We start from the raw sequence: 57671 nt of genomic DNA on the forward strand, positions 1-57671 counted from the left end.
TCGGCGGTGGAACGGGTTTGACGGCATGCGCTGAACAATACGTATCGTCTGGTTTAACAGCTGTTTTTATTGCCTGTTCGCCGATGATCTTGTCGGGCTTATCTGGTTTGTTTGGCGATTGGCCAAAACGCCGTGAATGGGTGGGGATTGTGTGCGGTTTTGCCGGTGCTGTTTTATTAGCGTCTGACAGCCAATTTTCTGCACAACCGGTCGGCATTATCCTGCTTTTGGCGGCGATCTTGTCTTGGGATGTTGGTTCGATTTTGTCGCAGAAAAAATTGAAAATGGCTGCAGGCGGCATGGGATTTGCGAGTGAAATGTTGATCGGCGGGATTTTTCTCGTCATCGCCAGCCTGATTGTCGGTGAACACGCAACAGGCGCCATCAGCTTTAATGCCATAGCAGCGTGGCTCTATCTGGTGACAGCCGGTTCACTGCTTGCATTTACAGCCTACATGTATTTACTCTCAAAAGTACATACTGGCTTAGCAGGAAGTTATGCGTACGTTAATCCAGTGATCGCTGTCGCACTAGGCGCCACTTTTGGCGGCGAGCTCATTTCTGGCAAAGCAATAGTCGCCATGGCAATCATCCTCGGCAGCGTCATCATGCTGACTACATCACGTCGACCAACAAAATAACCGGCGTATTTATTCTGAGAATGACATCGCGCTAAAAACAACGCATTAAAATTTTTACGAGAATGTTGACATCATCTGTCTCTGCAACTAGAGACAGATGGACTATGGTTCATAGTCTGCGTAAGTAGTCTACCAAGCGATTCCCCATCTAAGCCACCAACTAAGCCACCAACTAAGCCACCAACTAAGCGACCAACAACTCCACCATCGCACAAGAAAATTCGTCATAACCCTTGCTACCTACAGTTTGAATGGCGGTTGCGGTTAATCATGGATTGTTTGCCATTAAATCAAAAATCGCCGTACGCCAATCACATGCTTCAAAGGTCGTTGATTGTAGTAGCATTTTTACGCGGCGCGTAGCGACAAATGCCGGATATTGCAGTTCCGGATATTGTCTGAATGCGTCGATAGGAACTTACATTTCGAGTTCAATATGGCCATGAAATGGAACCTGTTTCCATCTCTCGAAAAATTCCAATACCGCATCATACAAATCTATTTGGGGATAAATAGAACGCAAATCCGGTGCATTCTGACCTCTGATCGAGCACGCGCTTTCCAGTCCAACTAAAAACTGATCTATATTAAAATCGCCGCTCCATAATTGCGCCTGCAAACTTTCGACGATGGCCTCTGCGTATATTGTTTGACGTACGTTTTTTTGATTTTGCACATCGTGCGATTGCTCCATCGCAAAAGCAATATCAGAACCTTTCGCGACTAAACCCAAAAAGCCATATTCATAACCCAACGCCGTTTCAACTACATAATGAATGAGATCATGGGGCAATATTCCTTGTCGCGGCATACTTGTTTTAGTTTCTGATCCGTCTTTTCGGATACAACGCAATGAATCGTATTTGTCCGCTTTTCCCTGTTTGGTTGCGATTAGTTTCATAGTACGGTTATCAATAAAATTTGTGGGGTTCTACATTTCCGGATTGTGCTACGAGCGCGCAGATGCAGCTCTATGCTCTATGCTCATGCTCTATGGCTGCTTCAAAATTATCGTAGGTCTGGTTTGTACACAAGCTCTGCCAACATCGCACTTAAGAGCTGATCAGTTTCACGAGATATAGTGCACGTGCTGTTGAATGGGCGTCTGTGGTCGGAAAGTGCACGCCGAAAGACACAATCTGAGGAGGAGTCGCCTCTGCGGAAAGATTTAATTCATAAAATACCGGTTCGCCGTCACTGGCGGTGGACGAGTACCGAACCTGACGAAATTTATGACCTTTAAGCGCGACTGTCTTGTGCACTGGGACTTCTAACTTAATACTTTCGCCGTCAGGAAAATTTGCGATCGGATGCATCGTTGAAAAACCACCAAGGCTTTCGGCGATTTTTTTCAGCGTGCGCTCTGTCGACAATGAATCTTGCACCAAACCTGGGGCAAACTTTGCCGTAGCATCTTTGAATTGCTGATGCATTAAAGCGTCGACAAACCCATCGGCAGCAGACCCCGGCGTGGGGACATCGGCGGCAACAGCATGGGCAGTGACCGACATGCCGATAATGAGAACGCAAGCGCCAATAAAATTAATTTTCATGGTCGTGAGTCCTTTCTTTGTTAATAAGTAAATATAATATACCAACTTCAGAGCAGAAGTTATTTACAATATCACCTTCGAATTTCATCACGGCTCTATTCGATGCATTCTTCCAACCGCCCCCATGCTGAATGTCTGAGCAACCGTGGGCTCCGCGGGGCCAAGATTGTTAACAACTCTGATCCATTCCGTCAAAATTTCGTCATCATTCTTCACGGTCATGAGAATAGCCCAACTTTCAACCCACCCTCCTTGCTCATCGCCGCTCGCATTAATGGCAATTGCGGTGGCATTTGTACTGTAGCGCATGATCTTGAAGCTATCTGGCATGACTTCAATCCATTTCCCGCTTTCCAATAAGAATACTTTTGCGGTCCAGCCATCCACCATTACTCGAAGGTTGACATCGTCAGATACGGGAGGTTTTGTCGGGTCAGGTGATGTTAGAGGTTCCCGCTTCTTTAACGTGTCCTCCCATTGCCCATCTAACACCTTGTCAATCGGGCGCGCGAATCGGAGCTTCTGAGACTCGATGTCATTTTTCGGTATTGCTGCGCATCCTCCGAAGGCACTTAGAACAAAAATGGCATACAGAAAGAATCGCGAATGAAACATATATTTAAAATTCCTCTCGTCGAGATTAATGAAAATGACCACTGAAATGTCGTTTTTTACCGATTGCAGTCAGCGGATGAAATACGAACCATATTGATCCTGTACGCGCGTAATCCGATTGTGCCGATTTACATTAATGTTTTATCTGCGACTCGCAAACTAATGCATCGTCTAATCCATTTTGATTTCGGCCGACGTCATCAATGTGTGTCACACGTTTCCGATGCGATAGGTAGACCACAGATGACGGATAATCCAAATAAATGTCGAACTCAAAAAAATTCGGCAATATCGTTGGCATACTCTTGTTGCAGATCCCCATTCGCGACCAAATTGTCGTACAGACAAACTTGATTGCGCCCATGTGATTTTGCGTAATATAAAGCCTGATCTGCGCGACCGACGATTGCTACTGCAGGTTCAAACGTGTCAATACGCGAGAAGCCAACGCTGATGGTGATCTGACCAACCTGCGGAAAAGAATATTGCTCGACACGTTGACGGAAATTCTCAAAGATTTCCTGCGCATTTTCTAAGCTCGTTGCGTGCAATAAAATTAGAAATTCTTCGCCGCCAAAACGGAATAAATGATCGTCGGACTGGAATGATTCACGCATTAAATTGGCAATCAAGATGAGTACTTCATCACCATATAAGTGGCCAAACTGATCATTCACCCGCTTAAAATGATCAATATCGGCGACGGCCAACCAGTGTTGATGCACTGTTTCCAGCTCGGTCTCTGCTTGCAGAACTTGTGTTAATGCACTTTCCAGAACAGTCTGACCTGAGTTCAACCGCAATAACTTGGTATAACTGTCATCAAAAGTTTTTCTGTTTAGCAAACCAGTCAGCGAGTCGCACTCATTGTAGTCAAGCAAAGCATGGAAATTTTTGTACACAATCAGCATGCCATTCACAACTTCTAAGGTATTGATATTTTTCTTAGTGGGATGACGTAGTCGTATGACTGATTCCAGTTGCCCTTCATTCCACAACAAGACGTCGATCAAGGTGACGCCATCGCTGAGGATCTCCACCATCGACAGGCGCTCAGCGATTGCGGTTTGCAGTTGCGTAAACTCTGGCGAATTGCCAGAGAGAGGGAATTTTTCAGCATGCTCGATGGCGTCGACGGTGGTCGTAGTGATATGCACTTTGGGACAAAGTAAAATACCTTGGTCGCTTTTTGTCAGCTCAAATACCCTTGCAGATTCCGCATCGAGTATTTCACGCAGTGACGAGGCAATTGAAATATTGAGCAAATCATGGTCACGATAGCCAGTCATTTTAACCAAATGCTTGATAATGGATTCCATGTTCAAGATCCCTGCAATAAGCTCAAAGAATGTTCTAAGGGAGAAGGCTGAATAACCCACCCGCAACACGTTACTGACCAAATTAAACTCTCTGGACTAACACTGACCGATCCGGACAAGTGGTGAATTTCATTTAATGCTACGATCCAGTTTAGCAAATAATGATAGGCTTATAAGATTCTCATATCCAAGAAAATAAGTGAAGAAAATTATTTAAATAACCAGACAATGAATCATAATATTCACTAAAGTTATTCCCGCTATTCTCCTTCACCTCTGAGATCAGGACATTCCAATGCGAGCTTCTTGTCGTCGACTCTTTTTTACCACTTTACTCCTATGCATAGGTGCAAACAATAGTGTTTTTGCACACACGGTGGTAACAGTCACAGATAACAGCGGACAAACCGTACCCGATGCGGTTGTCTACGCTGAGCCAGAATTTGCCATCAGTAATAGCAAACCAGAAGCGGCGGTAATAGAACAGAAAAATAAGACGTTCATTCCTCTGGTCACTGTTGTTCAGACAGGAGCGACGATTTCTTTCCCAAATAACGATACCGTGAAACATCAGGCCTATTCGTTTTCACCGGCAAAAACGTTTGAATTAAAACTGTACTCTGGCAAACCGACTGCACCACTGCTTTTTGACAAGGCTGGAACGGTGACGGTAGGGTGTAATATTCACGACCAGATGCTGGCGTATATTCACGTAGTCAATACGCCTTTTTTTGCGAAGACCGATGTGCAAGGCAATGCCACACTACCCGCGTTGCCAGCAGGCAAATACGCCCTCAAAGTCTGGCATTATCTGCAAGCACCAGGCAGTGAGCCGCAATCTCAAGCACTCGTCGTCGCAAAAGAAGTACCATCGATCTCAGTACGTCTGAATTTCAAGCAACGATAAGCAAAAAAGTTTCTTAAATTGAATCAATTTGCGTTAAATTAAGCCGAGCTTAGTGAGTTTGGTTAGTTTGGTTAGTTTGGTTAGTCTTGGTAGCCTTATAAACGTTATTTGGTGAGCCGCAATATGCCTCCCAAATATCAATGAATTGGCAAAAAATTGCCCTTTACGTTTGAAGAAAGAGAAAAAATGCGTTTGCGCAGTCTGGAAAGCCGTGTCGTGACTTTATTTATCAGCCTCCTGCTTGGCTTGCAGCTGGCTGGCTACGTGTTTATCGACCGCGCCATTGACAACAACGCACTCTCCTCCATTGAGAGTAGCCTGGCTATTAATGAGAAAATCTTTGCCCGCCTCTTAGATCAGAATGCGCAAAAGCTCATTGAAGGCGCGACCCTGCTGTCAAAGGACTATGCATTTCGGCAAGCAATCGGTACGAATGACACGCAAACCATGGTGTCTGCATTACTCAATCATGGCGACCGAATTAAAGCCGACCTGACCATGGTAGTCGGACTCGACGGTAAAATTGTCGTCGCCAGTAGCGACACACTGGCACACGGATTCCAGCAAACGGTTGATAATTTGATCAAAAGTGCAGCGCAAAACGGCAATGCCTCAAGCACCGATATTGTGAACGGTAAGCCATACCAAATGGTGATGGTGCCGGTAAAAGCACCATTGACGATTAGTTGGGTCGCCATGGCGATCCCCATCGATCAGACACTCGTCAATGACATGCGTGAACTGTCATTAATGCAAATCAGTCTGCTCACATCCAAGAATGACGGACCATGGCAACCTAACGTCTCCACCTTAGATGCGCAGGAAGAAAGTAAATTAGCGAAACTGTTACCTGCACAAATTAAGGCTTCAACCTTTATCCGCGATCTGATGATTGACGACGATCGCTACAGCGCCAGGATACTGCCACTCGCAAAAAATGATAAAAGTACGACAATCGCGGTATTGCAACTTTCCATTAGCCACGCCATTGCTCCCTATAAGCAACTACAAAGAAATCTACTGATCTTAACGATCCTCGGTGGCATTGTTGCCAGTATTTTTAGTGCAATCACAGCTCGCAGAATAACCGGTCCCGTCAGGCAATTAGCAGAAACAGCCCGTCGCTTAGGTACTGGCGACTACAAAACGACCATCGATATTCAACGCAATGATGAAATTGGCGACCTGGCCAATAGTTTTTCGCATATGCGTGACGCCATTGCCCACCGTGAAAAAGAAATCAGCCGGCTGGCTTACTGGGACACGCTCACCAACTTACCCAATCGTGCCCTATTTACAGAAATGCTGGATGAAGCCATTGCGCAAGCAAAATCGCGTGTCACACCCTGTTTTGTTTTGATGATGGATCTAGATCGGTTCAAGCATGTCAATGACATCATGGGGCACCGGTTTGGTGATTTATTACTGAAACAGGTGGCTCTCAGACTCAGTGCAGAACTGGGTGCCGGCAATACCAAACCTGCGCGACTAGGGGGTGACGAGTTTGCTATTTTGTTGCCGGCAACGTCGGCCGACCAGGCACAACAGCTTGCTATTAAGATCTTAGAATCCTTAGAAAAGCCGATTTCCATCGAAGATCAGACGGTTGACATCAGCGCCGGCATTGGCATTGCGGGTTACCCCGAGCATGCCAGCGACACCGCGAGTTTGCTGAGTCACACGGAAGTCGCTATGTATGCGGCAAAACAAGCCAAAAACGGCCCTGTCACCTACTCGCCAGCGATTGACAAATCGAGTCAGCAAAGTTTGTCCTTATTGACGGATATGCGGACCGCATTGGAGCAAAATCAATTCCAATTGTACGTCCAACCAAAGTTAGACCTTCTCACCAATCAAGTGATTGCGGTGGAATGTCTGGTGCGCTGGGTACATCCCGATAAAGGGACGATATTTCCTGATCAATTCATCCCTTTCGCCGAACAAACCGGGTTTATTCGCCAGCTCACACGCTGGGTCATGAATGCTGCCGCTGAAAGTTGCAATGCCTGGAACAATGCTGGCATCAAGATCAAGATATCGGTCAACATCTCAACACGGGATTTATTGGATCAGGAATTACCGCAAAAGTTTGCGGAAATCCTGCGCTTACACCAGGTTCAACCGCAATCATTTTGCTTAGAAATTACGGAAAGCGCGATTATGGACGACCCTGTGCGCGCTCAGCAAACGCTGGATAAGCTGCATGCAATGGGAATGGAATTATCGATCGATGATTTTGGCACTGGTTATTCATCGCTCGCTTACTTAAAGCGTTTGCCGGTTGACGAGTTAAAAATCGATAAATCTTTTGTTTTAAAGATGGAACAAGACATTGACGACACGAAGATCGTCAAATCCACCATTGATCTCGGTCACAACATGGGATTAAGAGTGGTCGCCGAAGGAATAGAAAATGCGGAAGTCATGGCGTTACTGAAGGATCTCGGTTGTGATCAGGCACAAGGCTATTTTATCAGCCGACCAATGCCAGCCAGCAAAATGCCAGAATGGCTGCATCAGTGGCAAAACCAACAACAGCAACAAGGCGGTTAAAGTTCAGCCAGCATGAAACAAAGACACCGTCTTGCGGTCACGCTTACGGTTGTACATGCGGCTATCGGCGATTTTGATGAGCCGCACATAATCATCGCCATCTTCCGGAAAACTTGCCCACCCAATGGAAGCACCAATCGTAACCACCGCATGCTCAAGGGCAATGGGCTCCTCCACCAATGTGGATATTTTTTCCACCATATTGTGAATGTCGATAGAATTTTTGGTATCTTTTAAGAGCAATACAAATTCATCGCCGCCATACCGTGCGACTTCATCGGTATCTCGAATCGCGGATCGCAGACGAGCCGCTGTGATCACCAAAACCTTGTCGCCCGCATCATGGCCGTAGTTGTCATTGACGTTTTTAAAACGATCCAGGTCAACAAAAAGGAGTGTAAATCCCAAGTTTGATTCCGGCTGCTCCTTTGCGGTCTTTTGCAAATAGTTAATCTGCACAAACAAGGACTCACGATTGGCAACTTGCGTGAGCTTATCAAAGCGCAGTTTGTTTTCCATTTCATTCAAGGTTTGTGCCAGGATACCAATCTCGTCGCTACGACGGATTTCTAACTTCGGCATAGGCTCACCATTGCCAAATTTTTTCGCCGCCGCCGTCAATTTCCGGATGTCCCGAATCACTCTTTCGACGATAGTAAGACCGATAGTCAGAGCAAAAATAATACAGGCAACGGCGATAACAACACTTTGTAAGAAGCCTTGATTAATACTACTCATAAAATCAGCACGTGGCACCGCAACTATTGTCTGCCAATGCAAACCCTGTTTATTGCCTAGTGGAGAAATTGCCAGATCCACCGTTCCTATCGGTAATTCAAAAGCGCGCGTTTCTGCTGCTTTGATATTCAATTTGCGCAAACGGCTAAAGGTGCTGCTAATCAATGTCGTCTTCATATCGACTGCGCGCATACGTTCAGGCATCCCGTTAACGATGCGTTCAGGAATTTCGTTCCCCGACGTCGCGACAATATAGCCTTCTTCATCCACGATATAGGCAACGCTATTTTTACTAATCTCGAGTTTACGCAAAAAACTCGACAACTCTTTTAAGGTCACATCGGTCGCCACCACGCCGGCAAACGTATGATTACGCTCAAATACGGCCTTTGCCAACGTAATGGTTGGATAATGAAAGGAAAAATTATTATAAATACTTGACCACACCGGCGTTTCTGAGTGCATCGCGATTTGATACCAAGGGCGTTTTCGCGGATCAAAGGCGTCGGTTCTGATCAGCTGAGAACGGTCGCCAACGCCGCCGACTTTATACACGTAACGAATTTGATCAGTCGGTTCGCGCCAAAACAATTGCACATCACTCGGCGAAATCCGATAAACACCAATGAAGCGGCCATCTTTACCACCAAAATAGACGTAATTATTTACGTCCATAAATAAACCGCTGGCAGCCCAAAATTTTTCTTCCAGGGTCAATAAATTAGGTGAAAATTCGTATTCTTTAGGGAGTTGATTTGCGCTGGGGGCAATCGATTCCAGCGCCGTCAGCGCACCATCCAGGTGCTTTTCCGTCGCGGTATTAATGCGATTGACCATATCTACCAGAATCCGTTTCGTCAGCGAATAGACTGCATCCGTACCGGCTTTCATCGATACCCAACCAATCGCAACAGATACCCCAATGACCAGAGCGGTAATTGGGATAACCAGTTCGCGACGTAACGATGAACGATTCATAGAGGAACTAAAGATTTCACTTGAAAAGAATTTACTGGTTGGAGCGATGATTCGCCTTTATTCTCAAAAACAGACGTAATACCAAAATACCAAATTAACAAAGCGGTGCGCTGAACGCAATTTGAATGTTTCGTTCAAATAATCGAAAATTGTACGAAGATAAGCGAATTCAGTTCCCAAAAGCAAGACCCATTATGGTTCGTGAATTGCCCCCTCAAAGCCAGAAACCATAGATTCCCTCTGGGAATAACAGTTCCGTATGGCACCACATGGAGGAAAATTATTCGCAACATTTTTTTGCATCATTAAAAAAACAACACCTTATTACTTTTTTACCACTTTTATTTTTGCATCGATAAGCAGATAAAATGCCAGCATCGTCGGTGAAGTTCGCTATTTCCAGTGGCGTACCGTAAAAAGGCAATTAGGTGCAATTTACATAAGAATTTTTTAGCAAAACGCGTACAAATCGACTACCTTGTTTACGATCCTATCGGTAGTACAAAAATTGCTATTAACGTCTGTCAAAAGAATCAGTAATTGTCTGAAATTACAAACTGTTTTGTGGTTTTTTGTGCGCTATTGTTCAAGCAAAAAAATCGAAAATATTGACTTGCGGTAACATATCGAATTCTATTGGCAGCTCCTCGCACACCTAAATATGACAATCAAATTTACACTGCGCCCCGCTCTACTATCAACATGCATTGGGATCTGGCTTGCTGGCTTCGCGATGCAAGCGACCAATGCACAGGTCGTCCCCGTACCCGATCAAGGCAAGCTCTTAGCAACGGCGGGCGTGTCACAAGTGGAAGGTGCGGGCGGCGGCGGATTGGTGCCGTGGGCAGTTACCACGGGTTATGGTAGTGAAGACAGTTACGGATTCAACGCGCATATAACGCAATTAAATACGCAGGATTACCAACTTAACACCCACGGTATTGCCATCGGCTTGTGCGACAAACTGGAACTATCACTCGCGAAGCAAGAGTTCAGTGGCAGCCTCGCGCCTTTGAACAAGTTAAAACTGAGTCAAGACATTGTCGGCGTCAAGTTGAAGATATCGGGCGATCTGGTCGGTGATCAAGACAATTGGCAACCTCAAATAGCACTAGGCGCCTTATTCAAACGAGATCAGGGCGTCACAGGTCTTGAGACGCTTGGCGTGTCCCGGGTAACCCAGCTGGGTGCGAAACGTGACCAGGGAACGGACTACTATATTTCGGCAACCAAGCTATTTTTAGCGCAAGGTTTGTTGCTCAATGGCACGGTCCGGCTTACGAAAGCGAACCAGATGGGTTTGCTCGGCTTTGGTGGCGATCTCCATGACCGTTACCAACCCATGGCGGAAGCGTCAGCGGCGTATTTACTCAACCGCAAACTTGCAATTGGCCTGGAATATCGCCAAAAACCGAACAACCTGAGTATCGATCACGAGAAAGCGTATTACGATGGATTTCTCGCCTGGTTTCCAAATAAAAATGTGTCTGTGACGATGGCCTATGTCGATGTGGGAGACATCACCGTCTTTAATCCCAAAAATCAGCATGGATGGTACTTATCTGTGCAAATAGGCAACTAAACAAGAAGGCAACGACAATATGAAAATTTCTTCCATGCGATTAATAAACGTTGCCCTTGTCAGCGCTGTCACTGTGAGTTGGAGCATGGCGTTATTCGTCACGCCCGCTTCTGCACAGGCTGCAACGTTGTACGATGAGCTGGGACAACAAGGCGGCATCAGTAAGATTGTCGATGAGACAGTAACGCTGGTTCTCGCCGATGAACGCATCAAAACGTCTTTTAAGGACACTAACATCAAACGTTTTTCTAAGTTACTCAAAGAGCAATTTTGCGTCGTGGCCGGTGGTCCTTGTGAGTACAGTGGCGACGAAATGAAGATCGTTCATGAAAAATTAGGTGTCACAAGCGCTCATTTTAATGCCCTCGCAGAAGACCTGCAGTTAGCCATGGAAAAATGCAACATTCCGTTTTCCGTTCAAAATAAATTCATCGCCAAACTAGCGCCGATGAAAAGAGATATAGTGACGGGCAAATAAAAGTTTTATGGCATCCGAAATCTGGGATCATCGTTCTCAACCATAGTAAGAATGGTGGTGGCCAAGTATTTTGGCAAAAATGTGCGACGAACGAAACATTCGTTCGTTTTAGTGGTCTGATCTGCTTTGATTCCGGAGTCGTACCTATGAAACGTTTTATGTTAGCGTCTGTCCTCGCAGTTGTTTTTTCAAATTCAGCCTTCGCCGAAGACGCCTTAAAAACTGCCATCGATAATCCACAACGCACACCAGAAAATGTCAGCCGCGACGTTTATCGACACCCTTACGAAACCTTGCGTTTTTTTGGCATTCGTCCTGATATGAAGGTCGTAGAACTGGCACCGGGGAACGCTTGGTACACTGAAATTCTGGCGCCCTATTTACGTCCGAATGGCCTGATGATTGCGACAGCGAATGATCCAGCGTCAGACAACGAACAATTCAAACGTGGCTATCTGCGTTTCAAACAAAAATTGGACGCACGACCAGACATGTTCGATAAAGTGGTGCTTGGCGTGTTTCAGCCGCCATCAAATATTCATTATGCAGCCAATAACAGCGTCGATATGGTGCTGACATTTCGCAATATTCACAATTGGATAGCGAATGAAAATGGCAGCGTTAAAGCCGTGTTTCAGTCCGCCTTCGATGCCTTGAAGCCAGGTGGCGTGTTTGGCGTGGTTGAACATCGCCTGCCAGAAAATAAACAGCAAGACGACAAAGCCTCCAGTGGTTATGTCCACGAAACTTACGTCATACAAATGGCGCAAAGCGTAGGTTTTAAGCTCGCGGGCAAAGCGGAAATCAACGCCAATCCTAAAGACAATGCCGACCATGAAGGTGGTGTCTGGGCATTGCCACCAACGTATGCAAATAAAGAAAACAACAAGGCAGCGTATCAAGCCATCGGTGAGAGTGATAGGATGACCTTGAAATTCATCAAGCCTTGACGCACCTTAGCAGCTCGAATGTTTTCCAGTCTCCAACGAGGTTGATCCCGCACCAAACAGGAGCATCGTATGTCAATAACGTCCACTTTCCAGTGTTGTTTTATAGCGCTAAGTATGGGCTTAAGTTTTTCTGCCGCCGCTGAAGATACCTACAAGATCGACCCCGAACATACGTTTAGTAGTTTTGAATATCAGCATTGGGGTTTATCGACACAACGTGGACGTTTTGATAAAAATACTGGCAGCATCAGTTTAGATAGCGAAACAAAAAGTGGCTCCATCAATATCGAGATCGACGCCACGTCAGTCAATACGGGATCTGCCACGTTTGATCGCGCGATGCGTTCATCGAATTTTTTTGATACTGACACCCATCCGAAAATTAGCTTCGTGTCGGATAAACTGTTGTTTAATAATGACAAACTGACGCAAGTCTTGGGCAAACTCACGATCAAGGACACGACGCTGCCAGTGACAATCGAAGTCATGCACTTTAATTGCAGGTTTATGATTCTGTACATGAAGCAGGCGTGCGGGGCAAATGGCTATACCAAAATACTCCGTAGTGACTATAAAGTCGGGCGCTATGTGCCTTTCGTTAGCGATGAAGTCACATTATATTTGAATGTTGAAGCCATCAAAGAATGAGACCGCAGCAGCGATCTCATTCTTCTTCTAAGCTTTGATTGACACGTAGTAATCAATATGGAGCTTAAGTTGGTGCTTAAGTTGGTGCTTAATATGCACCCATATAGTCTTTTTTACCGAGTTCGACACCGTTATGACGCAGGATGGCGTAAGTGGTTGTCACATGGAAAAAGAATTGTGGCAGGCCATAATTGAACAAATAAGCATGACCGCTCAATTTTTTCTCTTTAGGCGTTCCTGGGCGCAGGATGATTTCACGGTCTTCGCTCCCGTCAAAATGCGCAGCATCCAATGACTGGATAAATACTTTGGTTTTGGCGATACGTGCGTGCAAATCGGCAAAACTTTGCTCATTATCTTCATACGCTGGCAAATCGGCGGCGGCCAGTCGACCAGCAATTCCCTTAGCAAAATCAGCGGCTATTTGCACCTGGCGTACTAAGGCGAACATATCTGGAAACAAGCGTGATTGCAGAAAAACTTCAGGTGCAATATTCTTTTCTTTGGCGTGCGCCTCGCCTTTGCTCAACACGTCGCTCAAACTATCCAGCATTTGAATCAATACGGGGACGGATGCTGTGTACATAGAAATTGCCATTTTTACTCTCCATTGGTTACGACAAATGATCGGGATAAAAAGTGATCAGGCTAAACTTAGCGGGCTTGATTATAGAGCCTGCCGGGTTTTTGCGTGGGAGGCGGCAAAATTGTCGCGAAATGCTGGTGATGCGCAGCGTTCAGGCTACATCGAGATAAGCAAAATATGAACAACCTCTGGTGCTCACTGATGCAACTGGTGCGACTGGTGCGACTGGTGCGAAAGCTGAGAATGATGCGAATAATGTCATTAAAACAAAGAATAAAAAAGCCAGTTCACACACAGAACTGGCTTTTTTACTATTGATGACAAGGCTACTTAGAAGCGATAGCCAACACCGACACCAACCAACAATGGATCAACTTTAACATTAGATACTTTCGTACCATTGGCATACAAATCACTACGAATTTGTACTTTTTTCACGTCCAGATTCAAAGACCAGTTTTTGTCTAGTTTGAAATCAACGCCAGCTTGCAAAGCGAAACCAAAGCTATGGTTGTCGAGATCGAGACCTGCTGGCAAGTTCACGTCAGAAATACGAGTGTAGTTCACGCCTGCACCAAGGTAAGGATTGATTTTTGCTTCTGGAGCGAAATGGTATTGTGCAGTTAATGTCGGTGGCAAATGTTTGAAACTACCAATAGTAGTGCCATCCAATTGGACATTATGTTTTTGCGGATAAGTCAAAATCAATTCTGCAGACCAGTTTGGTGTGACGAAGTAAGAAAAATCGACTTCAGGAATGGTTTTAGTGCTGACGGTAACACGATCCGCTGCGCCTACGCCGCCGATAGGATCAGAGCCATTTGCTGGGCTGATGTTGACAACACGTGCGCGCACCAACCATGGGCTTTGACCATCATCCGCCATAGCTTGTGTTGCTGTAAAACCAACTGTTGCCAAAGAGAGAGCGAGGATTACTTTTTTCATTTTAATTTCCTTTTGGGGTTTCGAATTAAGATGAGCAAAGTGTAGTTCCGCACTGCAGCGAGCAATTTGAGCTACATCAAGTTTGGTGCAAGGCACAATTTTTCCTAAAATTTGCCAAAATGCGCCGCTCAATGTCGGCTTGAGGTATCCTTGCACCCATTGTCTTTACCTCTCAAAACATCAAAAAAATGGCCAATTACGTCTATACCATGAACCGCGTGGGCAAAATCGTCCCGCCGAAACGTCAGATTCTGAAAGATATTTCACTCTCCTTCTTCCCCGGCGCCAAAATTGGTGTCTTGGGTCTGAATGGATCAGGTAAATCCTCCCTGCTCAAAATCATGGCCGGTATCGATAAAGATATCCAGGGTGAAGCAGTCCCTATGCCGAATTTGAATATCGGTTATCTGCCGCAAGAACCCCAGCTTGACCCAGAACAAACCGTGCGTCAGGCGGTTGAGTCGGCACTTGGCGAGGTCTTCGAAGCTAAAGCAAAACTCGAAGAAGTGTATGCCGCTTACGCAGATGAAAATGCGGATTTCGATGCGCTGGCGAATGAACAAGCACGTCTGGAAGCGATCATCTCAACCTCGTCTGGCGACAACGTCGAACTTCAATTAGAAATGGCCGCAGATGCCTTGCGTTTGCCACCTTGGGACGCCAAAATCGGTGTCCTCTCTGGCGGTGAGAAACGTCGCGTCGCACTGTGCCGCTTACTGTTGTCAAAACCCGACATGTTGCTGTTAGATGAACCAACTAACCATCTGGATGCGGAATCGGTCGATTGGCTGGAACAATTTTTGTTGCGCTTCCCTGGCACTGTGGTGGCAATTACCCATGATCGTTACTTCCTGGACAATGCCGCAGAATGGATTCTGGAACTAGATCGTGGCCATGGTATCCCTTGGAAAGGTAACTATTCTTCTTGGCTGGATCAAAAGCAAGCTCGCCTGAAACAAGAAGAAGCGACCGAGTCTGCACGTCAAAAAGCACTGCAAAAAGAATTGGAATGGTCACGTCAGAATCCAAAAGCGCGTCAGGCGAAGAGTAAAGCCCGTCTGGCACGTTTCAATGAGATGAGTGAGCACGAATACCAAAAACGTAATGAAACGCAGGAGATTTTTATCCCTGTCGCAGAACGTCTTGGTAATGAAGTCATCGAATTTAAAAACGTCTCCAAAGCCTTTGGCGACCGTCTGTTGATTGATAATTTGAGCTTCAAAATTCCACCTGGCGCGATCGTCGGTATCATCGGGCCTAACGGTGCCGGTAAATCGACCTTGTTCAAAATGATCAAGGGTCTGGAAACGCCTGATAGCGGCGAAGTGGTATTAGGTCAAACTGCAAAAATCTCTTTGGTCGATCAATCGCGTGAAGATTTGGGTAATACCAAAACGGTGTTCGAAGATGTGGCCAATGGTGCCGATATTCTGACCGTAGGTCGCTTTGAAATGCCGTCGCGTGCTTATCTGGGGCGTTTTAATTTCAAAGGTGGCGACCAACAAAAAATCGTCGGCAATTTATCCGGCGGTGAACGTGGTCGTTTGCATTTGGCAAAAACGTTGCTGCAAGGCGGTAATGTTTTGCTGCTCGATGAACCATCCAATGATCTGGACGTGGAAACTCTGCGCGCATTAGAAGATGCATTGCTGGAATTCGCTGGCAGTGTGATGGTGATTTCCCATGACCGCTGGTTCCTGGATCGTATTGCTACCCACATCCTGGCGTTTGAAGGTAATTCTCAGGTCAGTTTCTTTGACGGTAACTACCAGGAATATGAAGCGGACAAGAAAAAACGTTTAGGTGAAGAAGGTGCAAAACCAAAACGTATTCGCTATAAGCCATTGACAGTATAAATAACAAAACAAGCAACAAAATTGAACACCCGGGGCGAACACTTGCCGGTAACCTCGGGTCAACTCATCCCCTTGTGAGAGATAACATGCGAAAAAATGCATTCTTGAAGATCTTTTTTGCGAGTATTTTTTGCGTACTCGCTCTCTGCTCCGGCACTATTCAGGCAAATGAGAAAGAAGCGAGTGCGGGCAATTCCTCGGTCGTGCCACTTGAGCCTTTCACTGTCAATTTATCGAGTTTTGACCGCTATCTGCAAATCAGCATCACACTCCAGTTAGGGAATCCTGAAACGGGTGAAAAAATCAAAGCAAAAATGCCTATGGTGCGACATGCAATGATCATGTTGTTGAGCGGAAAAGAGTCGGGCGATATTCAGAATGCCGATGGTAAGCATGAATTAATTGCCGAGATCAAAGAAAAATTGAATCATGTTTTGGAATTAAAAGAGCACGATGGCGTTACTGACGTCTACTTGGTCAATTTTGTCATCCAATAGGCTCTCGCAATGGCATACACCGACGGCGATATTCACGTTCAGTCATGAGGCATGCCACTAGTGCCTCAAATTCCATCCATTTTTAACGTCTGCCACACGCAAACTAACAATCTCCATGCATCAACTGGCAGAACCCGCTTTTGCGGAAATCGAAATAAAAAAAAGCCGCTTTCTGGGTCAGCTGTTTCCATTGCATAGTCGCGCAGAGGCACGTGAGCAATTACTGAAGATACGCGCTGCCCACCCAAATGCGGTACACGTTTGCTGGGCTCTGGTATGTGCGGGCGAATCCGGTTTGGATGACGATGGCGAACCGTCTGGCACCGCCGCTAAGCCCATGTATAACGTCTTGGTGCACAAGGATGTTACCAACGTTCTGGCAGTCGTCGTTCGCTATTGGGGAGGAATCAAACTCGGTGCTGGTGGCCTGACCCGTGCATACGGACAAGCAATTTCGGAAGCGTTTAAAATTGCCACTTTGGTCGCGGTTGAAAGCATGTCTGAGATCGAGATCGAGGTGGGGTTTGCCGATGAATCACAAGTGCGACGAACACTAGACAAATACGCTGGCGAGGTCAATCATGTCAGCTATACGGAGACCGCACAAATGCAAGCCAGCATTAAACAAAAGGACGTTACCGCAGTGATCGCGGAGCTGACCGACGTCCTGAAGGGGCAGGTTAACATCAGGACCGGAGATGAGCTCAAATTAAGCTGAGCCAATCTCACTATTCATTTTTAAACGTCCCTGTCTTTCATTTATATTTAATTTTTACCACGTTATGCCACAAGATCTTTCTCTGCGTACCAAAATAAACCAAGAAACAGCATGCTTCCCCTGGAGTGAGTTACTGAAACATTTTGCCAGTGGTAATGTGATTGCCATTGATGGTGAACTCGATCTGGTAGAGATCGCAGAAGCGATGGCGACCGACGCTACGGCCATCATCCAACCGCTGCTCACAGACGGTAAGATTGCCAAAGTAACCGACGCACAGGCACTAGAATGGCTCGAACAAAATCACCAATTGTGGACAGTCGTTGTAAAACCGTGGATTCTCGTTCAACATCGTTTGGACAAGTAGAAGCAAAAAAGTAGGGAGTATGGTCTTTTTTAGAAGGCATATCATTGTGATCATTGGGCTTAGGCGATCAGTCAAATTGATACACCCCCTGGTATCTCTTTTAGTATTAGCACTAATGAACTTTTAATAAGCTTCTTTTGTCTCAGTTCGATACCTGGATACCAAAATGGGGAGCTTTGCTATGTCGATCAGCGCTACAGATTCGATGTCCGATTCGATGTCCGATTCGATTTCAGATTCGATTTTCTACATGTCGGCTAACGCCAGGGCGACTCTCACGCGCCGTTTGAGTGTTGGCTTGCTGATGTTATTGATGCATGGCTTGCTTTGGTTAGCGTGGCAAACACAAACGACTTTTAAGATCATTCGCGACGCGCCAACAACCTATTTGCAATTATTGCAAATACCACTTCCTAAAAAGCTCACTCAGCCAGACAAATCAATTTCAGTGGCCGTAGTACCGACGCCAATCCAAACGCGTATACCTAAAAAAACAAGCGCCAGCAATGCCATGACGATTTCGCCGGAAACCGTTACGAGTGAAATAAGTTCGAGTAACATGACAACGCCGACGACAGAGGCAACGCCGCATCTTGATCTGGACGCTCTTCGTGTTACTGCAATGACAATGGAAAAACAGCGTCGACACTCTGAGATTGAAAAAATCCAAGATAGCCTGAAACGCGACGATAGCTTTGAGAAAAAACTCGGTGAAGGCGTCAAAAGAGCACAAGTAAAAGATTGTGCTCATGCATATTCAGGACTTGGCTTGCTGGCGATCATTCCATTAGCAGCCAGTGCAGTGAGCGATAAGGTCTGTAAATGGTGATACTGGCGCTACCTCAGTTATAATGCCCGCATCCGCACACCCACAGTCAGAGACTTCATGAGCTGAGCGCTATGCTCAGAACCGTGCAAGTGCGGTTTTCCTTATTTTTTACCGGATATTCCATGAAAAAAATTTCCTTCTTGTTCGCTGCCATGATGTTGGCAGCAGTTGGCTCAGGGGTCACTCCTGCGACTACAGCGATTGCACACGCAGATGAAGCGGCAGACAAAGCCAAACAAACCGCTGTCCGCGCGGAAATGGGCAAGCCTTTAACTGAAATTCAAGACTTGCTTGATAAAAAGCAATATCCACAGGCTGCAGAAAAACTTGACGCACTGCGTGTATTTGACAAGAAGACGCCTTACGAAATTTTCGTGATTGATCGTATGCACGCCGTGTTGGCGTCCGGTACGAAAAATAACGAAGAATTGGCTACCGCCTTCGAAGGCATGATCAATTCTGAGTTTCTGAAAGAACCAGAAAAATTACGTCTGATCGAAGGGATGGCTGGTACTTTTTTCAATGAAAAAAAATATGACCCGTCCATCGTTTGGGCAAAACGTTATTTAGAAAGAAGTCCTAGCGCAGCAATGCATAATTTGTTGTCTCGCGCTTATTACCTCAAAGGCGATACGGCGAACGCTATCCTGGAGTTAAAAGGAATTGTTGCAGAGGATCAGGCTGCTAAGCGCGCTCCTACTGAAGAAACTTTGCGTTTGCTGGCAAGTAGCTACCAACAAGCCAAGGATAACGCCGGCTATACATCGGTATTAGAAATGATGGTGGAATACCATCCAACCCGCGAATACTGGGGTGATTTGCTCTATCGTACCGAACACAAAGCTGGCTTCAACGACCATCTTCGATTGGATCTGTATCGATTGATGTTAGTCACTAATAACATGGAAGATCCAGGTCAATTCGTCGAAATGGCAGAATTGGCATTACTAGCAGGTTTGCCAACCGAAGCGAAGGCCACTGTTGATGCTGGCTACGCAGCAAACCTACTGGGTACTGGAAAAGAAGCAGCCAAACACAAACAATTACGTGACAAAGTCAACAAACAAGCGGCAGACGACGTCAAATCATTAGACGCTGGTGAAACAGCAGCGAAAAATGCTAAGACTGGCATCGGCTTAGTTAACTTTGGCTATAACTATGTCATCAATGGTCAATCAGAAAAAGGGATTGCGCTGATCGAGCAAGGGATTGCTAAAGGCGGCCTGAAATACCCTGAAGAAGCGAAATTACACTTAGGTATGGCTTATCTGAAAGCCGGCAATCGTGATAAAGCGACCGAAGTATTCAACACGATCCAAGGTACTGACGGTACTGAAAATATCGCGCACTTATGGTTGAAATTCCGTCCTTTGACAACGGATGCAAAGAGCGCTGAGGCAGCACCAGCAGCAAAATAAACTGCTGTAGTTTCGCTGTCTATAAACGTGCCTGAAATTATTTTCTGGCACGTTTTTTTTGCGCGCAAATCTTTGAATACGGCTCACTTTAAAGATATTCTCGCAAAAGCATGGTGCGCAAGCAAACAACCTACTCAACGTTAATACAAAAAAAAGCGGCTTAGCAATTACGCTAAACCGCTTACAAATCAGCCCGTGCGCTCTATACACGTGCTGAGGATACTACCTTTACTACAACAATTCTTACTACATCTTTCAGTACTATCTTCACGCTCAATTAAGAGTGATAAGCAGATTCACCGTGGCTAGTGATGTCCAAGCCTTCACGTTCTTCATCTTCAGGAACACGCAGACCAATCACAATATCAACCAGTTTGTAGGCAATCACAGAGACGATTGCGGACCAGATGATCGTTGTCCCAACAGCAATCGCTTGTACCTTCACTTGGTCAAAAATGACATATGGATCAGCGGACATTTTGTTTGCAACGTAGTCCATGATGCCTTGGCCACCCAATGCTGGTGAAGCAAACACACCAGTTGCCAGCGCGCCGAAGATACCACCAACACCGTGTACACCGAAGACGTCCAGAGAGTCATCCGCACCGAGCAGGCGCTTCAGACCATTCACACCCCACAAGCAGATCACACCAACCAGCAAGCCGATCACTAATGCACCCATTGGGCCCACGAAACCACATGCTGGGGTAATCGCAACCAGACCAGCAACTGCACCGGACGCGCCACCTAACATGGATGGTTTGCCTTTCGACATCCACTCACCAAATACCCAGGAAACTGCTGCTGCTGCGGTTGCCAACAAAGTATTAACGAATGCTAACGCTGCAACGTCACCCGCTTCCAGCGCGGAGCCCGCATTGAAACCAAACCAGCCCACCCACAACAAGGACGCACCAATCATTGTCATTGTCAGAGAGTGTGGTGCCATCGCTTCTTTACCGTAGCCAACACGCTTACCAATCATGAACGCACCCACCAGACCAGCGACCGCGGCGTTGATATGCACAACAGTACCGCCAGCGAAATCAAGTGCACCTTTTTGTTGCAGGAAACCACCTTTAACCAACTCGGTTGCCGCAGTTGCTGCATCTTTGATGCCGTCAGGGCCAGTCCAGAACCAGACCATGTGGGCAATCGGCAAGTAGCTGAATGTGAACCACAACACAACGAAGGCCAGCACTGCGCTGAATTTTGCACGTTCAGCGAACGCACCAATGATCAGACCACAAGTAATTGCTGCGAACGTTGCCTGGAAAGCGACATAAACAAACTCAGGAATCACAACGCCTTTGCTAAAGGTAGCAGCAGTCGCGAATGTGCCTTTTACCGGATCCCAGATACCTTTTAAGAACACGCGATCAAAACCACCAATGACCGAATTGCCTTCAGTGAATGCCAGTGAGTAGCCATAGATACACCACAGAACAATGATCACAGCAAAGATCATGAACACTTGCATCAAGATGGACAGCATGTTTTTGGAACGAACCAAGCCGCCGTAGAACAAGGCCAGACCTGGGATCGTCATCAAGATCACTAACAACGTGGAGACCAACATCCATGCAGTGTCGCCCTTGTTAGCAACAACCACTGGTGCGGATGCTGCTGATGCATCTGCAGCGGCTGCAGGTGCTGAAGCAGTCGCTGCGTCAGAAGCTGCCACGGGTGCTGCAACAGGCGCTGGAGCAGCAGTTGCTGCGGGTGCAGAAGCGGTTGCAGCAGATGCCGCAGTGACGTCAGCTTTTGCTGGCGCATCATCCGCCAGTGCGACGGAAGTCAATCCTACTGAAGCAAGCAAGGCACCTGCAACCAGCATATTTTTAAATATATTTTTCATATGAAATCCCTAATGAATCAATCAGAGTGCATCAGAGTGCGTCGTTACCGGTTTCGCCGGTACGGATACGCACAACTTGTTGCAAGTCATAGACAAAAATCTTTCCATCACCAATTTTGCCGGTACGAGCAGCGGTTTCGATCGCTTCGATTGCACGATCAACGATCGCGTCATCCACAGCAGCTTCGATTTTGGTTTTTGGCAAGAAATCAACGACGTATTCAGCACCGCGATACAATTCGGTATGACCTTTTTGACGGCCAAAACCTTTGACTTCCGTCACGGTGATGCCCTGCACTCCCATTTCCGATAAGGCTTCACGCACTTCATCGAGTTTGAAAGGTTTAATAATCGCTGTAATGAGTTTCATACTATCCTCGATCTTCAGAAAGTTTTAACGGCAGTCAAGACCAGGCTTGTCTTGCCAGTGAATTTACCCGCTGGTGTTACATACAGTGAACTGTTTGCATTGGTACCAATTGCTGCCAATGTAAAGGCAACGCCAACAAATTCTTTCGTTACGCCGACTTTCCAGTCTGTGTAAGAGTAGGCAGAGTTGTTTTTAATCATTTGACGACCAGCATGCAATACCAATGTGTACGCTTCTGGCAACTCAACGTTCGCGCCAAGATCCAGGTAGCCACTGTTTTTACTGTTTGCAGTACCGAACAGATTTGTCACTGAGCTAGAGTATTTGGCATAAAATGGACCTGTGCCAATCTGACCGTAAATTTCAGTTGTATTAGCATTGACCAGACCTGCCACATTGCCCAGACCATTGGAGGGATAAACGTAGCTCAAAACACCGACATCATAGGTCACGTCTTTAGTGATTTCACCGCGCTTGCCTGCATACAAATCCCATTCAACATCGCCACCACCGCCTGCATCTTTTGTCCATTTAATGGAAGACAACCAGGTACCAGCGTAAAAGCCAGTTGGGTTATTGGTGTAATCTGCACCGCCTTGCAACGCTGGATCAAGACGTGTTTGAGAAATACCACGATAGCGATAGTCACTCGCAACACCGACGTTGAAGCTGACTTCATTGTCTGGTTTTGCATCTTCAGCATGGACTAAACCAGCAAAGAACGTTGAGGCAACCGCAACAGCAAGTAAAGCTTTCTTCATTTTGCTTCCCCTTAAAGGTGTAGACATTAATAATATATTAACAATAATTAAGAAACTGCCTTGAACTCACTTCGTCAACCACTGATACACAAAGCCAGAAGATCATCCGTGACCCTGCGGGAAATGAACCCAGTAACGCTTGTTGATTTCATATAAGCAGAAGTCGTGCCAGGTGTCCTCGTAAAAATACATTGATATTTTTATATTATTTATTGCTATGAAATATTGAGCATAACGGCCTTAAATAACACCCGTGTTACGTCTTGTAATATCTGATTTATGAAGAAATTGGGCAGCGCTCTGGCTTTAGGTTATGATTTCTATTCAGGCAAAGCAGCAATACCTGCACAATCTCTGAACACAATTGCTCTGCACCAATTTGCAGCGTGTATTTCAGAGCTAACTTGTTGCAGACAACTACGCACCAATATTGTGCGCACCACTTTTTATCAAGGATGACCTACCATGAATAAGCAAAATTTTTTCGATGACATGCAGGCAAAAATTAGTCAGGCTTTAGAAAACTCACCGGCAAAAGATATAGAAAAAAATGTCAAAGCCATGATGACTCAGGGATTTTCTAAGCTAGATTTGGTCACTCGTGAAGAGTTCGACATCCAGGCACAGGTATTAGCGAAAACGCGCGCCAAGTTAGAGGCACTGGAAGCTCGCGTGGCAGCCTTGGAAAACAACGCGAAAAGCGAATAAGGGCAATATCGACAGAACGGGGTAGCGATACTTCATTGACAAGACTGATGTAATTTCCATCAAGCAATCAACTAGTTAAACATGTTTAATCCCCGTCCTAAGATCCAACTCATCCCTATTCCAGGACACCTACCTTGCGTCGTTATCGACGATTTCTTATTAGATCCACAAGCCATGGTGGACTATGCCACGCAGAATAGGCAACGTTTTACGATGGCGCCGCCGAATACATTTCCTGGCTTGCAATTACCTATGTCAGACGGGTTTTCGGCGGCATTTAATGAATTTTTCATCCAGCACGTCCGCAGTCTGCTAGGCGCTCGTCGCACGATAAGCATTTATAGTCGTCTCTCAATGGCCACGTTGCAGCCATCGGAACTCGGTTTATTTCAACGTATTTGTCATACCGACCCGATCACCACGCACCCTCAACAATGTTTTGCCGCCTCAGTTCTCTATCTATTTAATGATGCCAACTTAGGGGGTACGAGTTTCTATCAACCGACCATGACAAAAGATGCGTTGTATCGGTTATTTTATTCGCCCGATTCACCTTGGTGCTCTATGTCGAATGAAGAATTTACTACCGAGCTTGGAGTAGCACCTGGCTACCAGACTGGCTCGAACAAGTACTTTGAATTGATCAAAATGATCCCAGCCAAATATAACCGCGTTATTTTCTATGACGCTTATATTTTCCACTCTGCCTACATCGACGATCCACAATTGCTGAATGATGATCCCTCTCGCGGGCGTCTGACGCTGAATGGCTTTTTCACTTGCCGCCGCGCAGCCTAGAAAATCGGCAACGACCCTCTCTAGCATTACAGCACTTCTTAGGCGGTATCTAACCCAGGTCATGGGCATCGCGGGACGATGCATATGTGATCCATAGGCGTCATTTTTGCCACTCTTTTCAAAAAAATTGGTCCACTTTGAAGTGACACTTGCCACAAAAGAAACTTGTTAAAAAAGGAATAATGTGAGTTTAGCCGTATTAAAAAGCCGGGCTTTGACTGGCATGCATGCGCCTCAGGTGACGGTTGAAGTCCATCTGGCCAATGGTTTGCCCGCTTTCACGATTGTTGGTTTGCCAGAGACGGAAGTAAAAGAATCAAAAGACCGGGTGCGCGCCGCGTTACAAAATGCGCGCTTTGAATTTCCCGCAAAGCGTATCACCGTCAATTTGGCACCCGCTGATCTGCCAAAAGAATCTGGCCGCTTCGATCTGCCAATCGCGCTTGGCATCTTAGCTGCATCCGGTCAAATCCCTGGCGAGATGTTAGAACACTATGAGTTTGCTGGTGAACTCTCATTATCAGGCGAATTGCGTCCCATCCGCGGCGCACTAGCGATGACGTTCGCAATCTGCCAAAGTAAGCAATCGACAAACGTAAATACCAACCGTCGCGCGGCCTTTATCTTACCTCGCGCCAATGCAGATGAGGCCGCGTTGGTCACTGATGCGGCAATTTATCCCGCCGATTCACTGCTTCAAGTTTGTGCTCACTTCGCTGCTATTGCCGATGATCAAAAGCTTTCCCGCCATCGACCGCTTGAAATTGAACAGCGTCCCAATTATCCCGACTTTAGCGAGGTCAAGGGGCAAATGCAGGCCAAGCGTGCGCTCGAAGTCGCAGCGGCAGGATCACATTCGGTACTCATGGTCGGGCCGCCAGGAACTGGAAAATCCATGTTAGCCGCGCGATTTGCCGGCATTTTACCAACCATGACCGATCAGGAAGCGCTGGAATCGGCTGCCGTCCAATCACTAACCGCCGGATTTACGATCGAAAAATGGAAAATCCGGCCGTATCGCGCCCCCCACCACACTGCATCAGCCGTCGCCCTGGTGGGCGGTGGCGGCAATCCGCGTCCAGGAGAAATTTCGCTCGCACACCGCGGGGTACTTTTTCTGGATGAGTTACCCGAATTTGATCGCAAGGTACTGGAAGTTTTACGCGAGCCTTTGGAATCTGGGCATATCACGATCTCAAGAGCGGCCCGTCAAGCAGACTTCCCGGCACGTTTTCAATTAATTGCCGCGATGAACCCCTGCCCGTGTGGCTATTTCGGCCACACGAACGGCAAATGTCGCTGCACACCGGATGCCATCAACCGTTACCAGGATAAAATTTCGGGACCATTGCTTGATCGCATCGACTTACAAATCCAGGTGGCAGCATTACCCCACGCCGATTTGCTCAAGCAGGCTGACGGCGAATCCAGCGCCAAGATCCTTGCGCGGGTAGAAGCCGCATTTGAACGCCAGCAGCAACGGCAAGGTAAAACGAATAATTTGCTCAGCACCAGCGAAATCGATGCGTTATGCCGTCCTGATGCCGCCGCCGATACCATTCTAAAAGCGGCCATGAACAAGTTTGACTGGTCAGCACGCGCCTACCACCGCGTCTTAAAAGTCGCCAGAACCATTGCCGATCTGGCCGCCGCCGATACGATTACCGCTCACCACGTCGCTGAGGCGATTCAATATCGGCGGGCATTAAAAGAACGCTAAGATAAATGGTACTAGCGCGCCGGGTAGCGATGCCGTACGGCTTAAGCGTTCCGTTTCCTGGCAGCAGACTGGCCGACATGAGCAGAATTGACAGCATTGACAGAAGTTCCTGAATTTTCCGCGATAAGGCGGGAGCGATTGCGGACTTTGGTGTTAATTGCGACACGGCTGACGCAAATCCCATTTGCCTGCGCCTGCGCAATCTGGGTACTAGTCACTGTTCCGGCGTAGCAACCCATTGAAGAGCTGCCATTGGTGACCCCTTCCGGTAACACGTAGTGATACACCCCGTTCGGAAATTCCGGGGTAGCACTGGTAATGCCATTACATTGATCGAGTTGAGAAACAGTAATCACTTTGCCATTCATGTCACGCCCGCCATAGACTGGAAAGCCATCGAGTGCGATGCCAATCAAATGAGACGGCCCACCCGCAGTGTCCACTTTAGATGTAATACAACTGGAAATACCATGATAGTGATAGGTATTTCCCCCTTGTTGGGGCGCAGCATGACCATTGCACGGATCAATAAAGGCGGCTGTCTGTTGAGTGCCGCTACTATCGGTAAAATTGACGCTGACATTTTGTGACATCGCGGGAGAACCGGTGCCATCGTAGGCATTAAACAATGCCGCACCAGAAATCATCGTGCCGATCGAACCCATATTGGTCACCGTCGTCGTTGTCGCCTTCGTCGGGCAGATATTATAGGTGGTGGAAATCGGGCTTGGCGTATTGGGATTTGGTTGTATGGTTAACGCTAAACCATCAGGTGTCGTTGCTGCCACCGTCGTATATGTGCCACTTGCAGGACGCAGATAGTAAGCACTCATCGCATGATTCGGCAAGCCGTTTGAGATCACGGTCATGGTGCACGATGTCGGATAAGTCACCGTCATATTGGCGCCCCACTTTGCCTGTTGATAGCCCGCCGCCAATGACACACCGGTTGAACCAGACCCACCAGAGTTGCCAGAGGATCCAGAGGTTGAACTGCCAGAACCGCCACCGCATGCAGAAATCAATAAGCTCAAGACGAGAGGCACTACATAGTGCGCGGACGGTCTGGCTGGCATTTTGAAGAATTGAATCATGATGGTCTGTCTCCCTGAACAGGTTGAAAAGTTGAAAGGTTGAAATGAGCGTCGGTCTGATACGCATCATGAAAAACAAATATGAAGCAAATGTGAATTTGCTTCATGGCACTATTTAACAAGTACACCCGCCCATCAGAGGATGGAATCATCAAGTGCATTGAAATTCCTCAGGCAGTGCCCAACTAAGGCCTGTATCGCCCACTTCAGGAGAAAACGATGTCCCCACAAGAAATTCAGCTACTGCAAAATTTTCTTGATCAATTGGTGCAAGTCCAAGGCGTCAATAAAGATCCGCTTGCACTTGAAATGATTCATCAGGCGGTCAGCAAGCAAGCCGATGCGAGTTACCTGCTGGTACAACGCGCGTTGTTACTTGATCAGGCAATCTCCAATGCGAACGCACAGATTGCGCAACTACAAGCCGATTTACGCGAGCAAAAAGCATTGAATGCGGCGCTGAATAACAACCAGACGAGCACTTCAAGCACGGGTTTTCTCGATCCTGCAGTCAGTGGCTGGGGCAATAGTGCGCAGAGTCGGCCATTGAACTTGCCGCCCGCACGCAATAACAATGATTATCCCTCTGGCTCTACTTCGGTGACAGGCATGCCATTACCAGCCTACCCGACGCTCGCTGGCGGGCAAATGCAAGCAGTTCAAGCGGTTCAACCCGTGCAATACGCGCAACCGACATCATCCGGATTTTTTGGCGGAAATACCGGTAGTGTCCTCGGCACGGTAGCGACAACAGCCGCAGGGGTGGCCGCGGGTGCGTTTTTGTATGAGGGCATCAGTCATATGATGGGTGAACATGAGCACAACCGTTATAACAATAACTTTAACGACAATTCATCGGCTGGCAACCTGAATAATTCACTCAGCAGTAACAGCGACAGCGGTTTGATTCCAGGCTACTTTGATCAGGGACAGGATCAATCGTCCGTCTCAGATAGCAGCGCAGACAGCGATAGTAACGACATTTAAACGTCGTTTTACGTCAAAAAATTGAACCCCGACGATGGCGTCGTCGGCATATACAAAAATATACAAGTGCATACTCTGCTCTGGTCATCTGTTTTGAGGATAATTCGTTGTATCCTCATATTCTTTGAATGTGACCGGAGTTCAGACTGTCCATGAATACCTCCCTAATGCTACCGCGCCTGGCGAGTATTTCGCTGATTTGCTTGTTGAGCGCATGCAGCTCAACGAGCTTGCGGTCGGATGCAAAAAATGACTATGTCAAAACTTTGCCCCCGGTCGGTAACACACTATCCAAAGCAAACGTCAATCCTGGTCTGTTGTTGAACCGAATGACTTTCGGTAGTAATTTTTCTTCAGACCAGCAATTACAAGCCGTCAATATGGATCGTTATCTGGATCAACAATTGCGGGCGCGTGGCAGCGTTGTGCCGAACGTCATCCAGGCACAAATCAGTGCGATGACGATTTCTCAGCAATCGCTGGAAGAATTGATCCACAAACTGGAAGCACAGCGGATTACTGCCGACCAGCAAAAAGGGATAGACGACAGTCTCAATAAACAATACCAACAAGAATTAAGTCGTCTGCAACGTGAAGCCGCGACACGCTCGTTGCTGCGCGACATTTACTCGCCAAACCAATTACAAGAACAAATGACGTGGTTCTGGATGAATCACTTCAACATTCATAGCGGCAAACACAATATCCGTGCAATGTTGGGTGACTTTGAAGAAAATGCAATTCGCCCGTACGCTTTGGGAAATTTCCGTGATTTGTTACGCGCTACGGCTTACCATCCAGCGATGTTGCGTTATCTCGATAACGAATACAACGCCAATGGCCGTATCAACGAAAACTATGCGCGCGAGATCATGGAACTGCATACCATGGGCGTCAACAGCGGCTATACGCAAAAAGATGTGCAAGAATTAGCCAGAATTCTGACCGGCGTCGGCGTAAATTTAACTGGAGTAACGCCAAAAATTAAGCCAGAGTTAAGCAAACTCTATTTGCGTCGGGGCTTATTTGAATTTAATCCGCAGCGACATGATTTTGGCGATAAACAATTCTTGGGAAGCACCATCCACGGACGCGGTTTGAATGAAGTAGAAGACGTTCTGACAATGCTGACCAGACAGCCTGCAACGGCGCGCTACATCAGTAAAGAATTAGCAACCTATTTCGTTTCGGATACGCCATCAGACGCTTTAGTTCAAAGCATGGCGAATAGCTTTTTACAAAGCGATGGCAATATCCCCATTACTTTGCGCACGATGTTTGACTCGCCAGAATTCATCGCCTCGCTCGGGCATAAGTTTAAAGACCCCCTGCATTATGTTGTCAGCGTCGTGCGTCTCGCTTATGACGGCAACTCCATCGTCAATACCGGGCCAATGTTAAATTGGCTCAATATGATGGGTCAGGCATTCAATGGTCACCAAACGCCAGATGGCTATTCAATGCAGGAAAGTGCGTGGGCAAGTCCCGGCCAGATGAGTGTACGTTTTGACATCGCCCGTTCAATGGCGTTTGGTACACCTGGTTTGTTTAAAATCGATAACCAGCCAGCACCAACCGAAAAGCCACCCGCGCCGGCACTGGCTAACTCGATGTTCGCAAAAAACATGAGCAACGGATTTAGCCAAGAAACACGAGACGCTTTGAAACAAGCAAAAAATCCTAACGAATGGAATATTTTTTTACTCGCGTCACCAGAAATGATGCGACGTTAACGACCTGTCGAATCGAAATGAAGGAATTATTATGAACCGCCGCGATCTGCTCAAATTCTTTTTGGCAATGACAGCATTACCTGCGACCGGCTACTGCACAAACGCACTTGCAGCTTCCACAAACCAAAGTCGCTTCTTGCTGATCTTCCTGCGTGGCGGCTATGATGCATGCAATTTACTGGTACCTACTTCCAGTAATTTTTACTACGAATCCCGGCCCAACATTGCCATCGCCCGTCCAAGCGACAATCCTCAATCAGCGCTCGCACTTAATGCAGATTGGGGCCTCCATCCAGCATTGCGAGACACGATTTATCCTTTGTATAAAAATGGCGAAGTTGCATTTATTCCTTTTGCTGGCACCGATGATTTAACGCGCAGCCATTTTGAAACCCAGGACACCATCGAGCTTGGACAACCTCTCAATGCCTCGCGTAACTACCATTCAGGCTTCATGAATCGTTTAGCCTCAGTCATCAACGGTGGCAAAGGGATTCCGGCGATGGCGTTCACGGATCAGTTACCTATCTCTATGCAGGGAACGGCAAGTGTTGGCAATACGTCTTTACGAAATTTATCTAAGCCTGGTGTTGATCCAAGGCAGACGGATATTATCCAAAAAATGTATGGCAAAACTGGACTCGCGCAGCAAGTTAGCGAAGGCTTTGCTGTACGCCAGGATATTGCGATGGAAATGCAAGACGAAATGAACGCTGCCAATCGGGATGCCATTACCGCAAAAGGATTTGCACTTGAGGCCAAACGTATCGCCAAAATGATGAGGGAAAAGTATAGCCTGGGTTTTATCGACGTTGGTGGTTGGGACACGCATGTCGATCAAGGCGGCGCAAAAGGTGCACTCGCAGGTAAGTTTGAAGAACTAGGTCGTGGACTCGCGGCTTATAAAGACGAAATGGGTGATGCGTGGCACGATACGACGGTCGTCGTGATCAGCGAATTTGGACGCACCTTCCGCGAAAATGGTAAGCGCGGCACAGACCATGGTCACGGCAGTGTATATTGGGTGCTGGGCGGCGGCATCAAAGGGGGGCAGATACTCGGCGAACAGACGCAAGTGAATGCCAGTCAACTTTTTCAAAATCGCGATTTTCCGGTACTCAACGAATACCGGGCAGTACTCGGTGGACTCTTTAGCCGGATCTATGGTTTGAATAGCCAGCAAATTAATACTGTATTTAGCGGCGTGAAAATTCGGGATCTTGGCATTATTTAAATATTAATATCGAATTTAATATTTTTAAATTCTAACCATGACTCAACGGTAAATCGATGTAGAAAACCGCACCATTTCCCTGATCACCGGTCAGGTTGTAATAATCGATTTCCCCTTGCATCTGTTGAATAATCACTCTGGAAATAGCCAATCCAAGCCCGGTTCCGCCTTTAGCGCGGGTATCTGATGAATCGGCTTGTGAGAATTTCTGGAAAATACGATCACGGAAACTCTCAGGTACGCCGCTGCCCTGATCAGTAACCGCAATCCTCACCATACTGTGTGGCAAAACACTCACCGACAAGGTCACTTCACCGCCTTGTGGTGAATATTTGCAGGCGTTTGAAATTAAATTCGCCATCACTTGCTGGAAACGTCCCTGATCAACTTGAACGGCAGTCAACTTCGCAATGTTCCCTTCATCAGCAACGCGCAACTGCACCGATAACTCTTGTGCCAATGCGTGGTTATTTTGGACGGCGGTAATTAACAGAAGATAGAGATTTAAATGCTCCATCATAAAATCCATTTTTCCAGCTTCAATTTTTTGAATATCAAGCAAATCATTGATCAGACGCGTCAGACTGACACTGTTTTTGTGTGCCATTGTCACCAGTGGCAATAGCGTCTCTGGTAAGCCCCCCATAGCGCCGCCGATCAGCAAACCCAAAGCGCCACGTATCGCAGTAAGTGGCGTCCGTAATTCATGACTTACGGTGGAAATAAATTCATTTTTCATCCGTTCTATTTTTCGCCGTTCCGAAATATCCCGGATAAAGACGATCAATTTACGTTTGCCACCTAAATAATATTCACTCATCGCCAACTCAGCAGGAAACAAGTCGCCTCCTTTCCGCATTCTCTCGGTTTCCAAACGCAATCGACCCGTCTTTAAAAATTCACGGCGGGTCATCGCCAAATCAAATAGATCAGGTTGACCCGGTGGTGAAAATAGGCGATTGTTGCGCCCGACGACTTCTGCTTCTGCATATCGATAAATCAATGACGCTGCGGGATTGACGGCCTCAACGACACCGGCTTCATCAATCATGACAATACCATCGACGGCATTTTGGAAAATAGCTTGCAGTCGATCTGATGACTCTTTCAAAGCACTCTGTTGTTCGGTCAGACTGTGTAAAAGTCCTGTTTGATTACGATTAATGATATCCGCTTCGCGTTTGAGTTCGGTCATCACGCGCATGTCACTCTCACGCAATAAAAATAATCGAATCAAGACACGAAATGCGGCGATCACCGCGGCAGTCGCCGCGATCGCGACGATCGCAATGGCGGTACTGATTTTCGTCCAGTCCGACAAATACAATTCTTCATCTACCGAAAAATTCAATATGAGTGGGTACTTATCAAGAGCTTGAATCGCTTCCATGCGCTTCGTTGTTTCTGTCTGCCCCGGAAGCGTAGTTTCACTAATAAATACGCCGGATTTTTTATGCAAATCAATCACTAAATGATGAGCGCTACCAGTCAGATTAGTGCGCCCGATTTGCGTATAATCTTCTGGCCATTGAGCCAAATAAGTAAAATCTTCTCGCATCAAACTGATGGCAGCATGGCCGTCAGCACTTAATTTTTTATAAAAATTCGAGTAAAAATCGGGCGAAATTCCCAAAATTACTACGCCAATAAATTCGCCATCACTACCGGTTAATCGGTGACTCAAAAAAAACAGCCAATGTCCGGTCGTCTTGCTACGAACAGGATTGCTCAGATAATTTTCTTGTGTCACATTATTCCGTTGCACCTGAAAATAATCACGCTCACTCAAATTATAGGTAGGTGCAGGAAATTCTCTCGAGGTGCTGATCACATTGCCATCAACATCAAGAACTGAAATCACCTCTATCGCTGGGAATAAGGCGATCTTTTCTTTCAAAAATTGATGAAAATCATTGGTCCCAAGTTGCTTCGATAAGTATTCAGCACTGACACTCCATCGATCCTCAATACGATCCGCAATGTTACCCAACGTGGTATACGCAAAATCCATTTGCTGGCTGGTATTCTCAGCGAGCACGATACTAAATGTTTCAGTCTGTTTTTCCCATTTGTTGATTTCTTGTATGCGCAGCGTCCAGACGAAAGCACCCGCCGCCAACAAAATAGCAACAACCAGACATACGACAAGTGCTTTGGCGATGCGACTAGCATGCAATGCTGCTAATCTCATAACTAGAATCTATATCTATCTAAGGTCTGTGAAATACGCCACATACTTTTCCTAAAAACAGTCATTTCGTTTGTATAAATTGTTAATTGTAAGAAATACTAGTATCTTTGTAATCAAATCAGGTGTCAGACTGTAAATAAATAGTGCTCAGAAAAACACCGTGAAGAAGACTATGGATTGAGATTCTATCCGGCTGCCTGATCGATATCATCAAGGACTCGGTTTGGCTTTAATTTATTTATCTCTTTCAGATAAGAAAGTACCATGATCAGGCGTCTTTTTTTATTTCTTTTAAGCATTTTTACATTACTGATCCTAATATTAATCGGGAACACGTATCTTCATCAATCACAGCAAATCAAAGTCACGCCAACTGCACCCTTAATTATCGACGAAATCGCGGCTGCGCGCAGGCTGGCTGATTCACTGCGATTCACCACAATATCAAGCCAGACGGACTTGAGCTCGAATGCGAGTCAGTTTGAACAATTACATGCATTTATAGATCAATCCTTTCCACACATTCATACCAAGTTACTGCGTGAAACTATTGGTGCCAGCAGTCTTTTGTACAAATGGGAGGGTAGTGACCCATCGGCAAAACCAATTCTGTTGATGGCACACCAAGACGTTGTACCAATTGCACCGGGCACGGAGCAACTGTGGCAAGAGGCGCCTTTTGGTGGCGTAGTCAAAGATGGTTTCATATGGGGACGCGGCGCCTGGGACGATAAGGGTAATTTATTTTCCATCATGGAAGCGGTTGAAAATCTATTGGCATCTGGCTATCAACCGAAACAGACAATTTATCTGGCGTTTGGTCATGATGAAGAAGTGGGCGGTTTGCATGGTGCAAAAGAAATTGCGAATCTGCTCGAGTCACGCCACATCGAGTTTGATTTCATTCTCGATGAAGGAATGCTAGTGACCGAAGGGATTCTAAAAGGATTAGATTCGTCTGCTGCTTTAATCGGCGTCGCAGAAAAAGGCTATGCCAGCGTTCACTTAAGTCTGGATGCGGTACCGGGCCATTCTTCGATGCCACCGCAACAGACCGCTATCGGCATGATGAGTGTGGCGCTAAGCAAGCTGGAACAAAATCAACTACCCGGGAAAATACGCGGCGTCGCACTCGATATGTTTAATACGATTGCCCCTGAAATGCACGGTATCAATTGCGTGATGTTGTCGAATTTATGGCTTTTCAGTCCATTGTTGCAGCATGAATTGGAAAAAAGTGGCAGCACCAATGCCATGCTGCGTACAACCACGGCCTTAACCATGGTGCATGCTGGCAATAAAGATAATGTTCTGCCAGGGAACATACAAGCGACCGTGAATTTCCGCACGCTACCCGGCGACACGCAGGCAAGTGTCATTGAACACGTGAAAAATACGGTTGCCAACGCCAATATTCATATTCAAAACATGGTGGGTAACTCTGAGCCATCACGCGTTTCCCCTACCACTAGCAACGCTTATCAAACGCTCAATCGCACGATCCGTGAAACTTTTGCCAATACTATTGTGGCACCAGGCTTAATGCTGGGTGCCACCGATTCACGCTACTTTGAAAAATTGAGTAACAATATTTTTAAATTTTCGCCCGTGCGGGCAGGTAATGATGATCTGCCCCGGTTTCATGGGACGAATGAGCGCATTTCGGTAAAGAACTATGCAGAAATGATACGGTTTTATCATCAACTCATTTTAAACAGCAGCAAACCATCCAATGAAAAGGAGAAAGCCAAATGAAAAAGCACGTATTAACAACGAGCCTGGTAGTAAGTTTGATGCTGAGCAGCACGTCTGGTTGGGCTGCCATCACTTCGTGTGACGACATCAGCGATAAAATCAAGACCAAGCTTGCGCACAAAGAGGTGAAGGATTACGCGCTCGAAGTCGTTTCCAAAGACACAGAAACGTCTCTGCGCGTCGTTGGGGTCTGCGAGGGGGGTAAGAAAAAAATTATTTACAAGAAAATCAAAGCTAAGAAAACTGAAAAGACAGACAAGTCCGAAAACCCTGAAGAACCCAAAAAAGTAGAAAAAAGCGACAAGTCTGAAAAATAAGCAATTAAGCAACTAAGCAATCAAGCAATCAAGCAATCAAGCAATCAAGCAATTTTTGCCACTGAGATCTATAATTTTCTACTGCAATAGTAGGCCGCGCCGGGATAGCTGAGTAACAACGATGCTTGTTCCGGACGCAGGTCTTGATCTTCAAGAAACGCCAACTTATTCCAGAACGACAAGCTATCCTGAACCGATACCAGGCAAACATACTGTAACTGCCTGCTCATCGCATCTGTAATAGCGTGTTGTACGAAGGCCGCAGCAATGCCTTGTCCTGCCATGCGCGGTGCCACCGCCAAATCGTGAATGTAAAGAGCATCCGCCGCTGGCGGAAGCTCAAAATCGGACCCTAATTCAGAAATTTTCCCACGCTGCGACGGATATGCGACCAGATAAGCACCAATCCCATCTTTATTTTCAGCAACCCAAGCTGTCATGGGTGAGGTGTGCAAGCGCGAACGCAGGACGTCCATACTTTCCACCATGGTTTCTGCATAAGCCAGCTCTTGAACAGCATGCACCGCAGCGAGATCAGCTTCACGCATGAGCCGCAAATGAAATGTCATAAAAATTATTTCTTGGATTTAGCCGACGCTGACGATGAAGCCGAAGCTGAAGCCGATTCAGATTCAGAAGCGCTGGCTTCTTCAGATGTTGCTTCGCTATGCGGAGGCAATTCTGGTTTGACGACGTCAATTTTATTTTCACGCATGTAATCGTTCATTTCTTTCCAGCCAGCAAAAATTGCTGCTCTGGATGCGTCGGGATTCAAAGAATAACAGTCTTCAATCGCACGTCCCGCATGGCGACACGCACTACCTGTGGCGCGCGCATCGACTTCTTTTTGCGCTGCTTCTTTGGCCGGATCCGCAATACCCAGACGATCACAAGCGCTCAGCAATAACAGAGAAAATAAAGCAATTGCAGCAGAATAACGTGGCAACATCATAGCACCGGTTTAATATGAGAAAAAATGCACTACGCTGAGGGAAATTGCCCCTGCGACAGCATCCCTTAATGAATACCTGAGTACCGGAATACCTGAGTACGCATTAGTACTTTAACAAAACAATCCCGTAAGACATGGTAACGACGACCGCACAACTTAGTACAATTTGGGACTACCACGAGCCATAACATTGTTGAGACGGTTTTGCGTCAGTCCTACTTATGATACCTTAGTGTAGACGAGTATTGATAACATTGAATCAATAGTAAATGGCAGGAAAGTAGCGCTGTTCGTTGGACTAGCACGCGCAGCACTGCGGATTGTCTTACTCAGATAACGTCAATAACATCATTAAAATAACGCCACCACGCACGAGACATATGCTGACAAAAAAGAACCTGCTGACAATTTTCCTGCCATTCTCCTTACTGTTTATGTCGGCATGCAGTCAGCAATTTAACTGGCGTGAAGTACGTAACAACGAGGCGCCCTTCACCATACTCATGCCAGCCAAGGCAGAAAGTCTATCTAAAAAGATACAACTCGCTGATACCTCGTTGGACATGATCATGACGGCAACTGAGGTCGATGGACTCAGTTTTGCGGTTGGCAGTGCAAAGCTTGCGGATGCCAGCAAAGCTACCGACATTCTGGCGGCGATGCAAAATGGCATGATACGCAACATTCATGGCGAAATTTTGGAACCCGCTGAAACGGCGAACGGTGTGATGAAAGTACAAGGTCATGTGGGTAGTGGCGACATCAGCATGGCAGCAAGGTTTGTGACGCGTGGTAATTGGGTATATCAAATTATCATTGTCGGCCCGCAAAAAAAAATGACGCCTGACATCATCGATACCTTCATGAATTCCTTCATCGCAAACTGAAACACCATGGGTATTCATTTAGGATTATGATTGGTACTATGTATGCCATCGCACCGAATACAACGCATTTGTGCCCTTTGGCATCGTAGCAAATCGAAACACGACAACTCCATTATTAATTCAAGGAAATATAGTTATGTTGATCACGTTTAAATCTAAAGCGGCGACTGAAGTCACAATGTATAAAGAACACGCGCGCCGCATTCTGGAATTATTAGAAAAAGATGTAGAACGCGGCATCATTACCCCAGCGGAGTTACCACAGGCGATCGAAAAAATTGAAGCAGCTGTTGCCGATAGCAAAGCGCACCCGATTTCTGATGAAGTAAGCCGCGATATCAGTGCCCATCACAATGAAAATGGTGACGATAACGAGCATGAAAAACCAGAGCACGTCAGCTTTGCAACACGTGTTTTCCCTGTGCTTGAAATGTTGCATGCAGCAAATAAAATGCAAAGAGAAGTTATGTGGGGCGTGTAACCCATGACCGGGCATATTGAAAATACGCTTGAATTTGAACTGTGCGCAGATGATGAAACGACGATCTCTGTGCGTGATTGGCCGCTGACAGCAAACAATCAAGCAACAAATCCAACGCCAGTTCAAGGCGTGCTCATCATGCATGGTCTTGGTGAACATTGTGGAAGATATGCCCACGTTGCACGTTTTTTTAATGCCCTCGGTTTTGTTGTACGAACCTATGACCACCGGGGTCATGGTCAATCTGGCGGCAAATCCGGTGACGTCCCTGATAACGATGCCATGCTGCGGGATGCCGAATTAGTGCTCAATGATTTTCGGCGTCAATTGGACGGGCCACCCATTTTATTTGGGCATAGCATGGGCGGTTTATTCGCTGCACGCTTTACCGTGGGTGCTTTAGCGCCAATTCGCGCCTTGATACTGTCTTCACCGGCACTTGCCATCTATATGTCGGATGTCCAACGCGGCTTCCTGCGCTTCGCGACAGCGATGTTTCCGGGATTTGCCATTCCAAATGGCCTGAAAACACACTTTCTGTCACACGATGCAGAGGTCGTTCGTGCGTATAAAAATGACAATCTGGTGCATGCAAAAATCAGCGCCCGATTGCTTAATAGTATGCTGGCAGCGATGGATTTCAGTATGCAGCATGCCACCGATCTTAAAATTCCCGTGCTGCTCCTGGTCGCAGAAGATGACCATCTGGTCAATCCTGAAGGTAGCAAGCGCTTTTTAAACTTATGCCCGGCGCAATTGATCACAGCGCATTTTTATCCTGACTTTTATCACGAGATTTTCAATGAACTCGACGCGATCAAAGTCTTTGATGATGTACGCACCTGGATTGACGTGCAGCATTTATCACCGACAGAATCGGCATAAAAAACTATCGCCTGCCCCCAATATTTTACAAAAAATATATTTTTAAGTTGCCGATCATAATCAAAATTATCTGACAGCAACGTTGTACAAGAGGATGAATTAGCAGTACTGGCATATTGGCTGTTACACTAGCAAACGGTTTCAGGGCTTTCGTCTTCATTGAAATGCCAACTGGTATACCTTGCCGGCAGCGCATTGTTCGCGTTCGGCATTACATTAGTAACAATAAAATACTCCTATGCAAGAACGTCCAAGAAAAATCCTCGGTAAACCTGTCAATAAACCAGTCAACAAAACCGTCACGGCACATTCAGTCGCTGTACCAGAACATCAAGCAATTGAACTCAAGCCTGATTCACTCGCCTTCAGTCTGGTTGGCGCTGCGCAAGCGGTCGCCTTTGTCTTAGAGGGGACGGCCTTACCGCAGGCATTGCTTAAAGTCTTCGCGCAAACCAACGCCCTGCCACAAGCTCGTGGCGCGATTCAGGATATTTCTTATCGAACAATGCGCCAGGTAGGACGTGTCGATGCTCTGCTCAAAGCAATGACCAACAAAACGCCAGAACCAGCCATGTTATATGGATTGCTCTGTTGCGCCCTGACTTTATTGGTCAATAACGAGGGTGAAAATGCCCCATACGAAGATTTTGTCGTTGTAGATCAAGCAGTTACTGCTGCGACTTCCAACCCGCACATGGTGTTTGCAAAGGGGATGGTGAATGCAGTTTTGCGTCGTTTCTTGCGTGAAAAAGATGAATTATTAAAATTAGTCATGAAACAACCGGCAGCGGCATGGAATTATCCGCAATGGTGGGTCGATCAGACCAAAGCCGCTTATCCACAAGACTGGCAGGCGATTTTAACGACGGGCAATCATGCTCCACCGCTCACGTTGCGTGTCAATCGTCGTGCGACCAGCACAGAAACATATTTGGAATTGTTAGCCAGTCAACAAATCGCTGCGTCGCAAATTGGTCCGTATGCTGTGCGCTTAGAAAAACCAATTCCAGTCGCGCAAATTCCAGGATTCGAAGCAGGCATGGTATCGGTACAAGATGCAGCGGCACAGCGTGCGGCCCCCTTACTCGACGTTCATGCGGGCATGCGCGTACTGGATGCCTGCGCGGCGCCAGGTGGGAAGACTTGTCATCTGCTAGAACTCGCTGACCTGGATTTACTGGCACTGGAAATAGATACAGCACGTATTCAAAGAATCACCGAAAATCTGCAGCGTCTTCAATTGACGGCAGACATCCGGCAAGGTGACGCGACTCGTTCGGGTTGGTGGGACAATAAGCCTTTTGATCGCATTCTGGCGGATGTACCCTGTACGGCGTCGGGTGTAGTGCGCCGACATCCTGACAGCCGATGGTTACGACGCAAGACCGACACAGCCCAACTAGCCGCTTTGTCCTCACGTATACTCGACAATCTGTGGCGCATGTTGGCGCCAGGTGGCAAGATGTTGATGGTGACGTGCTCGATCTGGCCACAAGAATCAGAGAAACAAGCCCAGGCATTTGTTGAAAAACATGGGGCAGTACGGCTGGATGCGCCAGGGCAATTATTGCCCACGATGGCGAATTCGTCCGATGCACACAACGAACATGACGGTTTGTTCTACGCCTTGTTCCAAAAACCCGAGCAAAGCTAACTAAATCGAGAGCTTCACGTTATCATTGAGCCTTACGTAAAGTAGTCTGTCGCGCTATGTTCCGCTAACGCTTGCGCCGACAGAACCATTCTGCGTAAGTCCTGTCAATATGACTCCCGATTTTACTTTTTTTTATTGCATGCTCTTTCGACTGACCGCACCGCTACGCCACTATTTGCTGACATTTATGTTGGCATTAATGGCTGTATTCGTCGTGCCCGCGGTGCAAGCGACAGAAGCCGAAGTGACCTCCGCTAAGCTTGAAGCCACTGATGAAGGATATCGGATCTCCGCCAGCTTTTCTTTTGAACTCAGTCGCGGACTCGTCGATGCGATCGCCAAAGAAATTCCCTTATCATTTACGACCGAAGTCGAATTGACTCGTCCGCGCTGGTATTGGTTTGATGAAAAAACCATACGCTCGATCCAGACAGTCAAGATTGCCTACAATCCATGGACCAGAAATTACACTGGCACTATTAACAACGGTTTGCAGCAAAATTTCCCGACGCTGGAAGATGCATTGGCGCTAGTGCTGCGACCACGACGCTGGATAGTGGCCGAAAAAGGAAGTCTGACGCCGGGTGCCATCTATAACGTCGGGGTGAAACTCAAACTGGATTTGAGTTATTTGCCGAAGACTTTCCTTATCACCTCACTCAATGACAGTGACTGGCGCTTCTCCTCTGACTGGAAACGCTTTACTTTCAAGGCCGAAGACAAGTGACGAAATTATTGCGGTATGCCTTAATTATCGGCGGTGCTCTGATGAGTATCCTGCTATTTTTACTCACCACCGCAGCGGATAACTCAACCCGATTTGAGCACTATTATGGCTGGCTGCTAGGTGCGAATGCGCTCGTCGCATTGGCATTACTAATCTTAATTGCCACGCTGTTACTACGCCTGTTCAGCCGCTTCCGTAGTCGCGAATTTGGCTCCAGATTGATGACACGGCTGGTGTTGTTGTTTGCCCTCGTCGGCATATTGCCAGGCAGTGTGATCTATATGGTTTCGGTGACTTTCGTCTCAAAGTCGATCGAATCCTGGTTTGACGTGAAGGTGGAATCCGCGCTTGATTCCGGCAAAAATCTCGGCCTTAGCGCACTCGATTTTTTGCTGGCAGACTTGAAAACCAAAGCGCGAGACATGGCAGGTGAATTAACTTCCCCGTCCAGTTCTTCCGCCTTAGTGTTGTCGCGCTTACGCGAGCGGGCGGGGGTCCAAGAAGCCTGCATCGTCAATAGCAAAGGACGCTTGATTGCCGCCGCAAATCAAAATTTTGATCGCTTAGTGCCAGAACTGCCAACACCCGAAATGCTGCGTGCCGCACGTAGCTCGCGTATTTATGCCGCCACCGACGAGAAAATCATTGATTCAGAACCGGATAATCCAGCGAACAATGCTGCGACCAATGGCGCCAAACGTCCGGTACTGGCACAGGAACCAAAGAAAATTTTACGCTCACGCGTCGTCATTCAACTTGAAGGCGGTGACAGCGGATTGTCATTGCAGCATGAAACCTATTATTTACAATTAATACAACCCGTCCCGGCGAGCATAGCAATGCACGCCGAAGCATTACGGAATGCGTCAAGCGAATATCAAGTGCGGTCTTTAGCGCGCGGCAGCTTGAAGACGATGTATATTTTTACATTAACACTGACTTTATTGCTTGCTATTTTTGCCGCAATTACCAGTGCGTTTCTTATATCGGGACAACTTGCCCGCCCCTTACTTTTGCTTGCTGAGGGCACCAAGGCGGTGACCGAAGGGAATTTCTCACCGCGCCCTATCGTTGCCAGCAACGATGAGCTTGGCAGTCTGACCCAGTCATTTAACACCATGACGCGTCAGTTGTTTGACGCACGGGCGGCGGTAGAAAAAAATCGAAATGAACTTGAAAATGCCAAAGCCTACCTCGAATCCGTTCTGGCCAATATGTCGGCCGGCGTGATGGTATTGGATCAGGCAGGACATCTGGTGACATGCAACGAATCGGTCGAACGGATATTACAACGTCCTTTAGAGGCAGAAATTGGTAAATCGCTTAATACTATTTCTGGCATGAGTGAATTTGCAGCCGAGATCGATAAAGCATTTTCCGAACAACATGCTCAATCCGCTGCTGGTGGTAAAGACGGCCATGAGCAGCACTGGCAGCAGCAAATTGAAGTGCCACGGCCCGATGCCGTCCATCATCAGCCCCCCGCCGCTGACGCCATGCCGAATGATGAAAAACCCAGCATTACTTTATTGGCACGCGGCTCGCATTTACCTGTTGGCTCAGGCAATGGTTATGTGATTGTGTTCGACGATATCAGCAACATTATTTCAGCCCAGCGCTCGATCGCGTGGGGTGAGGTGGCGCGTCGTTTGGCGCATGAGATCAAAAATCCGCTGACGCCGATACAATTATCGGCAGAACGTTTACAAATGAAGTTGCAAGATAAACTCAATGAAACAGACGTCGCCATCTTGAATAAAAGTACCACCACAATCGTTAATCAGGTGGCATCCATGAAGCGCATGGTAGATGATTTCCGCGATTATGCAAAAACGCCGCCAGCAGTCTTAGCGCAACTGGATTTGGGTGAATTGATCGACGAAGTTTTACATTTATATCTGGCTGGGGACGACCGCGACATTATTCGCCTGAGTATGGCGCCGGATCTGCCTAAAATCATGGGCGACGCCACACAATTGCGTCAGGTGATCCATAATTTGCTGCAAAATGCGCAGGATGCCGTGGCGGACAACCCGCAAAGCGAGATTCCACCGCGTATTGATGTCATCACCGAAGTGGTTCGTTACAACACCAAAGGCAATGATGTTCATTCTGCTGTGAGGCTCTCAATTATCGATAACGGTCCGGGTTTTTCTAAAAAAATTCTGGCGCGTGCCTTCGAACCCTATGCCACTTCGAAGCCGCGTGGTACCGGATTGGGGCTGGCAATGGTGAAAAAAATTATCGATGAACATGGCGGTAGAATCGATATTCAAAATCGTACTGATACAAACGGTGCAAAAGTAGCGATTTTGCTGTTAAAGTTAGCACCGGAATTAAAAGAAGTTTGAGTATCCAGGTAGGCAGGTAATCACCTGACATCTTCGTAGAAAAGATGCGGGTATAAAAAGTAAAAATCATAGGGGCGGTAATAGGGTAATTTTATGGCAAATATTCTGGTCGTAGATGATGAAATGGGAATCCGGGAGTTACTTTCGGAAATTCTGGGAGATGAAGGACATGTGGTGCAGCTTGCTGAAAATGCACAACAAGCTCGCCTGGCACGTCAGGAAGCAAAACCAGATCTGGTTTTATTGGATATCTGGATGCCAGATACAGACGGCGTGACGTTGCTCAAAGAATGGCAGCGTGATGGGCTATTAACCATGCCGGTAATTATGATGTCGGGTCATGCGACGATCGATACCGCTGTTGAAGCGACACGTATTGGTGCGCTCAATTTCCTTGAAAAGCCAATTGCTTTACAGAAATTATTAAAAGCGGTACAGCAAGGTTTGACCCGAACACCAGAAGCGACGCGGCCTGCTGTGCCACCTTTGCGTGTGATCAGCGGCGATCACAATAGCAGTCAACATACAGCGCACAGTCTGCAAACAAGCAACTCTGGATATGAAACTCGATCCTTTAGTGTAACGCCAAACAATACAGTGGCGCCGGTGAATCAATTTGCCAGTCTCTCATTTGATTTGCCTTTACGTGAAGCCAGAGATGCATTCGAACGTATTTATTTCGAATATCACTTAAATCGTGAAAGTGGCAGTATGACGCGGGTCGCAGAAAAAACCGGTCTCGAACGTACCCATCTGTATCGTAAGTTGAAACAACTGGGTGTTGAGTCGGTTAAGTACGCCAAACGCGGCGAATAATACTCTGCGCTGGCATCAATGTCTGATCGCATACCGCTGACCATTGTCAGCGGTGCTGATTATGCCTTAAGGGAAGCCACAATTGCTGAAGCAAGTGCGGCCTTTCTGAGTGCGCATTCACAAGATGCCAAAATCGCGGCAATCCTCGAAGGCCTGCCTGCCGGCAATTTGTTGTTACAAGCCAGTACCCAACTCAACGTCCAACGTATCGCACCAGGTTGTTTTTGTTGCATTGGTAATTTAACAATGCGCGTAACGTTAAATCGACTTCTGCGACAAAAAATACAACACCTTTACCTTAGTGTTGCCAGTACGGAACATCTTCAAAATATCCGCCAGACTTTGCAACAAGCACCATATGATCAGTTGTTACTAGAAGATTCCTTGATTTGCTTGTAGACTAAAGACTGACGGTGCTTCTGCCGTTACTAGCACTAGCGCATCAAATAGTCTTCTGTCAGATAAAAGTTGTCGATCACGCATTAGCCTCAAACCTTACACCTCACTTGAAATCCGCTGCCGTTAGCACCATGTCCGGTTACACCGAGGAAGTTTTTCCTCCTACCAGAAAGGATGCAAAAAATGAATCTCATCTACAACAGCGAAAACTACAGCGTCGTCGAATATGGTGCTGACGCCGACCACGAAGCTTTGCGCTTTGGCGGTTATGAAATTACCGATAAAGCAATACATCGTGAATGGTTCATCGCAGGTTCCAGAGCCATCGACTTCCGCAATGACGTTACGCAATTGATCGCCAGTGAACCAAGCGTGGAAGAAATTGACGAATTTCTGGGGCAATATGATGCCTGCATGGGCCAGCCAGTCTATTTTCATTAACATTGTCTACGTTTGATTTGTCGGCAATCGGGGACACGCGTTGCGGTCATCCTTCACGGCGGCTGATACTGCTAAACAAATAAGCAGCATCAGCCTCCGCGTATGGCATCTGCATAGCAAACTGCTATCTTGGGATCATTACCCCCTATCACTGCCCCAGGTATGAATACAAGCACGAATTGGCTGGAAAGTTTACGCCACCTGACGCCTGCCGATAAGGCGGTGCTGATTACGGTCACTGCGGTTAAAGGTTCCACGCCACGCGGCGCAGGGACCCGTATGCTGGTCACCGCCAGCAATCAATACGATACCATCGGCGGCGGTCATCTCGAATGGAAAGCCATCGCCAGTGCGCGTCTTTGGCTGGCAGAAGCTGCGCCAGACTTTTCACCACGCGATATTGATTTGTCACTGGGACCAAGCTTGGGTCAATGTTGTGGCGGCGCCCTCAGTCTACGTCTCGAACGCGTCGATTGCTGGAGTTATGGCGACTTACAATGCAAACTCCACACGTTTAAAGAAGAGCAAGCAGGTCTGCCCCATTTATATCTGTTCGGTGCTGGCCATGTTGGCACGGCACTTGTTCATATTCTGCAACAGACCCCTTGTCGCATCACATGGATCGATGAGCGTGATCATTTATTTCCTGACGCCTTGCCTGCGAATGTTGTGACCGAAGCCACCGATACGCCAGAAGCCGTCATTTCGGCGGCTGAAGAAGGTGCATATTTTTTAGTCATGACGCATCATCATGGTCTCGATTTAATTCTCAGCGAACACATTTTGCGCAAGCCGCAGGTAGCCTGGTTTGGCCTGATTGGCTCCAAAACCAAACGTGCGCGATTCGAAAACCGCTTACAAGAGCGCGGTATTGCAAAAATCCAATTGCAAGACATGGTGTGTCCGGTTGGTATTGCCGGCATCACTGGCAAAGAACCGGGCGTCATCGCCGTCGCCATTGCCGCACAATTATTGCAACTCTGGGCGAAGCCCCCTACACTCTCGGCCATCACCCCGCTAACAAGAATAAGTGACATCAATCTATGAGTACCTCCTCTTTACATGATTTTATCCGCCATCTGCCTAAAGCCGAATTGCATTTACATATCGAAGGTTCACTCGAACCCGAAATGATGTTTGCGCTCGCTAAAAAAAATCAGGTCAACCTGCCCTACGCCAATGTCGAAGAAGTACGGGCAGCATATGACTTTGAAGATCTGCAATCATTTCTCGATTTGTATTATGCAGGCGCCGCCGTACTGCAAACCGAGCAAGATTTTTTCGACCTTACTGACGCGTATATTCAACGTGCTTTAGCAGATCAAGTACGACATGTGGAGTTATTTTTTGACCCACAAACCCATACGGCACGTGGCATTGCCATTGAGACCGTCTTTTCTGGTATCGCCCGAGCCTTACGTGAGGCCAAAGCAAAACATGGTTTTTCCGGCAGCATGATTTTGTGTTTCTTACGCCATTTAAATGAAGAAGAGGCGATTGCAACATTGGAAGCCGCCTTGCCTTTGCGTGACGAGTACGCGGACGTCTGGATAGGCGTTGGCCTGGATTCAGCAGAGGTCGGCAATCCACCGGAAAAATTTACCCACGTATTTACCTTAGCACAAACGATGGGTTTTCATCTGGTTGCGCATGCGGGTGAAGAAGGGCCACCAGCCTATATCCACAGCGCGCTGGATGTCTTGCAAGTCGAACGAATTGATCACGGTGTCCGGGCGGAGGAAGATGCGGCCTTAATACAGCGCTTACAACAAAGCCGTATGCCGCTCACTGTATGCCCGCTATCCAATCTGAAATTATGCGTGGTTAAAGATTTACGTGACCACAATCTGGCGCGTATGTTACGTGACGGTCTGTGCGTCACTATCAACTCCGATGATCCGGCCTATTTTGGTGGCTACATGAATACAAATTTCATTGCCACGGCGGATGCGCTTGATTTGAGTAAAACGGAATTGGTTCAACTGGCACGGAATAGTTTTGAGGCGGCATTCGTGTCTGAAGAACAAAAACAAGTCTGGCTGGATGAACTTGACGCGTATCTGAAAAGCGCCTGATTTTTTCAAATTAAGCGACCAAGGTGGGAGTATCTATAAAAATCAGCCTCATTATGATGATGAAATAAAGGCTATAAAATTTTACTCCCCCCTGGTATTTAACAGATATGACGTTCTTGAAATCCTTGATTGTGCCAAATAGATAATTCAGGTTCGTTTCTGCAGTGGCGTTCATATGGCGACATATCGTGAATTTCTGGACAACTTTGGAGTAAGAAGTCACTTAGCCAAAGCTGACTTAACAAAATTCAACTTCTGTCACCTCTCCTGCTGACGATCAAAGCTGTTATGCTTTTCTAAAGCATCCGCTCGCATTCCAATCTTATGTAAATCGCTCGCCAAGAAAGGGCAACCGTGGCCACCCCCTTCCATCAACTTTTTCAGCGTTTGTTTGGCAGTGGGCGAGGTAAAAATGCCAAAAATACGCCAGATGGTGCATCGCAGGCCAGATCTTCAGCGACCGATAGCTCATCAGAAGTCATTCCGCCCATCCAGCCGTCGTCAACCAATACCAACAAGGACACGATCAATCTGCCGGGTGGCAACTTGCCTGATATTATCCCTAGCCGTATCACAGGGTCAGCGACAAAATATGCGGTCTGGCAACCGGCGATTCCGATTGATACGTTGTTTTTCGATTGGATCATGGGATCCCCTGGCGAAAGCAGCGTTGCAGAACTTGAACATAAAGTGCTGCAAGCCTTATATGGTTTGCTTGCAGCCGACCTCAATGAAGCCGTTGTCGTTCCGCGTATGCCAAGCATCATTCCGCAATTGTTGGCAAGTTTGCGTAACAAATCGGTCAATGTTCAAGAACTTACTCGTCTGATTGTCAAAGATGTGGTGTTAGTTGGTGAAGTCATCAATGCCGTCAATAGCGCGGTGTACAACCCTGCTGATCGCATCAGCAGCCTCGATAAAGCTGTATTGATGCTCGGTGAGGATGGTCTACGTTTTGTCATTGCGAAAGTCGCGTTCCGTCCGATCATCAATCTCAGTACTGGCCCTTATACACGTCGAGCTGCGCCCCATATATGGCTGCAATCCGAAAAGTGTGCGCTGGCCTGTCATACGCTGAGTGAGACGGGCGACCATGCATTCCAGGCCTTTTTGACTGGATTGATGAAGAACGTCGGTCTGATCATTGCTTTTCGTATTCTCGATCAAGAATGTGAGCAAGCCAAATTTAGATATTCCGCCAGTTTTCAATATGCAATGAACGCCGTCGCTGCTACTTTGTCCTATCGTATTGCCCAACGCTGGGAGTTCCCACCTGAGGTTGTAAAAGCCTTGCAACAACAAGCGGGTGGAAAAAAAACGGAATGGAGTGCGTTAGGTCAGCTCTTGCATGATGCAGATCTGATTAGCAAAATGCGGGTACTGGTTAATCAAGCGCAACTCAGCCGCAACGATCAGCAACTCAAAGCTGGACTCAGCCCAAAAATGGCAGAGTGCTTTGATCACCTCAACACCTTACACGCCTATGAACTTCGCAATGTGACGACTAGTCGTTGATTTTTGAGTGAAGAATGGCGGGTTGCATCCGCCCGGTTAAAGATCCCTAGCCTTGGAAGTATCACTTTTGACTTTCACCGATTTCGATAAATAGGACATAAAAATCCTGGCAACAAGGAAAATTCACTTCAATGCGTTACATGGCCCTGTAAATTGATAAAATGCACGGCACGTGTTTGTATTCCGCTTCAAAGAGTCATGTCATTGTCGCACCTTCACCACCCTCATCACCCTCATCTCATTTAGGATTTCTATGCACATCGCTCCGCTTGGTACATTGACAGAAGACACCGAAAACGATTGGCTGATCAGCACCCCGATCGCTATCGCGGCGCTTGATGATCACCAATGTGAGTTTTTATTGGAAGGTTACGCTGATGATCCGCGACCTCAGGAATTTAGCGATGCAATCAGCCATTTTTTAGCACTCGATAAATCGGTATTGCATGCAGTAGAAGATGACATTTTTTCGTATTATCAAGACTGCGCACAATTTGCCAAAAGCGAAGGGGAAGAGGTCATTACGATTGCTGCCGCGAATGAAGTCTGGCAGCATATACAGTTTGGTGATGAGGTGCTGGTATGTCGCCGTCAAACTGGCGATCAAGGCGTCTATGTGTTACTGGAGTGCGATTGCGACTGGAATGAAATCGAAGGTCTGCAAATCGTCTTCAAAAATGGTCAGGTGATTAATAAGCTCGGTCCGTTTGATGATTTTTTAAGTAATGCCGATGTCTATGGCGTGCCAGAACTAGAAAAAGTGATCTATCAAAGTCGCGGCTAATAGTACGCTTCAATCTGTCATTCATCCGATTTTAAAATGAGAATGGCGCTATTTCAGCCCCATTCTCACTCTCCACGCTTGATGAAAAGTTTGCGTTAAATTAATGCGCAGCTTCCGCTAAATCATGCGCGAGTTGATTGTGACGTTCCAGCACATTGCCCAGATCGATGGTGGTGAATTGTCCGTCCTTGACGACGACGCGACCGTTTATGACGCTGTATGACACGTCGGCGGGCGTACAAAACACCAGCGCAGCAACCGGATCATGCCAACTTCCTGCAAAGCCTAATTTGTTCAGATCAAACAAAACCAGATCGGCTGACATACCTGGTTTCAGTGCGCCGATATCATCGCGGTTCAATACTTTAGCGCCACCCAACGTCGCAATTTCTAATGCCTGCCGTGCTGTCATCGCATCTGGACCAAAGCCAACTCGCTGCAACAACATCGCCTGCCGGACTTCACCGAGCATATGCGCACCGTCGTTCGACGCAGAACCGTCCACACCCAAGCCAACGGACACACCCGCATCAAGCATCTTACGAATCGGTGCAATGCCAGATGCCAGTCGCATATTGGAGCAAGGGCAATGCGCGACACCCGTGCCAGTGCGGGCGAAAAGATAAATACCATCTTCATCCAGTTGTACACAATGCGCGTGCCAGGCATCCGGACCAACCCAACCGCAATCCTCAGCGTATTGTGCCGGTGTCATATTAAATTTTTCACGACTATACGCAATATCGTTGGCGTTTTCAGCGAGATGCGTATGTAATGACACGCCGTAGTGACGTGCCAAAACTGCCGATTCTTTCATCAAATCACGAGATACCGAAAAAGGTGAGCATGGTGCAACCACAATACGTTGCATCGCATGACGACCGGCATCATGATAGGTTTCGATCAGTCGCTGCGTATCACTCAAGATGGCTTGTTCGTTTTCAACCACACTATCCGGTGGCAGACCGCCACTAGAACGTCCTACACTCATTGAGCCACGCGCCGCATGAAAGCGCATGCCTATCTGTTGAGCAGACTCAATGCTATGGTCTAACTTGCAACCATTTGGGTAAATATACAAATGGTCGCTGCTGGTGGTGCACCCGGACATGATCAATTCTGCCATCGCCGTCAACGTTGAGACCTGCACCATCTCCGGTGTCAGATTTGCCCACACCGGATAAAGATTGGTGAGCCAGTTAAAGAGCTCTCCATTTTGCGCCGCCGGTAAAACACGGGTCAAACTTTGGTACATATGATGGTGCGTATTGATTAAGCCGGGAATCACCACATGATCACGAGCATCAATGATTTCATCTGCATCTTGTGGCAAGTCGACGCTGGCACCCACATGTTCTATCAGGTTATCGCGAATAAAGACGGCACCGTCAGCGATCTCGCGGCGCGCATCATCCATTGTAACGACGACACGCGCATTTTTAATGAGTAAGGTTTTCGACATGATATTACTTTTAATGATCAGAACTTTGCGCCGAGGCTAATGCATTAGCGTGTATGTCCTGTTGATTTCCTTGGCCATTAAAAAACAGATTCAACAAAACTGCCATCGCTGACGCCAGCAAAATACCGCTATGCAGAATTGTCGATAAATAGGCCGGCATTTGTCCGAAAAAACTCGGTGCAACAATGGGAATCATGCCTGCACCAATGCTGACTGCAACAATAAATAAATTATTGCGATTATGATGGAAATCGACCTTGGCCAAAATTTTAATACCCGTTGCCGCCACCATACCGAACATGACTGTTCCTGCGCCACCGAGTACGAATTGCGGGATAGAAGCGGCGATATGCGCCATCTTAGGAAACAGACCAAACGCGACCAGGATACAACCAGCGGCAACACACACATAGCGGCTACGTACGCCAGTAACGCCGACCAGACCGACATTTTGCGAAAAGGAGGTGTAGGGAAAAGTATTAAAAATCCCACCGATCACCGTACCCAAACCATCGACACGCAAACCACGCGCAAGGGTTTTGTTATCGACTTTAATGCCAACGATATCCCCCAACGCAATAAACATACCCGTAGATTCGATCATCGTCACAATCATGACCAGACACATGCTGACAATAGAACCAAGATCAAATTGTGGCCAACCATAATAGAATGGGCGAACCATCGCAAACCAATCCGCGTTTTCGATGCCGACAAAACTGATTTTGCCCATGGCCAATGCAATCAGAAAGCCGATGATCATCCCCATTAACACGGAAATATTGGCAATAAAGCCTTTCATGTATTTTGTAATCAACAAGATCGATATCAACACGACCAGCGCGACCCCCAGATTCTCAGGGGAACCATAATCAGGATTTGGTATTTTAGTGAAGACGCCATTCACAACTTTACCAATAATGGGTTGTCCGCCAGCGGCCCAATTGATGCCCACACCCATGAGCGAAATGCCAATAACAGTGATGACCGTTCCCGTCACGACAGGCGGAAAGAAACGCATCAACTGACTCATAAATGGCGCGACGGCGATACAAAAAATCCCACCAGCAATGACGGCGCCGTAGATATGTAGAATACCCAGATCAGGATTACCTGCCATCGCCACCATGGGGCCGACGGCAGCAAATGTCACCCCCATCATGACTGGCATACGGATGCCGAATTTCCAAATACCCAGACTTTGAATGATCGTGACCAGGCCACAGCAAAACAGATCGGCACTAATCAAAAACGCGATCGCGTACTTTGGCAAATTGAGCGCGCCACCGACAATCAACGGTACGGCAATCGCTCCTGCATACATGACCAACACATGTTGCATGCCCAATGCAAAAAGCTTCATGATCGGTAGTTTTTCATCGACGGGGTGCCGCTCTGTTGTGGTATTCATAATGTCTCGATATTTTAGTTAATGTACTTTGTGCTTTTTTTACAATGTAAATCTGCTGTATTAATCTGCTGTATTAATCTGTTGTACAAATCCGATGTACAAATCCGTTGTACAAATCATCTATAACAACCAGCTGTAACATTCATTTCTAAATACGCTACCTAAACACCCTCACAAGCGTGAAAATTTTCATGTAGCGCGTTCAACATTTAAAAAAAAACCGCATGAAGAAATAGTTCTCATGCGGTTTTTTTCTACATTAACAATCAGAACTTATGGCGAATACCGACGGCAACGCTGGTCGCACGATCCGCAGTACTGATTTTGTCACTCATTGCTACCGCGTACACGTCAGTCCGTTTGGACAAATCGTAATCATAGCCAGCGGAGAATGTATCGCGAGTCCGATCAGCACCAACTAAACTACCAGTGCGTTTGGTATCGGCATAAGCCAGCAAGACGTTGCCGCCTGCTGCGGGTACTTTGGCGCCCAGACTGTAGGTTTTGTCGGTCATTGATGCACCAGTGCTGCTATCGTCTTTGCTAGTCGAATACGTTGCAAATAACTTCGCAACGTTCAGATCGTAGCTACCACCAACAAAATAGGATTTTTGGTAATTGATGGAGGCGTAGTTAATTGGTGTACTTGTCGCATCAACGATCGCACCTGATGTTGGATTACCAACTTGAACTTGGTGGTAGTAAGCCGACAACGCCAGTGGACCATTGAAATACAATACATTCATGCCAACGTTGTTGACGCCCGTTTTGCCCGCTTGCTCACCTGCCTGATAATGGATGTTAGCACTCAAGCCGCTGAAATTCGGTGTGCTGTAAATGATTTCATTACTCCAACCGGAGTCTCCCGCTAAGGTGTTGACCCAGCTACGTGCGGCAAAATTTCCACTCGGTACCCAGGTGTGCAAGACCAATGGAGAAAAATTAAATGAATCGCCAAATGGATTGAAGATAACGGTTGGCAAGAAACTTGGCGACAGATTACGTCCTAAAGAGACTTTACCAAACTCACCAGAAATACCTACGTTTGCATCACGGGAAAAAAGCGTATCACCGGAGAAGCGGCCAGATTGACCGCTATCAGCTTGCAGAAAACTTGTCAGAGCGAAGTCAACCTTCAGACCGTTGCCCAGATCTTCTACGCCCTTGAATCCCAGCCATGAGGTTGTCATCCCGCCACTGTTGACAGCCAATTTACTGCCGGTGTCGCCGCTATATTTGATCGAGCCAGCTGACATATCAACCAGACCCTGGACGGATACCGTTGATTGTGCAAGTGCACTGCCTGCAGCAAAAGTGGCAGCAACTGCGACGACTAGAGTATTGAATTTCATTTTCATCGTTCTTCCTTTATCGAGGTTGTAAAAAAAATCTTTTGCAGCAGCGCACTTTTGCGCATTTCAGTCTTTGAAGCGTCCTGTCTACCAGACGTTTGAGCTCAAACGCAGGTTCAGGATCTTATTAAATCAGCCAGACGAAAACCGCCTATCTGGACAATTTGTTCTATACATTCATGCATTTCGGTGACGCGGTCTGAATTCAGGCGCTGCGCGAAGTGCCGGATAATACTTTGTCTGTCATGCCCACGTACAGCAATGATGAACGGAAAACCAAATTTGTCGTTGTATGCCGCATTCAAGCGTTGTAACTCCGTAAATTCTTCGGGGCTACATTGATTTAATCCGGCACCACTTTGTTCACGCGTTGACTCTTCCGTCAACTCGCCACGCACCGCAGCTTTGCCAGCCAATTCAGGATGGGCACGGATTAAAGTCAGCCGCGCATCTTCATCCGCAGAACGCACCGCGTGCGCCATCGATGCATGCAAATCATGCACGCTGAGAAATGGTCGACGCGTGGCCACAGCTTGTGCAACCCACGGCGAATGCTCAAATATGCCACCTAACACGCTGACGAATTCAGCATCAGAAAGCTGGTTAATGGCGTCCATACTATAGGTCATGCTCATGCTGTTGCCTCTGCTTTGTTTGTCGCTACATAAGGATGTTGCTGCATCCAATGTTGCGCAATATCGATACGGCGGCAAATCCATACCTTGTCATGCGATTGCACATAATCCAAAAAGCGTTGCAGTGCCTTGAAACGTCCCGGTCTGCCAAGCAAACGGCAATGCATGCCGATTGACAGCATTTTGGGCGCGTTGTCACCTTGCGGGTCACCTTCCGCATACAACACATCAAAACTATCTTTCAAATACGTAAAGAACTGCTCGCCAGTATTAAATCCTTGTGGCGTCGCAAAACGCATGTCATTGCTATCTAAAGTGTACGGCACGATCAAATGCGGTTTCACCTCACCAGCGCTGGTGCTGACCTCAGTCCAGAATGGCAAATCGTCACCATAATAATCAGCGTCATACGCAAAACCACCATGTTCCACGACTAACCGACGTGTATTCGGTGAATCCCGTCCGGTGTACCATCCCAACGGCGCACTGCCCGTCAATTCACGAAATATGTGCACAGCTTGCTGCATGTGATCACGTTCTATTGCTTCATCGAGATTCTGATAATGAATCCAACGCAATCCGTGACATGCAATTTCATGCCCTAATTCAGAAAACGCCTGGGTCAATTCAGGATGGCGCTGCATTGCCATCGCGACACCAAATACGGTTAAGGGCAACTTGCGTTTTTCAAATTCGCGCAAGATCCGCCAGACACCTGCCCGCGAGCCATATTCATAAATGGATTCCATTGACATATGCCGCGCTTCATACGCTGCGGCGCCAACAATTTCCGATAGAAATTGTTCGGACGCTTTGTCACCATGCAGAACACAATTTTCGCCGCCTTCTTCATAATTCAATACAAACTGCACAGCAATACGTGCCTGTTGTGGCCATTGTGCGTGTGGCACGTGGCGGCCATATCCAATCAGATCGCGCGGATAAGCTGAGGTGATTGTCATTCTTCGTTTTTCTCCGTCAATGTTGGAACGATGTTGTCAGATCTGACTGCAAATCAACGACGTTTTTGTCCCAGTACCGCCATTAAATCAAAACCTTTACCAACATTTTTCGGTGTACGACAAGCACACTGATGCAAATGTTGTGCCATTTCATGCAAGGCAACTTTTTTATCACGTCGCTCCAAGGCTTCCAGCACCTTAAAATGTTCATCAAATGAACAAGGACGTGTTCCCACTACATCATTACTTGAAATCATTAAAGTCGTTCGCGACACCAGACGACGCAGCATATCGACCAATAATTCGTTGCCACTTAAGCGCGCCAGTTCTATATGAAAATCAGCAGACAATCTGATCCATTGCGACCGATCGCCTTGCAAATACGCATCGCGTTCACGCTCAACCATCGCCCGCAATCCAGCCAAACCATGTGCGTCGGCGTGGTTCACGACTTTTTCTAGTGCAAGTTGTTCCAAATTCTGGCGTAACTCGAACATGTCCTGTGCCTCTTTTTCGCCCGGACTGGCAATAAATGCACCACGATTGGGCTCCAGGTCAACCAGACCATCGGCGGCCAGCTGATTCAATACCTTACGCACGCCGTGACGGGCCATGGCATAAATCTGGCTCAAAGATTGCTCAGTCAATTTAGTACGGGCAGGCAAACGATGATCCATGATGGCATCGTAGATATCGCGATACATGCGCTGTTCTTTTTCAGCGTTATCGGTCGCATCGACGGTATCGTTGCTTTGCTGGTCGTTGGTCATACTACTATTCACGGGCTGGCTCGATGTTGAATGAAGTTAAAGACGACGCGTTTCTGCATAAATTATTTTCATATTTAATCACGATTGTCGACAATCGATAAACAAGAAATTACAGATTTTTATATTTGTGTTGCGTATAACGTCGCGAAGTTCTTGTTTAACAAGGATTTATCGAGGTTTTATTTGACACGTAGAATTTCGCGGGCTTAAGATTGTCGACAATATTGCATAATTTATGTCAATTTTATTTACATTTTTGCTAGATAAAGGATACGCATGGGACGTCTCACGACACATGTACTCGACACCGCTCATGGCAAGCCCGGGCAAGGGATACAGGTCAGCTTGTATCGTATTGAAGACCAAAAAAGGCAATTGTTATGCGAACGCGTTACTAACGCAGATGGCCGTTGCGACCAAGCCTTATTAGAAGGCGAAGCATTAATTGCCGGCGTCTACGAGCTTGATTTTGATGTTGGCAGCTATTTTAAGAAGCTGGGTGCCGTATTGTCGGAGCCCGCGTTTCTTGGGGTTGTCACTCTCCGCTTTGGCGTCTCTGATGCTACACAACACTATCATGTGCCATTGGTGACAACACCATGGAGTTACTCAACTTACCGCGGCAGTTAAGGATTCTCGATGGAAGCGTATTTGTTAGACTGGGCCAACTTGTTATTACGTTGGACGCATGTCATTGTGGCGATTGCCTGGATCGGCTCCTCATTTTATTTTGTGTGGCTGGACAATCATCTGACCCCACCCACCGACGAACAACTCAAGCGGCAAGGTGTGGGCGGCGAATTATGGGCTGTCCATGGCGGCGGTTTTTACAATCCTCAAAAATATCTCGGTGCACCGCCAAAGTTACCAGAGCATTTACATTGGTTTTACTGGGAATCGTATAGCACCTGGCTGTCTGGCTTTAGTCTGTTTTTACTGGTTTATATCTGTAATGCACGTAGCTATTTGATCGATCCAGCAGTAGCGCAGTTGACGCCCGGGATGGCAATCGCCGCCGCCTTAGGATTTCTGGCATTGGGTTGGGTTGTTTATGATCTGCTATGCCGGATTTTTGGTAAAAATGAGAGATTATTGTCCGCTTTAATCGTTGCTTATGTGGTGGCAGCGGCCTGGGTTGCTTGTCATCTATTTTCAGGACGTGCTGCATTTTTGATCATCGGCGCCATGATTGCCACCATCATGAGCGCCAATGTATTTTTCTGGATTATTCCCGGTCAACGCAAAGTTGTGGCAGCTATGAAGGCGGGCGAGCCCGTCGATCCCGTCCATGGGCAACGTGGCAAACAACGCAGCGTTCATAATACGTATTTCACATTGCCAGTCTTATTCGCAATGCTGTCCAACCACTACAGCATGACTTATAGCGCCAGCAATAATTGGTTAGTCC

Annotated in this window: 56 protein-coding genes (2 of these 56 cut by a window edge); 36 read left to right on the forward strand and 20 right to left on the reverse strand. The window is 47.0% G+C overall.

All coding sequences use genetic code 11. From position 1 onward, the window contains the following. Positions 1-641, forward strand: partial view of a drug/metabolite exporter YedA gene (gene yedA, locus ACO0K1_RS06000; protein ID WP_423023717.1) — the 3' portion only. 232 nt of this gene lie to the left of the window's left edge; the window shows 641 of its 873 coding nt (coding positions 233-873); the start codon falls outside the window, past its left edge; its stop codon occupies positions 639-641. Between the two features lie 418 nt (positions 642-1059). Here the strand turns inward: yedA and ACO0K1_RS06005 are convergent, their stop codons facing one another. The 4 genes from ACO0K1_RS06005 to ACO0K1_RS06020 all read right to left on the reverse strand — a co-directional run bounded on the left by ACO0K1_RS06005 (position 1060) and on the right by ACO0K1_RS06020 (position 4128). After that, complete coding sequence (locus ACO0K1_RS06005) at positions 1060-1542, reverse strand: hypothetical protein (protein ID WP_423023719.1); 483 nt, start codon at positions 1540-1542, stop codon at positions 1060-1062. Between the two features lie 151 nt (positions 1543-1693). Beyond that, positions 1694-2194 carry a hypothetical protein gene (locus tag ACO0K1_RS06010; protein ID WP_423023721.1) on the reverse strand — a complete coding sequence of 167 codons (501 nt, stop codon included), beginning with the start codon at positions 2192-2194 and terminating at the stop codon, positions 1694-1696. A gap of 87 nt (positions 2195-2281) precedes the next feature. Continuing rightward, positions 2282-2809, reverse strand: a complete 528-nt coding sequence (locus ACO0K1_RS06015; RefSeq protein ID WP_423023723.1) for a hypothetical protein — start codon at positions 2807-2809, stop codon at positions 2282-2284. A gap of 272 nt (positions 2810-3081) precedes the next feature. Further along, positions 3082-4128 carry a GGDEF domain-containing protein gene (locus ACO0K1_RS06020; RefSeq protein WP_423023725.1) on the reverse strand — a complete coding sequence of 349 codons (1047 nt, stop codon included), beginning with the start codon at positions 4126-4128 and terminating at the stop codon, positions 3082-3084. 295 nt (positions 4129-4423) lie between these two features. Between ACO0K1_RS06020 and ACO0K1_RS06025 the strand changes: the two genes are divergently transcribed. After that, positions 4424-5035, forward strand: coding sequence for a methylamine utilization protein (locus tag ACO0K1_RS06025; RefSeq protein ID WP_423023727.1), 612 nt, complete (start codon positions 4424-4426; stop codon positions 5033-5035). A 186-nt stretch (positions 5036-5221) separates the two neighbouring features. After that, a complete protein-coding gene (locus ACO0K1_RS06030) occupies positions 5222-7588 on the forward strand; it encodes an EAL domain-containing protein (protein ID WP_423023729.1) in 2367 nt (788 codons plus the stop codon). A gap of 3 nt (positions 7589-7591) precedes the next feature. Here ACO0K1_RS06030 and ACO0K1_RS06035 read toward each other — a convergent pair whose 3' ends face one another. Beyond that, a complete protein-coding gene (locus ACO0K1_RS06035) occupies positions 7592-9304 on the reverse strand; it encodes a diguanylate cyclase domain-containing protein (RefSeq protein WP_423023731.1) in 1713 nt (570 codons plus the stop codon). A gap of 733 nt (positions 9305-10037) precedes the next feature. On the opposite strand from ACO0K1_RS06035, the gene ACO0K1_RS06040 reads away from it, so the two are divergent. From ACO0K1_RS06040 to ACO0K1_RS06055, 4 genes are all read left to right on the forward strand, one after another. After that, complete coding sequence (locus ACO0K1_RS06040; RefSeq protein ID WP_423023856.1) at positions 10038-10886, forward strand: DUF3034 family protein; 849 nt, start codon at positions 10038-10040, stop codon at positions 10884-10886. 19 nt (positions 10887-10905) lie between these two features. Next, positions 10906-11364 carry a group I truncated hemoglobin gene (locus ACO0K1_RS06045; protein ID WP_423023733.1) on the forward strand — a complete coding sequence of 153 codons (459 nt, stop codon included), beginning with the start codon at positions 10906-10908 and terminating at the stop codon, positions 11362-11364. 146 nt (positions 11365-11510) lie between these two features. Further along, a complete protein-coding gene (locus ACO0K1_RS06050; RefSeq protein WP_423023735.1) occupies positions 11511-12314 on the forward strand; it encodes a class I SAM-dependent methyltransferase in 804 nt (267 codons plus the stop codon). A 69-nt stretch (positions 12315-12383) separates the two neighbouring features. Continuing rightward, the gene (locus tag ACO0K1_RS06055) at positions 12384-12962 is read left to right on the forward strand and encodes a YceI family protein (protein ID WP_423023737.1); all 579 of its coding nucleotides are present in this window, start codon (positions 12384-12386) and stop codon (positions 12960-12962) included. Positions 12963-13050: 88 nt separating this feature from the next. Here the strand turns inward: ACO0K1_RS06055 and ACO0K1_RS06060 are convergent, their stop codons facing one another. Together ACO0K1_RS06060 and ACO0K1_RS06065 are read right to left on the reverse strand one after the other, a co-directional pair. After that, the gene (locus ACO0K1_RS06060; RefSeq protein ID WP_423023739.1) at positions 13051-13560 is read right to left on the reverse strand and encodes a DUF1993 domain-containing protein; all 510 of its coding nucleotides are present in this window, start codon (positions 13558-13560) and stop codon (positions 13051-13053) included. Positions 13561-13878: 318 nt separating this feature from the next. Further along, positions 13879-14493, reverse strand: coding sequence for an OmpW/AlkL family protein (locus ACO0K1_RS06065; protein ID WP_423023741.1), 615 nt, complete (start codon positions 14491-14493; stop codon positions 13879-13881). Positions 14494-14681: 188 nt separating this feature from the next. On the opposite strand from ACO0K1_RS06065, the gene ettA reads away from it, so the two are divergent. The 6 genes from ettA (at position 14682) to ACO0K1_RS06095 (ending at position 20178) form a co-directional block, all read left to right on the forward strand. Continuing rightward, the gene (gene ettA, locus ACO0K1_RS06070; protein ID WP_423023743.1) at positions 14682-16349 is read left to right on the forward strand and encodes an energy-dependent translational throttle protein EttA; all 1668 of its coding nucleotides are present in this window, start codon (positions 14682-14684) and stop codon (positions 16347-16349) included. Between the two features lie 86 nt (positions 16350-16435). Next, a complete protein-coding gene (locus ACO0K1_RS06075) occupies positions 16436-16846 on the forward strand; it encodes a flagellar basal body-associated FliL family protein (RefSeq protein WP_423023745.1) in 411 nt (136 codons plus the stop codon). 115 nt (positions 16847-16961) lie between these two features. Continuing rightward, positions 16962-17564 (forward strand): IMPACT family protein, encoded by a 603-nt coding sequence (locus tag ACO0K1_RS06080; RefSeq protein ID WP_423023747.1) that lies wholly within the window; start codon positions 16962-16964, stop codon positions 17562-17564. A gap of 64 nt (positions 17565-17628) precedes the next feature. Further along, positions 17629-17931 (forward strand): DUF2288 domain-containing protein, encoded by a 303-nt coding sequence (locus ACO0K1_RS06085; RefSeq protein WP_423023749.1) that lies wholly within the window; start codon positions 17629-17631, stop codon positions 17929-17931. Positions 17932-18097: 166 nt separating this feature from the next. Then, entirely contained in the window at positions 18098-18760 is a 663-nt protein-coding gene (locus ACO0K1_RS06090; RefSeq protein WP_423023751.1) for a hypothetical protein, read from the forward strand. Between the two features lie 122 nt (positions 18761-18882). After that, positions 18883-20178: a hypothetical protein gene (locus ACO0K1_RS06095; protein ID WP_423023753.1), complete on the forward strand. Its 1296-nt coding sequence runs from the start codon at positions 18883-18885 to the stop codon at positions 20176-20178. A gap of 277 nt (positions 20179-20455) precedes the next feature. On the opposite strand, the gene ACO0K1_RS06100 is transcribed toward ACO0K1_RS06095, so the two are convergent. From ACO0K1_RS06100 to ACO0K1_RS06110, 3 genes are read right to left on the reverse strand one after another with little or no spacing between them, the layout of a single operon-like run. Next, positions 20456-22036 carry an ammonium transporter gene (locus ACO0K1_RS06100; protein WP_423023754.1) on the reverse strand — a complete coding sequence of 527 codons (1581 nt, stop codon included), beginning with the start codon at positions 22034-22036 and terminating at the stop codon, positions 20456-20458. A gap of 31 nt (positions 22037-22067) precedes the next feature. Then, a complete protein-coding gene (locus ACO0K1_RS06105; RefSeq protein ID WP_423023756.1) occupies positions 22068-22406 on the reverse strand; it encodes a P-II family nitrogen regulator in 339 nt (112 codons plus the stop codon). A 14-nt stretch (positions 22407-22420) separates the two neighbouring features. Beyond that, positions 22421-23167 (reverse strand): TorF family putative porin, encoded by a 747-nt coding sequence (locus ACO0K1_RS06110; protein ID WP_423023758.1) that lies wholly within the window; start codon positions 23165-23167, stop codon positions 22421-22423. A gap of 465 nt (positions 23168-23632) precedes the next feature. On the opposite strand from ACO0K1_RS06110, the gene ACO0K1_RS06115 reads away from it, so the two are divergent. The 3 genes from ACO0K1_RS06115 (at position 23633) to ACO0K1_RS06125 (ending at position 26393) form a co-directional block, all read left to right on the forward strand. Beyond that, entirely contained in the window at positions 23633-23875 is a 243-nt protein-coding gene (locus ACO0K1_RS06115) for an accessory factor UbiK family protein (protein WP_423023760.1), read from the forward strand. Between the two features lie 81 nt (positions 23876-23956). Continuing rightward, positions 23957-24673, forward strand: a complete 717-nt coding sequence (locus ACO0K1_RS06120; protein ID WP_423023762.1) for a DUF6445 family protein — start codon at positions 23957-23959, stop codon at positions 24671-24673. Between the two features lie 184 nt (positions 24674-24857). Beyond that, a complete protein-coding gene (locus ACO0K1_RS06125) occupies positions 24858-26393 on the forward strand; it encodes a YifB family Mg chelatase-like AAA ATPase (RefSeq protein ID WP_423023764.1) in 1536 nt (511 codons plus the stop codon). Between the two features lie 41 nt (positions 26394-26434). Here the strand turns inward: ACO0K1_RS06125 and ACO0K1_RS06130 are convergent, their stop codons facing one another. Then, positions 26435-27487 (reverse strand): YHYH protein, encoded by a 1053-nt coding sequence (locus ACO0K1_RS06130; RefSeq protein ID WP_423023766.1) that lies wholly within the window; start codon positions 27485-27487, stop codon positions 26435-26437. A gap of 219 nt (positions 27488-27706) precedes the next feature. Between ACO0K1_RS06130 and ACO0K1_RS06135 the strand changes: the two genes are divergently transcribed. From ACO0K1_RS06135 to ACO0K1_RS06145, 3 genes are all read left to right on the forward strand, one after another. Further along, complete coding sequence (locus ACO0K1_RS06135) at positions 27707-28474, forward strand: DUF2076 domain-containing protein (RefSeq protein WP_423023768.1); 768 nt, start codon at positions 27707-27709, stop codon at positions 28472-28474. Between the two features lie 152 nt (positions 28475-28626). After that, a complete protein-coding gene (locus tag ACO0K1_RS06140; protein WP_423023770.1) occupies positions 28627-30207 on the forward strand; it encodes a DUF1800 domain-containing protein in 1581 nt (526 codons plus the stop codon). Between the two features lie 31 nt (positions 30208-30238). Beyond that, positions 30239-31441 carry a DUF1501 domain-containing protein gene (locus tag ACO0K1_RS06145; RefSeq protein ID WP_423023772.1) on the forward strand — a complete coding sequence of 401 codons (1203 nt, stop codon included), beginning with the start codon at positions 30239-30241 and terminating at the stop codon, positions 31439-31441. A 31-nt stretch (positions 31442-31472) separates the two neighbouring features. Here the strand turns inward: ACO0K1_RS06145 and ACO0K1_RS06150 are convergent, their stop codons facing one another. Continuing rightward, positions 31473-33632, reverse strand: coding sequence for an ATP-binding protein (locus ACO0K1_RS06150; protein ID WP_423023774.1), 2160 nt, complete (start codon positions 33630-33632; stop codon positions 31473-31475). Between the two features lie 264 nt (positions 33633-33896). Here ACO0K1_RS06150 and ACO0K1_RS06155 point away from each other — a divergent pair, with 264 nt between their 5' ends. Beyond that, positions 33897-35387 carry a M20 family peptidase gene (locus ACO0K1_RS06155; protein WP_423023776.1) on the forward strand — a complete coding sequence of 497 codons (1491 nt, stop codon included), beginning with the start codon at positions 33897-33899 and terminating at the stop codon, positions 35385-35387. Then, positions 35384-35704, forward strand: coding sequence for a DUF1161 domain-containing protein (locus ACO0K1_RS06160; protein ID WP_423023778.1), 321 nt, complete (start codon positions 35384-35386; stop codon positions 35702-35704). The genes ACO0K1_RS06155 and ACO0K1_RS06160 overlap by 4 nt, the downstream gene beginning before the upstream one ends. Positions 35705-35772: 68 nt before the next feature. On the opposite strand, the gene ACO0K1_RS06165 is transcribed toward ACO0K1_RS06160, so the two are convergent. Continuing rightward, complete coding sequence (locus tag ACO0K1_RS06165; RefSeq protein ID WP_423023780.1) at positions 35773-36273, reverse strand: GNAT family N-acetyltransferase; 501 nt, start codon at positions 36271-36273, stop codon at positions 35773-35775. Positions 36274-36278: 5 nt separating this feature from the next. Next, positions 36279-36656 carry a hypothetical protein gene (locus ACO0K1_RS06170; RefSeq protein ID WP_423023782.1) on the reverse strand — a complete coding sequence of 126 codons (378 nt, stop codon included), beginning with the start codon at positions 36654-36656 and terminating at the stop codon, positions 36279-36281. Between the two features lie 380 nt (positions 36657-37036). On the opposite strand from ACO0K1_RS06170, the gene ACO0K1_RS06175 reads away from it, so the two are divergent. From ACO0K1_RS06175 to ACO0K1_RS06235, 13 genes are all read left to right on the forward strand, one after another. Then, positions 37037-37543: a hypothetical protein gene (locus ACO0K1_RS06175; RefSeq protein ID WP_423023784.1), complete on the forward strand. Its 507-nt coding sequence runs from the start codon at positions 37037-37039 to the stop codon at positions 37541-37543. 136 nt (positions 37544-37679) lie between these two features. Continuing rightward, the gene (locus tag ACO0K1_RS06180) at positions 37680-38024 is read left to right on the forward strand and encodes a DUF1840 domain-containing protein (RefSeq protein ID WP_423023786.1); all 345 of its coding nucleotides are present in this window, start codon (positions 37680-37682) and stop codon (positions 38022-38024) included. Positions 38025-38027: 3 nt separating this feature from the next. Continuing rightward, entirely contained in the window at positions 38028-38909 is an 882-nt protein-coding gene (locus ACO0K1_RS06185; RefSeq protein WP_423023788.1) for a lysophospholipase, read from the forward strand. A 238-nt stretch (positions 38910-39147) separates the two neighbouring features. Next, positions 39148-40563: a 16S rRNA (cytosine(967)-C(5))-methyltransferase RsmB gene (rsmB, locus tag ACO0K1_RS06190; RefSeq protein ID WP_423023790.1), complete on the forward strand. Its 1416-nt coding sequence runs from the start codon at positions 39148-39150 to the stop codon at positions 40561-40563. Positions 40564-40702: 139 nt separating this feature from the next. Continuing rightward, complete coding sequence (locus tag ACO0K1_RS06195) at positions 40703-41290, forward strand: DUF4390 domain-containing protein (RefSeq protein WP_423023792.1); 588 nt, start codon at positions 40703-40705, stop codon at positions 41288-41290. Beyond that, positions 41287-43641 (forward strand): ATP-binding protein, encoded by a 2355-nt coding sequence (locus ACO0K1_RS06200; protein ID WP_423023794.1) that lies wholly within the window; start codon positions 41287-41289, stop codon positions 43639-43641. The genes ACO0K1_RS06195 and ACO0K1_RS06200 overlap by 4 nt, the downstream gene beginning before the upstream one ends. A gap of 93 nt (positions 43642-43734) precedes the next feature. Beyond that, positions 43735-44457: a response regulator gene (locus ACO0K1_RS06205; RefSeq protein ID WP_423023796.1), complete on the forward strand. Its 723-nt coding sequence runs from the start codon at positions 43735-43737 to the stop codon at positions 44455-44457. An 18-nt stretch (positions 44458-44475) separates the two neighbouring features. Further along, positions 44476-44856 carry a GTPase gene (locus ACO0K1_RS06210; protein WP_423023798.1) on the forward strand — a complete coding sequence of 127 codons (381 nt, stop codon included), beginning with the start codon at positions 44476-44478 and terminating at the stop codon, positions 44854-44856. 183 nt (positions 44857-45039) lie between these two features. Next, complete coding sequence (locus tag ACO0K1_RS06215) at positions 45040-45297, forward strand: BTH_I0359 family protein (protein WP_423023800.1); 258 nt, start codon at positions 45040-45042, stop codon at positions 45295-45297. Between the two features lie 162 nt (positions 45298-45459). Beyond that, positions 45460-46344, forward strand: a complete 885-nt coding sequence (gene xdhC, locus ACO0K1_RS06220) for a xanthine dehydrogenase accessory protein XdhC (protein WP_423023802.1) — start codon at positions 45460-45462, stop codon at positions 46342-46344. Beyond that, on the forward strand, positions 46341-47372 hold the full coding sequence (locus ACO0K1_RS06225) for an adenosine deaminase (RefSeq protein WP_423023804.1): 1032 nt from the start codon (positions 46341-46343) through the stop codon (positions 47370-47372). Before xdhC ends, ACO0K1_RS06225 begins: the two co-directional genes overlap by 4 nt. Positions 47373-47726: 354 nt before the next feature. After that, positions 47727-48887, forward strand: coding sequence for an HDOD domain-containing protein (locus ACO0K1_RS06230; RefSeq protein ID WP_423023806.1), 1161 nt, complete (start codon positions 47727-47729; stop codon positions 48885-48887). A 253-nt stretch (positions 48888-49140) separates the two neighbouring features. Next, positions 49141-49671 carry a DUF6985 domain-containing protein gene (locus tag ACO0K1_RS06235; RefSeq protein WP_423023808.1) on the forward strand — a complete coding sequence of 177 codons (531 nt, stop codon included), beginning with the start codon at positions 49141-49143 and terminating at the stop codon, positions 49669-49671. Positions 49672-49771: 100 nt separating this feature from the next. On the opposite strand, the gene ACO0K1_RS06240 is transcribed toward ACO0K1_RS06235, so the two are convergent. The 6 genes from ACO0K1_RS06240 to ACO0K1_RS06265 form a co-directional block, all read right to left on the reverse strand. Beyond that, the gene (locus ACO0K1_RS06240; protein WP_423023810.1) at positions 49772-51133 is read right to left on the reverse strand and encodes an 8-oxoguanine deaminase; all 1362 of its coding nucleotides are present in this window, start codon (positions 51131-51133) and stop codon (positions 49772-49774) included. 10 nt (positions 51134-51143) lie between these two features. Next, positions 51144-52544 carry a nucleobase:cation symporter-2 family protein gene (locus tag ACO0K1_RS06245; RefSeq protein WP_423023812.1) on the reverse strand — a complete coding sequence of 467 codons (1401 nt, stop codon included), beginning with the start codon at positions 52542-52544 and terminating at the stop codon, positions 51144-51146. 266 nt (positions 52545-52810) lie between these two features. Continuing rightward, a complete protein-coding gene (locus ACO0K1_RS06250; protein WP_423023814.1) occupies positions 52811-53896 on the reverse strand; it encodes a porin in 1086 nt (361 codons plus the stop codon). Positions 53897-54012: 116 nt separating this feature from the next. Next, on the reverse strand, positions 54013-54531 hold the full coding sequence (gene uraD / locus ACO0K1_RS06255; RefSeq protein WP_423023816.1) for a 2-oxo-4-hydroxy-4-carboxy-5-ureidoimidazoline decarboxylase: 519 nt from the start codon (positions 54529-54531) through the stop codon (positions 54013-54015). Continuing rightward, positions 54528-55493 (reverse strand): allantoinase PuuE, encoded by a 966-nt coding sequence (gene puuE / locus ACO0K1_RS06260; protein WP_423023818.1) that lies wholly within the window; start codon positions 55491-55493, stop codon positions 54528-54530. Before puuE ends, uraD begins: the two co-directional genes overlap by 4 nt. Positions 55494-55546: 53 nt before the next feature. Next, positions 55547-56263, reverse strand: a complete 717-nt coding sequence (locus ACO0K1_RS06265) for a GntR family transcriptional regulator (protein WP_423023858.1) — start codon at positions 56261-56263, stop codon at positions 55547-55549. A 276-nt stretch (positions 56264-56539) separates the two neighbouring features. On the opposite strand from ACO0K1_RS06265, the gene uraH reads away from it, so the two are divergent. Then, positions 56540-56893 carry a hydroxyisourate hydrolase gene (gene uraH, locus ACO0K1_RS06270; RefSeq protein ID WP_423023820.1) on the forward strand — a complete coding sequence of 118 codons (354 nt, stop codon included), beginning with the start codon at positions 56540-56542 and terminating at the stop codon, positions 56891-56893. 9 nt (positions 56894-56902) lie between these two features. Then, positions 56903-57671: the 5' portion of a urate hydroxylase PuuD gene (locus ACO0K1_RS06275; RefSeq protein ID WP_423023822.1), read on the forward strand. It continues 446 nt past the right edge of the window; only the first 769 of its 1215 coding nucleotides appear in the window; it begins with the start codon at positions 56903-56905; its stop codon lies beyond the right edge, outside the window.

Source organism: Undibacterium sp. SXout20W (assembly GCF_049340285.1).
Classification (GTDB): domain Bacteria; phylum Pseudomonadota; class Gammaproteobacteria; order Burkholderiales; family Burkholderiaceae_D; genus Undibacterium.

Coding starts and splice junctions, on each gene's coding strand:
- ACO0K1_RS06005 (WP_423023719.1), bottom strand. CDS start 1,542: ATGAAACTAATCGCAACCAAACAGGGAAAAGCGGACAAATACGATTCA.
- ACO0K1_RS06010 (WP_423023721.1), bottom strand. CDS start 2,194: ATGAAAATTAATTTTATTGGCGCTTGCGTTCTCATTATCGGCATGTCG.
- ACO0K1_RS06015 (WP_423023723.1), bottom strand. CDS start 2,809: ATGTTTCATTCGCGATTCTTTCTGTATGCCATTTTTGTTCTAAGTGCC.
- ACO0K1_RS06020 (WP_423023725.1), bottom strand. CDS start 4,128: ATGGAATCCATTATCAAGCATTTGGTTAAAATGACTGGCTATCGTGAC.
- ACO0K1_RS06025 (WP_423023727.1), top strand. CDS start 4,424: ATGCGAGCTTCTTGTCGTCGACTCTTTTTTACCACTTTACTCCTATGC.
- ACO0K1_RS06030 (WP_423023729.1), top strand. CDS start 5,222: ATGCGTTTGCGCAGTCTGGAAAGCCGTGTCGTGACTTTATTTATCAGC.
- ACO0K1_RS06035 (WP_423023731.1), bottom strand. CDS start 9,304: ATGAATCGTTCATCGTTACGTCGCGAACTGGTTATCCCAATTACCGCT.
- ACO0K1_RS06040 (WP_423023856.1), top strand. CDS start 10,038: ATGCAAGCGACCAATGCACAGGTCGTCCCCGTACCCGATCAAGGCAAG.
- ACO0K1_RS06045 (WP_423023733.1), top strand. CDS start 10,906: ATGAAAATTTCTTCCATGCGATTAATAAACGTTGCCCTTGTCAGCGCT.
- ACO0K1_RS06050 (WP_423023735.1), top strand. CDS start 11,511: ATGAAACGTTTTATGTTAGCGTCTGTCCTCGCAGTTGTTTTTTCAAAT.
- ACO0K1_RS06055 (WP_423023737.1), top strand. CDS start 12,384: ATGTCAATAACGTCCACTTTCCAGTGTTGTTTTATAGCGCTAAGTATG.
- ACO0K1_RS06060 (WP_423023739.1), bottom strand. CDS start 13,560: ATGGCAATTTCTATGTACACAGCATCCGTCCCCGTATTGATTCAAATG.
- ACO0K1_RS06065 (WP_423023741.1), bottom strand. CDS start 14,493: ATGAAAAAAGTAATCCTCGCTCTCTCTTTGGCAACAGTTGGTTTTACA.
- ettA (WP_423023743.1), top strand. CDS start 14,682: ATGGCCAATTACGTCTATACCATGAACCGCGTGGGCAAAATCGTCCCG.
- ACO0K1_RS06075 (WP_423023745.1), top strand. CDS start 16,436: ATGCGAAAAAATGCATTCTTGAAGATCTTTTTTGCGAGTATTTTTTGC.
- ACO0K1_RS06080 (WP_423023747.1), top strand. CDS start 16,962: ATGCATCAACTGGCAGAACCCGCTTTTGCGGAAATCGAAATAAAAAAA.
- ACO0K1_RS06085 (WP_423023749.1), top strand. CDS start 17,629: ATGCCACAAGATCTTTCTCTGCGTACCAAAATAAACCAAGAAACAGCA.
- ACO0K1_RS06090 (WP_423023751.1), top strand. CDS start 18,098: ATGGGGAGCTTTGCTATGTCGATCAGCGCTACAGATTCGATGTCCGAT.
- ACO0K1_RS06095 (WP_423023753.1), top strand. CDS start 18,883: ATGAAAAAAATTTCCTTCTTGTTCGCTGCCATGATGTTGGCAGCAGTT.
- ACO0K1_RS06100 (WP_423023754.1), bottom strand. CDS start 22,036: ATGAAAAATATATTTAAAAATATGCTGGTTGCAGGTGCCTTGCTTGCT.
- ACO0K1_RS06105 (WP_423023756.1), bottom strand. CDS start 22,406: ATGAAACTCATTACAGCGATTATTAAACCTTTCAAACTCGATGAAGTG.
- ACO0K1_RS06110 (WP_423023758.1), bottom strand. CDS start 23,167: ATGAAGAAAGCTTTACTTGCTGTTGCGGTTGCCTCAACGTTCTTTGCT.
- ACO0K1_RS06115 (WP_423023760.1), top strand. CDS start 23,633: ATGAATAAGCAAAATTTTTTCGATGACATGCAGGCAAAAATTAGTCAG.
- ACO0K1_RS06120 (WP_423023762.1), top strand. CDS start 23,957: ATGTTTAATCCCCGTCCTAAGATCCAACTCATCCCTATTCCAGGACAC.
- ACO0K1_RS06130 (WP_423023766.1), bottom strand. CDS start 27,487: ATGATTCAATTCTTCAAAATGCCAGCCAGACCGTCCGCGCACTATGTA.
- ACO0K1_RS06135 (WP_423023768.1), top strand. CDS start 27,707: ATGTCCCCACAAGAAATTCAGCTACTGCAAAATTTTCTTGATCAATTG.
- ACO0K1_RS06140 (WP_423023770.1), top strand. CDS start 28,627: ATGAATACCTCCCTAATGCTACCGCGCCTGGCGAGTATTTCGCTGATT.
- ACO0K1_RS06145 (WP_423023772.1), top strand. CDS start 30,239: ATGAACCGCCGCGATCTGCTCAAATTCTTTTTGGCAATGACAGCATTA.
- ACO0K1_RS06150 (WP_423023774.1), bottom strand. CDS start 33,632: ATGAGATTAGCAGCATTGCATGCTAGTCGCATCGCCAAAGCACTTGTC.
- ACO0K1_RS06155 (WP_423023776.1), top strand. CDS start 33,897: ATGATCAGGCGTCTTTTTTTATTTCTTTTAAGCATTTTTACATTACTG.
- ACO0K1_RS06160 (WP_423023778.1), top strand. CDS start 35,384: ATGAAAAAGCACGTATTAACAACGAGCCTGGTAGTAAGTTTGATGCTG.
- ACO0K1_RS06165 (WP_423023780.1), bottom strand. CDS start 36,273: ATGACATTTCATTTGCGGCTCATGCGTGAAGCTGATCTCGCTGCGGTG.
- ACO0K1_RS06170 (WP_423023782.1), bottom strand. CDS start 36,656: ATGATGTTGCCACGTTATTCTGCTGCAATTGCTTTATTTTCTCTGTTA.
- ACO0K1_RS06175 (WP_423023784.1), top strand. CDS start 37,037: ATGCTGACAAAAAAGAACCTGCTGACAATTTTCCTGCCATTCTCCTTA.
- ACO0K1_RS06180 (WP_423023786.1), top strand. CDS start 37,680: ATGTTGATCACGTTTAAATCTAAAGCGGCGACTGAAGTCACAATGTAT.
- ACO0K1_RS06185 (WP_423023788.1), top strand. CDS start 38,028: ATGACCGGGCATATTGAAAATACGCTTGAATTTGAACTGTGCGCAGAT.
- rsmB (WP_423023790.1), top strand. CDS start 39,148: ATGCAAGAACGTCCAAGAAAAATCCTCGGTAAACCTGTCAATAAACCA.
- ACO0K1_RS06195 (WP_423023792.1), top strand. CDS start 40,703: ATGCTCTTTCGACTGACCGCACCGCTACGCCACTATTTGCTGACATTT.
- ACO0K1_RS06205 (WP_423023796.1), top strand. CDS start 43,735: ATGGCAAATATTCTGGTCGTAGATGATGAAATGGGAATCCGGGAGTTA.
- ACO0K1_RS06210 (WP_423023798.1), top strand. CDS start 44,476: ATGTCTGATCGCATACCGCTGACCATTGTCAGCGGTGCTGATTATGCC.
- ACO0K1_RS06215 (WP_423023800.1), top strand. CDS start 45,040: ATGAATCTCATCTACAACAGCGAAAACTACAGCGTCGTCGAATATGGT.
- xdhC (WP_423023802.1), top strand. CDS start 45,460: ATGAATACAAGCACGAATTGGCTGGAAAGTTTACGCCACCTGACGCCT.
- ACO0K1_RS06225 (WP_423023804.1), top strand. CDS start 46,341: ATGAGTACCTCCTCTTTACATGATTTTATCCGCCATCTGCCTAAAGCC.
- ACO0K1_RS06235 (WP_423023808.1), top strand. CDS start 49,141: ATGCACATCGCTCCGCTTGGTACATTGACAGAAGACACCGAAAACGAT.
- ACO0K1_RS06240 (WP_423023810.1), bottom strand. CDS start 51,133: ATGTCGAAAACCTTACTCATTAAAAATGCGCGTGTCGTCGTTACAATG.
- ACO0K1_RS06245 (WP_423023812.1), bottom strand. CDS start 52,544: ATGAATACCACAACAGAGCGGCACCCCGTCGATGAAAAACTACCGATC.
- ACO0K1_RS06250 (WP_423023814.1), bottom strand. CDS start 53,896: ATGAAATTCAATACTCTAGTCGTCGCAGTTGCTGCCACTTTTGCTGCA.
- uraD (WP_423023816.1), bottom strand. CDS start 54,531: ATGAGCATGACCTATAGTATGGACGCCATTAACCAGCTTTCTGATGCT.
- puuE (WP_423023818.1), bottom strand. CDS start 55,493: ATGACAATCACCTCAGCTTATCCGCGCGATCTGATTGGATATGGCCGC.
- ACO0K1_RS06265 (WP_423023858.1), bottom strand. CDS start 56,263: ATGACCAACGACCAGCAAAGCAACGATACCGTCGATGCGACCGATAAC.
- uraH (WP_423023820.1), top strand. CDS start 56,540: ATGGGACGTCTCACGACACATGTACTCGACACCGCTCATGGCAAGCCC.